Below are 57,671 nucleotides of genomic sequence, written 5' to 3' on the forward strand. Positions count from 1 at the left end.
CCTCTTCTTCGTTGAGTTTCTCAAGACGTTTTAACTGTTCCTGAGTTGTAAGCAAACGGGTTTCCGCCAGTTTTACGAGTTCGCGGGCGTTTAAAACCTGCAGAAAACTCAACGTAACATCAAGCATCCGGTTTTGGCGGGCTTCTTCCACTTCCATCCCGGCAGCAGCTTTATTGAGGCTGCTTTGTTTGAGACTGTTAAGCAGTCTAAACCCGTTAAAAACCGTGGCACTAAGGCTAAGTCCGGCATTTGAAAAATTGAGCTGTTCGGTCACATAGGCATTGGTAAACGGGTCAATGCTTCGGCCATTACTCACCCCATAATTATAATCGGCATTGACCCGGGGTAAAAGCGCGTTTCGGTTTTGTTTATACTGAATGTTTTCGCCCTGCGCATTGAGCTCCGCGCGTTGAACCGAAAAGTTTTGGTCTAAAGCGATCTCGATACAATCTTCCAGTGTAAGCGTGGCTTGTGTTTCTTGTGCCTGCAAGTTACAGATCATAAATAAGCAGGCCGTCAACAGGCCTGTGAATGGATTTTTCATAATGCTTTTGATTGATGATGAATGAATACAATTTTAAAAGCGCCCAGGTTGATGATTTCTTTGAGTGGGCGCTTTTTTGGATTTTAGTTTGACGTCTGATGCTGTTTGCTTCCGTCGAGCAGGTGAATGATGCGATTGCCATACGCCGCATTAGACTCGGAGTGTGTTGCCTGAATAATGGTTACCCCTTCCTGATTTAATTCTCTAAAGAGTTCCATAATTTCTTCGCCTTGTTTCGAATTGAGGTTTCCGGTAGGTTCGTCTGCCAGAAGGAGTTTAGGCTTAGCGATCAATGCCCGTGCAATGCCCACCAGTTGTTGCTGCCCGCCACTCAATTGCGCCGGAAACAAATCTTTTTTCCCTACGATATTGAAGCGGTCCAGCATATCTGCAACCAGCGCCTTTCGTTCTGAAGACTTGCTATTCTTGTACAAAAGCGGGGTTTCGATGTTTTCATAAACGGTTAACTCATCGATCAAATGATAGGCCTGAAATACAAAACCGATGTATTCTTTATAGAGTTTTGCACGTTGCTTTTCTTTTAAACTGTGTACAGGCTCCTCATTAAAAATGTACTCGCCTTCCTGAAATTCGTCGAGCATCCCGATGACGTTAAGCAAGGTCGATTTCCCTGATCCCGAAGGTCCCATTATGGAGATAAACTCGCCTTCTTTCACATCAAGGCTGATGTCATTTAGTAAAAAGACGCGTTTCCCGCCTTGTTTGACCCATTTGTAAATATGATTGAGTTGTAAGAGCATGGTTTATTTTTATTGTTATTATTATTGTTATTGCCACTAATTCCTCTTGGGGATTGGGACGCTTATTCAGTTCGTAATGATTTTACGGGGTTTACCCATGCAGCTTTGATGGCTTGAAAACTAACGGTAAGCATCGTTATAATCAAAAGCACCGCAGCTGTACCGATAAATATCCACCATTCTATGGCTACCCTATAGGTATAATCCTGTAACCAGTCTTGCATGATGTAGTAGGCCATGGGAGATGCTATAAGCAATGAAATGACTACCAACTTCAATAAGTCACTTGCTAAAAGCCTGGCCACATGTTGTGCACTGGCTCCCAAAACTTTTCTGACCCCCATTTCTTTAGCGCGATTTTCAGCCATATTTGCTGCCAAGCCAAAAAGACCCAAACATGAGATAAAAATAGCAAGTCCTGCAAATAAAAAAGAAAGTGATGCCATTTGCTTTTCATCAGCAAATTTTTTGGCGTACGATTTATCCACAAATTCATATACAAATGGGTATGCAGGGTTGTATTTTTTAAATACCTGCTCAATGAGTCCCAGATTCTTTTGTGTGGTGTTGTTGGGGTTTAAACGCAAAAGCGTATTGTAATTGTAGTTTTTATAGCCCATAACGATCATAGGTTTTACTTCCTCGTAAGGCGAACCTATTATGAAGTCTTCAAAAACACCCGCTATAGTCAGTGTCAGGTCCTTCCTCTTAATGGTTTTTCCTATAGGATCTGTAATTCCTGTCTTTTTCAGTGCCTGCTCGTTAATCAGAATCGAGGTACTATCACGTGGAAATTGAGCAAGGTTGATATCCCGGCCGGCAATCAGGTTCAAGCCCATGGTTTGCACAAAATCGCCACTGGTTCTATAAAGCGAAAAGCTTAAGTCTTCGTCCTCTTCAGACTTCCCGTTCCAGCTAAAACCAGAACCGGTACTGGCTTCTGAGGTAACACCAAAAGCGGTTTTACTCATCGCCTCAATAGCTCCATTTTTAAGAAGTTCGTTTTTGATCAATTCAAAGTTTTTATCAATATCCCCTTCTAAAGGTATCTCGATCAAGTGGTTTATATCATAACCTGTATCGCGATTTTGAACAAAATTAATCTGATTGTAAATAACCACCGTGCTAATGGTAAGTACGATCCCCACTGAAAACTGGGTTACTACTAATACTTTACGGGAATTGAAAACACACCCTCGTTTTTTAAAGTTTCCTTTAAAAGCTTTTATAGGCGAAAACCCAGAAAGTAAAAAGGCCGGATAGCTTCCGGCTAACAAACCGGTTATTAAAATAAAGACTCCTAAGCCTAACCAAAGCCAAGGGCTCAACCAGTTTATAAATACTGAACTGCCAATAAGTTGGTTGAAAGCAGGCAATACTACAATCGTGATGAGAACAGCTAAAACTCCTGCTATGCTGGCCAAAAGAACAGACTCAGCAATAAACTGAAGCATTAAACTTGATCTTCCTGCCCCTATTACTTTTCGCACCCCTACTTCTCCTGCCCGTTTGCGACTCTGAGCCGTGCTTAAATTCATAAAATTAATACACGCAATTACCAGGATTAGGATACCTATTAGTCCTACCAAGCGTACGGTTTCAATACGTCCACCAGCGACTTTTCCATTTTCGAAGCGAGAATACAAATGCCATTTTTTAATAGGATGCAAAAAGATTTCTGTCTCAGATTCAGCATTGTATTTTTTTATTTCTTCTTTAATCTTGTGATTAAATTCATCAACAGCAGTATTGGGTTTGAGCTGCACATAGGTATAAAAGGTATTCGTACTCCAGGAATTATTATTACTGTATAGATTTTCATTCGCTTTTAAAGAAACCAGGTAGTCAAAATCAAAATCAGTATTAGCCGGTAAATTTTCTAAAACTCCGGTTATTTGATAGGTATCTTCATTATCAATTTTTACCATTTTGTTTATTACATCAGCTGTACCAAATAATTTTATAGCGAGCTCTTCTGTAATTACAACGGTGTTGACCGCGTCGAGGGCATGGGCAGAATCTCCTTGCAACAGCGGAAAGCTGAACATACTCAAGAAGGCATTGTCCACATCATTCCCCTTAGCCTTAATGTGCGTATTTCCTGTACTAAACAATCGGTCTTTACTCCAATAGATACGTGAGCTTTGCGCTACTTCAGGAAAGTCTTTTTCCAAAGCAGCCCCTAAAGGTCCTGATGTGACATCCCAAGTGTAAATTTCACCAGGTCCTGTACTTCTGTTGTAGACTTTAAACAAAGAATCTTCATGGGTATGAAAACGTTCAAAACCCATCTGGTACTGTACCCAGGCTGCAATGAGCAGTACTGCGGTCATCCCAATGGTCAAACCTGACAAATTAATGATTGTAAATGCCTTATTTTTAAGCAGATTTCGCCAGGCGATTTTGATATAGTTTCTAAGCATAATTTCTATCTTTTAGTTCCCCTTGGGGAATGTTTGAGGGACAATGGGGGTTATTATTCAGTTCGTAATGATTTTACCGGGTTTGCAAGTGCGGCTTTAATCGCCTGAAAGCTGACCGTTAAAATCGCAAGTGCCATAGCCCCCGTACCAGCGCCTAAAAAGACCCACCAGTGTATGGTGGTTTTATAATTAAAGTCCTGAAGCCACAGATGCATAAAATACCAGGCTAGCGGCGATGCGATGAGAATAGCCAAAAGTATTAATTTCAAAAAATCAAAAGAGAGCAGGGTGGTAAGCTGTATCACAGATGCTCCCAAAACCTTACGCACGCCCAGTTCTTTGACCCGCTGCTGCGCGCTAAAGGTTGCCAGCGCAAAAAGTCCGAGTCCCGCGATTAACATCGCGAGGATGATAAAGAGATTAAAAACCTGTGACAGCCGCTCTTCTGAGCGAAACATCGCGTCAAAAGCATCATCCAGAAACTGATATTCAAACGGAGTAGCAGAATCGTATTGGGTATAAATGGCTTCTATTTGAGACAGCAATTGGGATACGTCGCTATCCGGCTGAAAATGCACAAACAGACAGCCTCCGCTTTTACCCAGAATGTTTGTGGTTGCCTGGGTTTTTGAATTCACAAACAAGGCCAACGCATTTATAGGAGCGTCCAGGTTTTCAAAATGAAAATCTTTAACTACTCCAATAATTTCCCTTTTGCTGTTTCCGAAAAGCAGGCTTTCTCCTATAGGATTAGATCCCAGTTTAAATTTGCTGATGGCCGCTTCGTTAATGACTACCTGTTCGCTTTTAGAATAATAATGTTCGTCTTCGGGTTTTAGTTCCCAGTTTACGTCCAGGGTTTGAAAGAAGTCGTCATCTACTGCAAAAATAGGCAGGCCTATAGCATCAGGCATGTGTTCGGAAGAAACAAAAAACATATTGTAGCCCTTGTAAATAGGATATTGAGTTACTGCCGTGTTGGTTACCTGCGAAAGCTTTTCGATCTCATTTCTAAAAGGCGTGCTATTGGTACCCATTGTTTTCTGCAGTGGTAACATCACGACGTCAGAACGATTTAGACCGGTATCAACACCCCGCACAAAATCAAGCTGCTGATGAATGATAATCCCACTCACTAAAAGGGCTATCGCGATCACAAATTGCACAGTGGTACATACCTTACGCAAACGCACCCCTCCCATTTTTGAAGCACGACTGCTTCTCAGGTTTTCAACCGGATTGAATGCTGACATCACCAGTGCTGGATAAAAACCGGTTGCCAGAATGGTAAAGACCAGCAAACCGGCGAGTATGCTTAAAAAGGTAGGATTGAGAAAAAAGACAGCATCAATCTCAATACCCAGAATACCAAAAAACCAGGGTTTTAGAACCACACTAAGCACTACCGAAACCACAAACGCAAGCAGTACATAAAGCGTGGATTCTATATAAAACTGAAAAGCAACACTTTTTCTGCTCGCACCATTTACTTTACGCACGCCGATTTCCTTAGATCGCAAGCTCGCTCGTGCTGTTGATAAGCTCAGATAATTTACTAATGCCAATATTAAAATGAGCACCGCTATTAACGGAAAAATACTGATGTATCGGGTATTTGAAGCATCTCTTCCGTTTAAATGTTTATCAGTAAGTAAACTCAGACTATACACATCAGTAGCATCTGCATTACCTTGAGTACTTAATTCCTGCATGGTTTTTTCCACCGTCTTCACATCGGATGCGTTTTTCAGTTTTAAGTAGGTTGGAAACGAACCTAATCTGAAGGCTTCGGAATCAAAATCACGCTTATAGTCATTCATGGTAGGCATACTGCTTAACGATGCCACAAAGTCGGGGTGAATACTGGAATTGCTGGGTGTATTTTCCATAACTCCGGTTACCGTAAATAGATAGGTACTATCCTTCCGCACCGATATCGACTCCCCTATCGGGTTTTGATTTCCGAAATACTTTTTAGCCATATCCTGGCTAAGCACCAGAGAATAAGGCTTGGTTAAAGCTTCTGTTTTGCTGCCTTTGAGCAGTTTAAAAGAAAAGAAATCAAAAAAATTAGCATCAGCATAGCTGAAATCCTTTTCAGAAAACCGGGTACCTGGTTGTTGCGTATTGGTCAGGATTACCGGTTTATACTCATCTTTTAAACGCAGGCTGGAGAAAACTGAAGGACTCGCATTTTCGATGAGTGCCCCAACGGTTGCATTCATCGCATTCATATAGATCGTATCGCCGCCCATATTTACCTGAGCCTCTACAGTATACATACGATCAGAATCAGCGTGAAAGCTATCATAGCTACGCTCGTGTGCCACATAAAACAGAATAAGCGTGCACGCAGTAAGCCCAATTGCCAGGCCACCAATGGTAATAATACCGGAGAGCTTATTCTTAAGCAGATTCCGCCACGCGATTTTGATATAGTTTCTAAGCATAATTTCTATCTTTTTTCCCCTTGGGGGAAATGTCCGAAGGACAATGGGGATTATTACTCCGTTCGTAATGATTCTACCGGGTTTCTTAGGGCTGTTCTTAAGGTTTTAAAACTCATTATTGCCAGAGCGAGCACGACCATTCCTATTCCGCTTAGGGCAAAAACCCACCAGCTCATTTCGGTTTTGTAGGCATAATCCTGAAGCCAATTGTGTAATCCCCACCAGGCCAAAGGCATGGCAATGAGATAGGCTAAAAGCACCAGCTTCAAAAAATCTCTACACAACAATAGGTTGAGTTGTACCAGAGATGCTCCCAAAACCTTACGAATGCCTATTTCTTTGGCGCGGCGTTCGGTGGTATGAATAACCAATCCCAGAAGCCCCAGGCAGCTAATCAATACCGACAATCCGGTAGCCCAGTTGAGCAGGCTTGCAATGCGTTGCTCCTGCTAGTAAAAGTTGGCAATCGTCTGATCTAAAAAAGTTATTTTAAAATCTTCACCCGGATATATATTTTTGTAAACCTGCTCAATTTCAGCTAGTGTTCCGCTCCAGCCGGAGGCTTTATCACCCAACACTAAATGCACAGTTCTGAAATTTGTACGGCGTTCTCTACCGGTATCTCCCGTAAGGACTAAGGGTACAATTCCGGTCTTAAGTGAGCGTTGCTTAAAATCCTTCATTACTCCTACTATCAGTCGTTTATTACTGTTCAGCTCAATATACTTTCCTACGATATCTTCGGGATTGTGAAAACCAAAAGCCTGCATTCCGGTTTCATTGATGATATATTCTTCGATAGTATCGTTGAGTGGTTTTCTTCCCGCCAAAATATCGATGTTATAAACATCCAAATAATCGCCATCGCCGTTGAGAACCTGAAGCTCCTGAATGACTTCCTGATTTTTGGTTTTGTAAATTCCCATTCGGGTAGCCATATTGTGAGATGCCGGAGGCATTCCCCCTAAACTAATCCTGGATATCCCTGGTAAATTCCTGATTTCCTGTTCTAAAACGAAGCGTTTATCGACCTTCTGATCTTCCCACGGAGTTTGAAGGTATACAACAGCATCTGTTCTAAAACCCAAATCACTATGCATCATAAAGTATATTTGTTTGCTCACCAGCAGGGTGACAATCACAAAAACCTGAGCAATTACAAATTGCGAAACGGTTAATACCTTGCGCAGAGAACTTTTATTTTCAGATCGTATAAGCTCGCCCTTAAGTGCTCGAGATGGCTTAAATCGAGACAAAACAAGTCCTGGATAAAAACCGGATAAGAACGTGAGGATCGTAATAAGTCCAAGCACCAGACCGGTAAACCAAGGACTTGCCATAAGCGTAGCATCAACCCCTTTAGGGATGAAGTCATCAAATACCTTTAAAGCGAAGATTGATAAAATAACCGAAGACAGCGCTGCAAGTAAGGTTAGCAAAAAGGTTTCTCCCAGAAACTGAACAATCAACTGTCTTTTTGAACTTCCCAAGGTCTTACGAATACCTATTTCTTTTGCGCGCTGCGTCGCCTGAGCTGTGTTGAGGTTGATGAAATTGATACTTCCTAAAAGCAGCAAAAAGATTGCTATAAAAATAAGGCTGATCAATATATTCTTATTCGCTTCAGGCCGTGAATAATCGTAAACACCATACTCCTGATCAAAGTGTAAATCTGCAAGTGGCTGCAGATTAAATGTGCGCTTATTATTATATTTTATCATATCAGCATCTACGTGCTGCTCACTTAATGCTACTAACTGACTCTTTATTTGTGCTGCTGTACTATGCTCAGAAATCTTGATATAAAGTTGCGAGGCATTATTGGTCATCCCCCAGCTATCATTTAGAATCTGATCTTTACTTCCCGTTTGCTTTGCGGTTGCTAAAGAGACAAACTCATCAAAGAAGAAATCAGAGCGCTTGTCAAAATCTTCAACTATACCGGAAACCACAGCCTGAATATCAGCATTATACTCAATAGTCTGCCCCATTACTGCTGTTAAGGGTAGATTAGGAAAATATTCTAAAGCACGTTTACGGGTAAGCACCACCTGATTGGGTTTCTGTAGTGCAGTTTCTTTAGAACCGGCAATCCACTTGTATTGAAAGAGATCAAAATAACTCGCCTGAGTGAGTATGATTTTCTCCGGATCTTTAAAAATCTGTTCGCTGGAAGCAGCCTTACTTTCACTGATCCACCAATTAAAAAAATAAGCCGATTGCTCAATTCCGGTTAATTCTTCACGTACTGCAAGTCGCATAGGTGGCGCTACTCCACCGTTTTTCATATCACCCTGAGGGGTTTCAAAATCGGTCACAACGCGATACATACGATCCCCACCCTGGTGAAAGGTGTCAAACGTAAACTCATAATACACCATCAACCCAATCACAAAAGCAGCGCTTAAACCAATAGCAAGACTGATGATATTTATGGCTGAAAAAAGCTTGTTGTTCCAGATATTCCGCCAGGCGATTTTGATATAATTTCTAATCACAATTTTAGTTTTTAGTTTGCTACTTCTCTCCCTTTGGGAGACCTGCCTGCCGGTAAAGGTAGGGATGCCCAAAGGGCAGAGAGGGCTATTCTGTTCGTAACGATTCTACCGGATTCTTCAGCGCTGCCCGTATGGTTCTGAAACTTATGGTTACCAGTGAGATGAGTAATGCAGCCACACCGGCAGCTATAAACACCCAAATGCTTAACCTAATGTGATTGGCATAATCCTGAAGCCAGTTATAGGCCAGCCACCAGGCTACCGGTGCGGCAATAGCAAAACTGATGCCTACCAGTTTTAAAAAGTCTATAGAAAGCAACCAGGTTATGCGGGTAACACTCGCCCCCACCACTTTACGAACCCCTATTTCTTTACGCCGCTGTGCCACGATAAGCAATGAGATCGCAAACAACCCGATACAACTCAATAAGATCGCCAGTATAGAACCACTGGTAATCATCGTTGACATTTTTTGTTCAGCTTTAAAGGTGCGGTCTATATTCTCGTCTAAAAACGAACCTAAAAAGTTGGCGTTAGGTTCTATGTCTTTCCATATAACTTCCAGAAGAGCCAGTGCGCTGGCGGCTTTATTGGGAGCTGTTTTTATAAAGGCATAATATTTATTAGAATCGGGTTCGAGAAAAACAGTAAGTGGCTCTACCGCATTATCTAATTTTTGAAAATTATAATCTTTTAAAACACCCAGGACATGATACACCGTACTATCTCCCAGAATCAGACGTGCTTCTAACGGGTTCTCTTCCTGTAATTGTGCTGCCATACGCTCATTAATCAAAACCCCCAGGCTATCTGTCGCAAACGAGCGGTCAAAACTCCTTCCTGCAAGGAGTTTGAGGTCTAAAGTTTCCGGGTAATCATAACCCACGGTAAGCATATGCGTGCTGACGCCCCTTCCTTTATAATCAAATCCTAGCTCACTGGTCATCTGCCCTCCATCTTTGCCCAATCCCAGTATATTGTCTGCTGAAGTAATACTTACTATCTCTGTATGATTCTCCAGTTTATTCCGTAAAAGTTTAACCGCCTGCGCACCCACAAGTTTTCCGTTAAGCGGTAGTGAAATCACCTGTTCTTTATTGAAGCCCAGGTTTTTATTGCGCATAAAATCAATCTGTTGCCAAAGTACAAAGGTGCCACTGATTAACACAATGGCAATACCAAACTGCACCACCATAAGAAAATCGCGCACCCGATTTTTGCGGGTAAGGTTCAACTTCCCTTTTAAAGCCTGAAGGGTTCCCAATTTAGAAAGTAGTAAAGCAGGATAGCCCCCGGCGATAAGGGTGATTAAAACAAGGGCCGCTACAAAGCCCACAACCATATCAACTGAAACAATAGCTTCAAAACTCGCTCGAGTTGAAAAAAGCGTCCTGAATGGATCGACAAGCAGAAAAGCGAGTATACCCCCTAAAATTGCTGCAACCACAAAAACCAAAATGCTTTCACCCCAAAACTGAAAAAACAATTGGGCTTTACCTGCACCCAAGGTCTTGCGCATCCCAATTTCACGTAAGCGCTGCGTACTTTTGGCTATACTCATATTGATAAAATTCACACAAGCTATAAACAGAATGAGAAAACCAACACCTAAAACCAAATAAGGCATGCTCTTTTCTACCCGGGCTATCCCTGCATCAAAATTGGCATAGGCCACATCTTCAATAGGAAGAAGCCGTATTTGTCTGTAATTTCCCTGTGCATCAGGCTTTGCCCCGTCCCGTTTTAGCGATTCTATTTCATCTTCATAATGCAACTGTGAAAATCCTACCGTTGCCTTTTCAAATTGTGCCGCAGTCATCCCTTGAGCAAGTTGCATATACACCTCATGATTGTTGCTGCTCCAATTGTCTTTTATATCGGCGTATGAATAGGATGCTTGATTGCTAAAATCTAAGGCCAAATCAAACTTAAGGCTGCTCTGCTCTGGGAAATCTTCGGTAATGGCAGCGACGGTAAAAGGCTTTTCTTCCCCTTCGGTAATGACGCGTATGGTTTTTCCTAAAGGATCTTGGGTGCCAAAAATGCGATTTGCAGCATGCACTGTTAGGGTCACGGTACTTTTATCTGATGTAGGCTTGTCCTTATTGCCTTCAATAACCGGGAAACTGAACATGGAAAAGAAATCAGGATCCACGTAAGCAGCATTCATACGCAGCTCTTTATCGCCAAAAATCACCAGCACCCCTTTGCCGTTATACCTCGCTATTTGCCTAACACCGGGGACCTCCTCCTTTAATGCTGGTGTAAACGGCACCGCTTGAGGCTCATTAGCTTCTATACCTTCTGGCGTTTGTTCGGTATAGTAGATTTGATATAGAGACGCTCTATTTTTATGGAAACTGTCGTACGAAAGTTCGAAAAAAGCATACATACCTAAAAGTACAGCCACCGCAAAGGCCGTACTCAACCCCACAATATTGAGCAATGTAAACGTTTTGTCCTTCCACAGGTTTCTAAAAGCGATTTTGATATAATTTCTGAGCATAGCTGATTGATTTTGATTGATGAGTTATTCGGTCCGTAAGGATTTTACAGGGTTTTGTAATGCGGCTTTGATCGCCTGAAAGCTTACGGTAACAAAGGCTATGAGTACAGCTGCCAGCCCAGCAAGTCCAAAAATCCACCAATGTATAGAGGTGCGGTAATTAAAATTTTGCAACCACTCACTCATAATCCAATATGCAAAAGGGGATGCCAGCACAAAGGCAATACCTACCAGTTTTAAAAAGTCTTTGGAAAGCAGTGCCGTGACCCCGGCAACACTCGCGCCTAGTACTTTACGTACACCGATTTCTTTGGTGCGTTGCTCTGCCATAAAAGCCGCCAGGCCAAATAATCCCAAACAGGCAATGAAGATGGCCAAAACCGAGAAAAGTGTCGCGGTACGAGCCGTACGCTCTTCTGAAGCATACAATTGCGCCACATGCTTGTCTACAAAGGCATAATCAAAAGCGGTGTTGGGTAAATTCTCGTTAAAGACTAGCTCCAGACCTTTGATCAATTGCTGCAGATTCTGAGTATTGTATCGTATCAACAAGGTGCGTATGCCTTCCGGAGCGTCATTGGCTTTATAATACATATACCCGCCGCTGTCTTCTTTGAGTGAATTGAAGTTGAAATTCGCAACGACCCCGGTGATGATCGCTTCCCCACCCAGCTCTGTATTTATCAGCTTTCCTATTGCATCTTCAGGAGATTTATAATTGAGATAGCTGAGTATTTTTTCATTGATCAGGGTGTAGACCAGCGAATCTCCCTCGGGAATGTTTTGAGGTAGTTCAGCGCCTGCAAGAAGCTTCAACTTTAAGGTTTCAACCACGTTACCTTCAGTACGGCAACTGGCGATGGGCATTCCGGTTTGATCGGTACTCAATCGGCGTACAGACCTCCCACTCTCATCAGCCCCGGGAATGGATTGCACAGCGGCAATACCTTCAACGTAGGGTTTTCGGTCTAAAGCATTTTCTAAATTTCTGATCTGCTGCTTACTTTCTGCAGATTTTATCGAAACTGCCACCACTCCATCAGGATTGTAACCCAGATTTTTATTCTTTATAAAATCCATTTGCTGAATGATTACCGTAACCGCAATAATGAGAACGATAGAAGCCGCAAACTGAAAAACCACAAGGCCTTTTCGCACAAATTCAGAAGCGGTATGCTTTTTTCTGGACTTATTTACCAGAGAAAGCGGCGAAATACCGGTCATCGATAGCGCAGGATAACTGCCCGCAAAGAGTGTGACGATCAACCAGATTAAACCCAGTCCAATTAAAATAGGCGGAGCTAACAAATCCTCGTAATTCAAGGCGTTACCCGTAAAACTTTGAAACCACGGTAATATCAGGAATGAAACCGCGTAGGCCAATACCACTGCGATACAAGCCAGGATTGCTGTTTCTACATAAAACAGAACAAGCATATGCTTTTGAGTCGCGCCCAAAACTTTATTTACTCCAATGCTCTTTCTACGCTTTCTCGAATTTGCAGTGGCCAAATTCATATAATTGATGCAGGCAATTACCAAGACCAAAACAGACAGGAATATCAGACTTCTAATAGTTGTGATGCTTCCCAACCGGGTTGCGTAGCCATCGCGTATACCTGCCGAATACAGGTGTATTTTTGTAAGCGGTTGCAGGTAAAACTGCGTGAAATACTGTCCTTCTTTAGGCACATAGGCATCGATTAATTGGGTAGCCTGAGTTTCAACCTGAGCGACCTGAGCCTGTGGCTGCAGCTGTACGTAGGTTTCATAACTGGCATTGCTCCAATACACATTAGTACCCATCCAGGAATCCAAAATATGATAGATCATATCACAGTCTATCACACTATTTTCGGGCAGGTCTTTATACACTCCTGAAACCTGAAGTGTATCCCGGTTGTTTACCGTTATGAATGCTCCCAAAGCCGATTTTCTACCAAAAAACCGTTCCTTCGAAGTTTTAGAAATCACAATAGAATTCGGGTTTGCGAAAGCATTTTTAGCCTCACCTTCTATAAACTTGAAGTCAAACATCTCAAAGACGGTTGAATCTGCGAGGTAAAGTCTGTCTTCTGTAAAATTCTTTGCCCCTATTTTTAAGGATGCCGTCACCCCAAAATCATCTTTGATAAGCCGGGTCATCTTTTTAACCTGTGGAATATCTTTTACCATCGCCGGTCCTACTGCATTGGGTAGTTCGGCCCAGGTCTCAAAGTTGTATTCTTCAGAAGTCTCCATATTTACGCGGTAAATATCGGGAGCATGTGAATACATTTTATCAAAGCTGAGTTCGCTATTTACAAACGAAAACAGCACGATACACACGCATAAGCCCACTACCAGTCCTATGATGTTTAACACCGTAAACAAGCGGTTTGCTTTGATATTCCGCCAAGCGATTTTGATATAGTTTCTAAGCATAGCTGATTGATTTTGATTGATGAATTATTCGGTACGCAGGGACTTTACCGGGTTAGCGATTGCGGCTTTAATGGCCTGAAAACTTACCGTCATAATCGTGATGATCAAAGCAAATCCGCCAGCAATGGCAAATACCCACCATTCTATAGTTATTCGGTAAGGGAAATCCTGAAGCCATTTTTGCATTATGAAATAGGCGAGTGGTGTTGAAATTAAGAATGCCACACCTATGAGCTTTATAAAATCTTTTGTTAATAAGCGAACTACATTTTGAATGCTTGCGCCCAGTACTTTGCGAATACCTATCTCTTTTTTCTTTTGTTCGGCTATAAAAGAAACAAGACCGAAAAGACCTAAACAACTTATTAAAATTGCCAAGGAAGTAAATACGGCAGAGATTTTACTCAATCGCTTTTCTTCTGCATATAATTTTTCGACTTCCTTATCAATAAAATTGTAAACAAAAGGGGCGTTTGGATTTATTGTTTCCCACGAAGTTTCAAGATTTTTTAAAAGTGTCTTATAATCCTGTGTTTCAGCCTTAACAACTAAATAACTCGGTTCTGTTTCGTTATAAAGAAGCAGCGGTTTTATTTTATCTTTTAAAGCCCCAAAATTATAGTTTTCGGTGACGCCTACAATTTCAAATTCTTGAGTTTGACCGCCATAATTATTTACGAGTATAGCACCGATAGCTTTATCAAATGGAATTTTAAATGCATCAAGGGTAGCTTTGTTAACCAATATCTGATTTTCATCTTTGTCATTAAGTGTCCTGCCCGCCAGTAATTTGGTGCCTACAGTTTCGAGATATCTTGAGCTCACACCGTTATAATGAACTAGGGTCCTATCAGCCAAACTTGCGCCAGGAAGTATAAGTCCCATATCTCCAAATATAAATTCTGAAGGATAATAGTTTGTACCCGTAACTTCCTTAACCCCTTTTACTTTTCTAAAGTTGGTGTTTATACTATTAAATCTTGCGGAGATGTCTTGCGTACCTAATTTTACCGCCAGTAGACTTTCTTTATCAAAGCCCATATCCATTTTTTGGGAATAGTTTACTTGTTGCGTAATTATTATTACCCCTGAAATTAAACTGATAGAAATCACAAACTGAAAAACTACCAGCACCTTACGGAAATAGCCATTACCAAAATTTAAGTTCACTGAAGTTTTTAAAACTTTTATTGGCTTTATTGACGAAAGTATGAGTGCAGGATAAATACCGGCAACGAGCCCCGTGAAAATTCCCAAAGCTGCAAGTAAGGCCAAAATACGCCAGTCCAGAATACTGAAGTAGCTAATATCTCCTTGTGTCAGCGTGTTTACAAAAGGTAACGCAACTAAAGTAAGAGGAATACTAATTAACGAGGCAGAAATTGAAAGCAAGACAGATTCTCCTAAAAACTGGCGGATCAAATCACCCTTTTCTGCACCTATGGCTTTACGCACACCAATTTCTTTAGCTCTTTTATTTGCCCGTGCTGTACTTAGATTCACAAAATTGACACACGCAATTAATTGAATAAAAAACGCTAAAAGGAGCAATAAATACAGGTAATTGATATCTGAAACGGCATCTATTTGGTTTTGAATGCCTTTTGAATATAGATGAATATCAGTTACCTTTTGAAATTTTAAGGATTTATGGAAGCCCACCTCTGCAAAATCTTTAGCGCCATGTTTTTGCAAAAATTGAGGAATTTTTGCTTCCAGTTTTTCAATACTTGAGCCAGCCTTTATTTTTAAATAGCTCATTGTGAAATTTTGTGTAGCAAAGTTTTGAATTTCTAGTACGCTTTTGCCCAGCCCATTAGAATTCATGGTGAGAATATAATTGGGGTTTAAATGCGTTTTACTAAAATCTTCTTTAAAAACCCCTTTTATAGTAAGCCTATGCTCTTGCTCCCCACTTCCTAAAATCAATGTTTTATTAAGTGCGCTTTTGCTTCCAAAAAGTTTGGTAGCTAATGCTTTTGAAAGAACAATTGAATTGGGTTGAGTTAAAGCCCCTTCTGCCTTACCTTCACTAAACGGAAAATTAAAAACCTTAAAAAACGTAGAATCTGCTAAATACCCACGCGTTTCGTAAAATGCTTCATCAGTTTCCGGGTTTCGTAACAATCCATCGTTTCCAGATCCAAAATAAACCACCCTACAGGCCTCTGCAACTTCTGGAAAATCCTCTTTCATAGCAAAAGCTATAGGAGGTGAAACTCCTGCGGAAAGCGCCCCATCGTCATGTTCCGCGATTGATGTATTTATCCTGTAAATCAATTTAGCATCTGCAAAATCCTTATCGTAACCAAACTGTGCTGTAACATAGATAAGTATGCTCAGGCAGCAAACCGTGCCCACCGTTAACCCAAGCAGGTTTATTGAAGTCTGTAGCCTATTCTTTTGTAAGCTTCTCCACGCGATTTTGATATAGTTTCTAAGCATAGCTGATTGATTTTGATTGATGAATTATTCGGTACGCAGGGATTTTACCGGGTTAGCGATTGCGGCTTTAATGGCCTGAAAACTCACGGTTATTAAAGCTATAGCCAGTGCCAAAGCACCTGCTGCTACAAATGCCCAGATGGGTATGTCTATTCGATAGGCAAAATCCTGCAGCCAACTATCCATGGCTAACCAGGCTACCGGTACTGCAAGGATTAACGCCAGTAAAACCAACTTTAAAAAGTTAATAGCTAAAAGTTTTACGATGCTGCTTACGCTGGCTCCTAATACTTTACGTACACCTATTTCTTTCGTGCGTTGCTGTGCTGTAAAGGCGATAAGACCAAATAGTCCCAGACATGCAACAAAAATGGCAAGTATGCTAAAGCCCGTAAATAAGGAGGCTAAGCGCTGATCTTCCTGATAGGCGTAAGCCAAATCTTCATCTAAAAACGAATATTCAAAAGGAGTACTTTCCAAATAACTTTCCCACAAATCCTGCACCTGACCGATTACTTTCTTAGTATGCTCTCCGGATATTTTAAGGCTGATAAACGAAGTACGGGTATCGTAACTCTTTGATTCTTCAGCAAAAAGGGCAAATGGCTCAATGGGAGTATGTAAGGATTCCAGATTAAAATCTTTTAAAATACCTACTACCGTGTAATATTCCATGTTACCGCCGGGATAGCGTATTTGCTTTCCTATAGGATTTTCCCAACCTATTTGAGCGGCAGCTGTTTCGTTAAGAATAACCGATAGCGAATCTTTAAACTGCTTATCAAAGCCTCGTCCGTCAACGATTTCCAAATCCAGCGTTGGTATAAATTTATCGTCTACCAGATACGAACTCAGTGAAATATCAGTTGCAATATGGGGTTCGTCAGCTGTGGGTTTTGGGGTGTAGAAATCCCCAAAATTCCCACGGGTGAGCATCCCACTCGAACTGCTTGCTGCTTCTACACCGGTTAACGCCGTAAGTTCTTTTTTGAAACTAGCCAGACTGTTCCCCAGAGTTTCGGCATTGTTAATGACCAAAACATGATCTTTATCAAAACCCAAATCTTTTTGTTGGGCATAACGCAACTGACTAAACACCACCAGGGTGCAAATGATCAGGGTGATCGCAATTGAAAATTGAAAAACAACCAACCCGTTGCGGATAAAACTGGATTGGGTTGTTTTACCCACTTTTCCTTTTAAGGCTCGTATAGGATTGAAGGATGTAAGGAAAAATGCAGGATACATTCCGGCTAACAGGGTGGTAAGGACTACAACAGCTAGTATTAGCAAGATTAGATTTCTATTGAAAAATGCCTGAATATCAAGCTCTTTTCCGGTCAACCCGTTAAACATCGGTAAAATCAAGAGCACCGTGATAAAAGCCAGTAGTGTGGCACAAAAAGTATAACAGAAAACTTCGGTCATAAACTGCTTAACGAGCTGTTTCCGTTGCGATCCTAAGACTTTACGAATCCCTATTTCCTTACTGCGTTTTACAGCCTGAACGGTAGAAAGGTTCATAAAATTCACGCAAGCCAGAATGATGATAAAAAAGGCGATGATGCCTAAAATATAGAGGCTTTTAACATTGTGCTGCTCGGTTATGGAAGACGTAATTCCCTGAGAATACAAATGAATATCCGACAAAGCTTGTAAGTGCAGTTCCCAGTAATTTCCCTTCTCTATAAACTCCTCAAAAGGTTGCCCTATACGCTCAAACGCGGGTGCTGCCTGTACCTTGAGCATCTCCGGAAATCGGGATTCCAGATTCGCCAGGGTCGCCGGATTCGCACTTGCCTGTGAGGTGAGCTTTACATAAGTCGCCATATTGAGCCATACCCAACTCCAATTGAAATAGGTGACCTCATTAAAATTGGCTACCGGCATCAGGATGTCAAATTTTACCGAAGCCGGATAGCTGGTGAGATCTTCAAACACTCCGGTCACTTGTAAGGGTTTCCCAGAGTCCCCATATGCCAATGTTTTACCCATAGGATCTGCATCGCCAAAGTATTTCTTTGCGATTTGTGGGGTAATCACAATACTGTTGGGCTCCTGCAAACAGGTAGTAGCATCCCCTTTTTGCAAGGGATAGCTTAGAACTTCTAAGAAATTAGGATCAACAGCAAGAATTTCAGATTCATTAAAAACTTTTGTATGCGTCGCGTTTGTGTATGCTAATTTGGTATTGTCGGGTTGATAAATGCGCGTTGCGCTTTCAATTTCCGGAAACTGATCTACTAAAGCTTGCCCGGCAGGTGGTGGTGTGTATCCCGCATAAAACGTGTTGTCCCCCATTTTGCCTTTCATATTCACTCGGTAGACTTGCGCCGCCTGATCAAACTGGGTATCATAAGCCAGCTCATTCTGGATGTATAATGCAATGAGTATCACCGATACTAAACCAATGGTTAACCCCAAAATATTAAGCACACTATTGGTCTTGTATCTTAAGATATTCCGCCAGGCGATTTTGATGTAGTTTCTAAACATAATTCAATATTACTTTTAGTGTTCCTAATTCCCCCTTTGGGGGTTAGGGGGCTCATTCAGTTCTCAAAGACTTTACCGGGTTAGCTACTGCGGCTTTGATGGCTTGTATACTAAGGGTAAGCATCGCAATACCTATGGTTAGGGCCCCAGAAAGAATGTAAAGCCCATAGGGTTCGGCAATTTTATAGGCAAAACCCTGCAACCAACTCGTGGTAAAATACCAGGCTATAGGCAAAGCAATACAAAGCGCAATGCCTATTAGTTTTAAAAATTTAACTGACAGCAGGTAGGTGATTTGAACAATAGATGCACCCAGCACCTTACGTATACCTATTTCCTTTTTACGCTGTGCAACCATAAATACTGAAAGTCCAAAAAGTCCCAAACAGGAAACCAAAATGGTTATCGCTGAAAAAATATTGAGTATAGCTGCGGTACGCTGTTCACTCTTATACAAGTTTTGATAGTCATTGTCCAGGAACGAATACGACAAGGCACTATCTGGGTTGAATTCGGTCCAAACTGTTTGAATTGCCGCTAATCCTTGACTTGTACTGCCTTGAATTTTAGCTAATATTTTTGCCGTCCAGTCATACTCTGCAAAGAGTACCACAGGTGAAATACCCTGATGCAGGGAAGCAAAGTTAAAATCTTGCAATACGCCTTTGATAAAGCCCTTTCTACCGTTAAGATTTACGGCTTCTCCTATGGCCTCTTCAGGGGTTAAGCCCAATTGATCTACTGCTGTTTTATTCAGCATAAACGCATAGACCCGCGCTTCTTGGGGCTGTTGAACCTGTAGTTTATCACTTTCATTGAAATTGGTTCCCGCGATCAAGCGCATTCCCAGTGTGGTGATATAATCTTTATCTACCGGCGCAGCTGTAATAGACATCCCGCTTTCCTGACCGTTAACCTTCATGCTGTAGCCCCCTTTCATATCAACTGGAGTATCTGAAGAAGCGGTTACCTCATTAATGTATTGAGAGGTTACTAATTTCTCTTTAAAAGATTCAACGGTATTCTGGCTCATAGAACTGGCATCAACCACAACGACATTAGACCGGTTAACCCCGGTATCGGCCTTACTTATAAAATCCAGTTGCTTCTTAGCTACTAAAGTGCCTATGATGAAGATAATGGAAACCGCAAACTGAAAAACAACCAGAAATTTTCGTAAACTGGCGGTATTAGTTAGTGATGTGGCGTTATTCTTTAAGGCATTTACCGGTTTAAATCGAGACAACACGAGTGCGGGCCAACCGCCTGCCAAAAGCGCTGTGGTAAAAAACAACAACACAAGGGTTAGTACAAAGTACGTCCCGTCCCAACTCGTGAGACTTATATTTAACGTAGTGAGCTTATTAAAAGCAGGCATCAACGCGATTGCGATCAGCGTTCCTGTGCAAACAGCCAATATGGTTAGTATAGCTGCCTCTGTCAAAAATTGAATGATTAGGCTTTGACGCGAAGCACCCATAACTTTACGAACACCTATTTCCCGAAGTCGTTCAACAGATTTTGCCGTCATTAAATTGGTAAAGTTTATGGCAGCTATCGTCAATAACAACACCGCTATTACCCCAAGTATGAATAAATAAGTCTTTAGATTTCCAGAAGCCGCGCTAGAAAGATGATCTTCTGTGAGCGGTATAAAATCAAACCGCATCGTAAAGCCTCCTTTAAAATCGTCCTGAAACTGATTTTGCACATAGGCATTAAATTTCTGTTCGGCTTGGAGGCGTTGTTCTGGTGTTTTTAGAAGTAAATAGGAGTGATCGTTTGCTGAATTCCAAATTTCCTGTTCTGAGCGCTTATTGGACAAGTAGGAGCCTGCCAAATCAAACTGAAGGGATGAATAAGGTGGATTATCCTTAACGACCCCGGTAACTTCCCAAATCTTATCATTAATGACAATAGATTTCCCTAGTGCGGGCTGATTTTTAAAATACTTCTTTGCCGTACGTTGCGTAATAACAACAGTATTGGGCTTGTCTAGTGCCGTACCCGGGTTACCACTTATAAAATCAAAACTGAAAATATGGAAGATCGAAGCATCGGCAAGTAACATGTTGCCTTCAGTAAAGTGGGTATTGCCCACCTCGACCTCACGACGGTCATACCTGTAAATACGTACAGCATCTTCTACCTCATAAAACTCACGCTTCGCAACGGGAGCAACCGCTGTGGGCGTATTACGGGTATGGGTCGCCTCTACATCAGATGGGGATTTATAACTGTAGTTTACAAAAACAATACGGACTGCCTTATCGTTAAAACGGTCGTACCGTAATTCGTTAAGAATATAAGTCCCTAAGAGCATAAAACATGTAACGCCCAGTATTAAACCGAAAAGACTTAAGGTAGTGGTCATCTTGTTCTTCCAAAGATTCCGCCACGCGATTTTGATATAATTTTTAAGCATAATTCATGAGCATTTTATTAGCAATCTTATTCATCAATTTCTGCTGCCCTAATCCTGAAAATCTGCGGAACAGGCAGTGAGGGCTATTGAGTTCTTAAGCTTTTCACAGGGTTAGCAAATGCTGCTTTTAGCGCCTGAAAGCTTACCGTAAACAAGGTAATCCCCAATGCTCCCGCACCTGCCGCGATAAAAATCCAAATGGAAATCTCGGTGTGGTACGTAAATTTCTGTACCCAATTATGCATTAAATAATAGGAAACGGGAGCTGCGATAAGCAGTGCAATAAACACCAGTACTAAAAAATCTTTAGACAAAAGCATCCAAAGATTAGCAACTGATGCGCCCAGCACTTTGCGCACTCCTATTTCCTTGGTACGTTGTTCTGCTACAAAAGAGGCTAATCCAAATAAACCGAGACAACTTATTACTATTGCTAGTGCGGTAAATACTTTTGCAAGACTTGCAATACGATCTTCTTCAGCAAATTTCTTCGCATATTCCTGATCTATAAAATCATAATGAAAAAGGGCATTGGGAAAGTGTTCTTTAAAAACTTTCTCTACCGTCGCTAAATTTTCACGCATGCTGTTTTCCGGATTCAGGCGCAGATTCCAATAACTGGCATTATTAAACCCATCAAACATATAAATGGCTTGTTTCACGGGTTCATAGGGAGATTGCACCACCATATCTTTCATAACACCTATAATTTGTAGTTTACGCATACCGCCCTCATTACTACCTTGTGTAAGGTATTTGCCCACAGGATCCTGCAGTCCCATATAGGCTACTGCAGACTCATTTAGAATTACCGCGGTAGAGTCTGTTGGAAACTCCCGGGAAAAACCACGTCCCGCAGCCATTTTAATTTTTAAGGTCTCCACGTATTCGTACGAGATCTGTGTATAGGCAAGGTCTTCTTGAAAACCTTCAGGCTTACCTTCCCAGCCATAGCCGCTTTGATTAGACCACACCTCAGTTGTTGGGCTGCTTGAAGTTGCCATTTCTAATACGGCACCCGATTTTTTAAACTGGTTGCGCATCATATCATGCTTCCCTAAAAACTGATTACTCATCACAGGGATTTGTATCAGGTTTTCCGTGGTGTATCCAGTAGGTCTGTTTTTGCTGAAATCAATCTGCGACATAACGATAAGCGTTCCAATAATCAGAGCTGCTGAAACACTAAACTGGGTTACCACAAGTATTTTCCGCGGAAGGGTAGCCAGTTTACCCACTTTAAAGGTTCCTTTCAAGACTTTAATAGGTCTAAACGAAGACAAATACAAAGCAGGATAACTTCCTGAAACCAGAGCGGTAAAAGCTATGAAGAGTAAAATTACTACCCAAAATACCAGATTGCTCCACGGAAAGGTAATGGCTTTATCTGCTAATGTGTTAAAGGGCTTTAAAAATACTAGCGTGATTGCCAATGCCAGAATACAGGCCATAATCACGACAAGAAAGGATTCGGTTAAAAACTGCTTTATAAGTTGGTTTTTTGTAGAACCTATTGTTTTGCGAATGCCTACTTCAATAACTCGTTTCTCACTTCGTGCAGTCGCCAGATTCATAAAATTTATACACGCCAATAGCAACACAAATGCCCCAATTATCCCAAAAAGCCACACATTCTCAATACGACCACCGGTTTGAACACCATCTTCAAAGTTTGAATGCAAATGCCATTCTCGCATAGGAAATAAAAACAACTGTGGATTGAACGGTGCTACCTCTGCATCACTCTCTTTTTTGACCGAAGTAATTGCAGCACTTGCACTTGCCAGATCCACCCCATCGGCCAATTCAACAAAAAGCTGAAAAGAGTTGTTTCCCCATTGATCTATCGACGATTCAATCCAATCTTTTTTTGCATAAAGTGACCATGGCATAAGATATTCCATATCCTTAAAATCATTTCCTTCAGGGATATCTTCATAAATCGCACTCACGATCATATGGTCAACATCATTTACTTTAATGATTTTACCCATCGCATTCCCGGCACCGAACATCGTCTTCGCAGCCGTTTGAGAAAGCATAATCGCATTAGATGATTTTAAGGCAGCAGCATCTCCCTGTATTATTTTAAGGTTGATCATCTGGGTGAATTCTGGCTGAACAGAATATCCGTCAAGTGAGATTGCAGTCTCTTTATAATTAAAATTTCTACTTTTTGACCAGGAAGCCATGCTTAGATACTTAAACTTAGATTCAAAGTTTTCTCGAAGTGCAAATTCTAAAGGCCGCGGTATTGCGGGCCCGGTTTGGGTCTTGCCATTAAAAGTCTGTGACTGGTATACCTGAGCAAGTCTCGGTTTGTTCTCAAAATAACTGTTGAAATTAACCTCATCTGCAACCCAAAGTCCTATCATCAACGTAACGGCCATTCCTAAAGCAAGGCCAAAAATATTTATGGCAGAATAGCCTTTGTGTTTTAAAAGGTTTCTAAAGGCAATGTTTATATAGTTCTTAAACATACTGGCTTGATTTTTTGATTGACGCTTTTAAAGTATCTCCTTACTATGACTAATTATTTCTACTCTGTCCTTAAACTTTTTACCGGATTAGCAATTGCTGCTTTAACCGCCTGAAAACTCACCGTTAACAAAGCAATTCCTATGGCAACAAATCCTGCAAAAACAAATACCCACATATTTATTGAAATGCGATAGGCGAATCCCTGTAACCACGAGTACATTAAGTACCACGCCAGCGGAACGGCAATAAGTAGCGCGACCAACACCAGAACTATAAAATCTCTGGATAATAAGCCTACAATACCGGCAACAGTAGACCCTAAAACTTTGCGTACCCCTATTTCTTTACGACGCTGCTCTGCGGTATAAGCCGAAAGCCCAAAGAGACCTAAACACGAGATTAATATTGCAAGCAGGGCAAAAATGCGGGAGAGATTCCCTATCAATTGTTCGCTTTTGAAACGGGCATCAAAAGCATCATCAACAAAGCGGTATTCAAAAGGATACCCGGGGTTGTATTCTTTTAATGTTGACTCAATGCTTCTCAAAACCTCGGTTGTAGCGTATTTTGGGTTTGTTTTTAAATACATGTACTGTGCTTCAGGGGGATAATTATAAAACATAACCGGATCACTGGTTCCGTACATGTCGCCGTATAAATAGTCATTAGTCACCCCAATGACGGTATACATATCCCCGTACCGGTCTATAGTCTTGCCCAGTGCACTACCAGTGCCCATCAATTGTGCAAAAGATTCGGTAATGATAACGTGTGAACTGTCATTTACAACTACAGGACTAAAACCACGTCCCTCAATCAATTCGATTCCCGCTGTTTTAAAATACTCCTCATTTATGTATCTATAAGAAACAAGTATATCTTCAGTACTGCTCCCTCCCTGCCATCTTAAACCAGAGCCGTTATTCCCAGCAGAAAGTATATTAGAATTTGACAATCCTAAACCAGTAATCATCCCTGTATTTTTCAAACCTTCTGCTATAGCCTTTCGGTTTTTGATCAAATCTCCATTTGCAGGTATCTCGATCAGGTTGTCCTTATCAAGTCCTAAATCGCGATTTTTTACATGTTGTACCTGCTGGTAAACCAGTAACGTACTAATGATAAACACTATTGAAATCACAAACTGGGTAATGACCAGCCCTTTGCGAATAAACCCGGCTCCCTTAGACTGAATTCGGTTTCCTTTAAGCACGTCAATAGGTTTAAAAGAAGAGAGGTAGAACGCAGGGTATAAACCGGCAAATATCCCACAGGTTAGGGTTATAGCTAAAAGCGAAAGCAGATGCGATGGTATAGTTAAACCCAAAGCAAGTTGTTTGTCTATTAGCGCGTTGAATGCCGGAATAATGAGGATCAAAACTAAAACACTTAATACAGCTGCAAATATTGCAGTCATCAGAGCCTCTGTAATAAACTGAAAAATTAATTGCTGTTTGTCTGAACCTAAGGTTTTACGCACGCCTACCTCATTGGCACGCTTCTCGCTACGGGCAGTGGCTAAATTCATAAAATTGATGCAGGCAATAACTAAAATAATAAGCGCTATAAAACTGAACAACCGCACATATTCTACGCGACCACCTACCACTTCACCATCTTTAAAGTCGGATCGTAAATGCCAGTCTGCTGCCTTATGTAAGATAGCTTTGGTGTCTTCATCGCCGGTTTTGGCTGGTAAGATGTGTTTGACTTTTTCATTGACGCTATTGAAGTCAGCATCCGGTGATAGCTTTACAAAGGTCTCTGTAAAATTGCTGCCATATTCCTGCGTCCAGGGTTTGTCGTATGTAAAATTTTCAAATGGAACCAACCAGTTAAAACTATAGGTCGTATTTACCGGCAGGTTTTCAACCACACCGGTTATTTGAAAATTGTCCTGTTGATTAATCCGGATTACTTTTCCTAAAATATTGGTTGGATTTTCAAAAAGAATTTGTGCTACCTCTTTTGTAATTACAATACTTTCTTTCATCTTGAAAGCATCAGTAGCATTGCCCTCTATAAATTTCAAATCAAACAGATCAAAAATATCTGGATCTGCATAGGAACCGGCACTGCTTATTGAAGAGGAGTTTACGGTAAATAGGAAATCTCTATTTCGCAATCTTGCAGCTTTGGTAATTTCCGGAATTTCAGTTTTTAAAGCTGCGGCTAATGGGCCGGGTGTTGCTTGAAAAAAAGTACGAACCTGTCCGTCGTATTTTTGATTGGTGGGTACGCTGTAAACCAGTTCCTGATCTGTGACAATGGTGTCAAAGCTCATTTCATCTTCTACCCAAAGCAGGATCAAACTGGCACACGTGATCCCAATGGCCAGTCCAAAAATATTAAGCGCACTGTAGCCCTTTTTCTTCCAAAGGTTTCTAAAGGCGATTTTGATATAATTTTTAAGCATAATTGATTGTTTTTGATTGATGAATCATTCGGTACGTAACGACTTTACTGGGTTAGCAATAGCTGCCTTAATAGCCTGAAAGCTTACCGCTATAATAGCCGTAATTAAGAGCGCAGCACCCGTTGTGACATATACCCACCAACTAATCATAGTTTTGTAGGCAAAACCATCTAACCAAGAGGTCATCAAGTACCAACCCACGGGCATCGCAAAAACAAAAGCAATGCACACCCATTTTAGGAAATCTTTGTTCAATAACGTTAGGATTTGAAATACCGATGCCCCACTTACCTTTCTAATCCCGATTTCTTTTCTACGTTTTAAAATTGTGTATGAGGAAAGACCGAAAAGACCGAGTGCAGCAATGAAAATGACGAGCCCAGTAAAAATTTGAAATGCAGTAGTGAACTTTTTATCCTCTTTATACTGGGAGTCAAATTTTTTGTCCAGAAAGGTATAGTCCATGGTGCTTTGTGGAAAAATAGTTTTCCACTTCTTCTGTATGGCTGCAAGACTTTTTGCTATTCCTACTGCTGAATTTTCACGCGTATTTATTTTCACCAAAATATTATCCATCCCAAAAACCTGAACAATCATTAATGGTTCGATCTTATCTTTTAATCCAAAGTGGTGATAATCTTCAACAACCCCTGAAACCTTCCAGTCCTGACCCCAAAAATTTACCGTCTCCCCCACAAGTTCTTCAGGATTAACATAGCCCAGTTGCCTGGCAAATGTTTCATTCATAACAATATTCTCCCTACTTGGCAAAAAGGCCTCGCCTGCTGCAAAGTTTAGATCGAGCGTTCTAAAATATTCAGGCGTCGCGCTATAGAGATAGAACAATTGGCGCTCATCAGTCTCACCCTTGGGGCTCGTGATCCCAACAGTTGAAGAAAGATTGTCATACCCATCACCCGGATAGGTACTGGATCGAGAAACCATATCCACAAACGGTAATTTTTTGAGCTCACCTTCCAGAGTTTTAAATTTTTGTTTTGTTAAAGAGTCGGTTTGAGATTCTAATATTTCACCTTGGAGCGCAACTACCTGAGCAAGGTCAACCCCTATGGGCTGTTCCCTTAGAAAATTGAGTTGTTTGACCACAACCAATGTTCCAATAATTAGGACTGCAGTAGCAAAAAACTGAAGTGTGATAAGCCCTTTACGTATCCCAATGCTTCCGCGATTGACCTGTACTTTTCCCTTTAGTGCTTTGACCGGAGTAAATCCACTTATTACAAAGGCCGGATAAAGCCCCGCCACAATGCTCCCGATTAGAATAAATCCAAAAATAGACAGTGCCCCGGAGTAATTTGTAAAATCAAGTTGCAGCGGCTTACCAACAAAATCATTAAAAACAGGCAGCAGCAGATAAACCAATAATATTGCCAAAAGGAAAGCAAGAACATTGAGTACAAAAGATTCCGTTAGGGATTGCAGCACCAACTGGCCTCGATTGGCTCCGGCTACTTTTCTCACACCTACTTCGCGAGAGCGTTCCAGTGATTTTGCTGTTGCTAGATTGACGTAGTTTAGCCAGGAAAGAATAAGGATCACAAAAGCAATGGCAGAAAGAAAACGAACACGCTTTACGCTTCCGTTAGCTTCTGCTTCATAAGGCTTATCAGAGTACAAATGAATGTCTGACAGGGGTTCTATATTGTGTCTTTCATCTGGGTCTTCTTCAAAATCACTAGCCATTATCTTTGCCTGTAAAGATTTGGTATCAGCCTGGTCACTCACCTGAATGTACGTGAAGAAATTGTTCTGATTCCAGTTCAATTCGGCCTGCCCAGACATCGCATCCCAGGTTTTTATGGTTTCAAACGAGATGAAAAAATTCATCCTCAAGTGTGTATTTTCCGGAATATCTTCAATAACAGCGACCACCTCCATCAAACTCTCGCTTCCATAAAAAACAGACAAGGTCTGACCGATAGGATTTTCGTTTCCAAAAATCTTTTTAGACAGCGACTGTGTAAGGATTATGGTATTGGGTTTAGAAAAATCTTCTCGCGAACCTTTAAGCAACGTAGGTTTGAAAATATCAAAATAGGTAGGATCGGTCAATGAACCGTTGGGCTGCTCGATCACTTTTTCTCCACTTATAAATGTAACCTTTTCTAGACGATACAATCTGACCTGCTCCTCAATTTCGGGGAATTCACTTTTTAAAGTAGGACCCGTGAGATTGTAGGTTTGTGCATCGCCGGGAACATACTGCCCACCTTCAATATAATCCATGTATACCCTAAAAATATTTTCAGATCCGTCAAAAGTATCATAGCTCTTTTCGTAGTTCACATAAAGTAAAATCACAATGAACGCCGCTACACCTAAAGCAAGTCCAAAAATATTCAGAAGCGAGAACGACTTGTTTTTCAACAAATGTCTAAAAGCAATCTTGAAATAATTTTTGAGCATAACTGATAAAATAGTGGGAGTGATTAAGTCCCGGTTTTGATGGATTGTTTCGGCTGCTGCCGATTGATGAATGAATCCCCTAAGGAAATCTTAAACTTCTAAGGTTTTACTTTTATACTCTGAAAGTATATTTTCAGTCACCTTTTGCCCGTCTAGCATTCTAATAATGCGGTGACTGTATTTGGCGTCGTGCTCACTGTGCGTTACCATAATGATGGTGGTACCGGCTTCGTTGAGTTCCGTAAGCAAATCCATCACCTCATTCCCGTTACTGCTGTCCAAATTACCCGTAGGTTCATCAGCAAGAATGAGTTTAGGATTATTCACGACTGCACGGGCCACGGCTACACGTTGTTGCTGTCCTCCAGATAATTGCTGCGGAAAGTGTTTACGACGGTGCATGATTTGCATTTTCTCAAGCACTTCGTCTACGCGTTTTTTACGCTCTGCTGGTTTTACACCGGTATAAATCAACGGAAGCTCTACGTTTTCAAAAACGGTGAGTTCGTCAATCAGATTAAAGCTTTGAAAAACAAAACCGATGTTATGCTTGCGCAAATCGGCACGCTTACGCTCGTTAAAACCGGCTACTTCAATACCGTTAAAAATAAAACTGCCACCGTCCGGGTCATCCAGAAGTCCCAGGATGTTGAGCAAGGTTGATTTACCACAACCCGAAGGGCCCATTACGGCAACAAATTCACCTTCCTGCACCTGAAAAGACAGTTTGTTGAGGGCAATGGTGCGCACCTCTTCGGTGGCATAATACTTTTCTAAGTCTGTTATTTTAATCATCTAAGAAAGAATTAGGTTTATAAATGCTAAGATTAGTGTTATCATCGTTTTTTAGTTTTAATCTTGAAGTACCAGTTCCTGTACTTCTTCATAATTATCGTAACTGCTGGTGATCACCCGGTCTCCAGGTTCGAGTCCGCTTAAGACTTCATAATATTCGGTGTTCTGGCTACCCAATGAAATGTCAGCTTTATAGGCGGTACTTCCGTCTTCACTTACTTTAAAAATCCAGTTACCACCGGTTTCCTGAAAGAATCCACCTTTGGGAATTAATAAAGCTTGTTTTTCCTGGCTAAGCGCAACACGAATCTGTAGTGTTTGCCCGCGGCGTATGCCCTCAGGCACTTCAGATTCAAATTCCATATCTACCTGAAACCTTCCGTTTGTCACTTGAGTGTATACTTTTTTGATTACCAGCGTGTAGTTTTTTCCGTCAAAATCAAACGAGCCTTTTTGACCCGTGTAAATTCTCGAAATGTAATGTTCGTCTATGTCAACACGTACTTTATACCCGCTCAACACGTCGATTTGCCCCAGCCGCTCCCCTTTATTTTTAGACTGGCCAATCTCAGCATCAAGTGAAGTGAGTTGCCCGTCAACCGGCGCCCGAACCACCAAATCGGCTACCTTGCGACGCATCAATTCTAAAGCATTCTGGGTACGTGCATACGAGCTTGAAACCTGATTTTTTTCCTGTTTCACAGCGATAGAATCCTGAGCCAGAATTTGCTCTGCCAGCTGCATACGTTCCTTCTGGTAGTTGTAGTCATTTTTTGATTTAATCAAATCCTGTCTTGCTATCGCATCTTTATCGTAAAGCTTTTGATTGAGTTCGTACACCCGTTTAGCTTCGATGAGGCTATTCTCCACATCGGTATATTGATTGAGTTTCACAATGGTATTTTGACGCGCGGCATTCTGCGAAATCTGCATTTGGGTCAACAAGTTATATACCTGGGTTTCCTGATTTACAAGGCTTAATTCCAGATCGGTATTTGAAAGGCGTAAAATGGGTTCGCCTTTTTTCATCACCGCGCCGTCTTCTACAAACTTTTCTTCTACGCGACCACCTTCAAGCGCATCAAGATAAATCGTGGTAATAGGCATCACCACCCCATTCACCGGAATGTTTTCCTGAAAAACATCTTGCTTAACCGTTGCGATGCTCAGACGCTCTTTTTGTACATTGAGTTTTGAATTGCCTGTAGTAGATAAGATCACAAAAATAATAAGTGCAGCTAAGGCAATACCGCCTGCGATCATCAGTATTTTTTGAGTGGTAAAGCGTTTCTTTTCTAAAGGGATATCCATAAAATGATTGTTTGCACCTGTTTACAAAGCAATACCGTGCCACAGTTTTAACCTGCTGATTATTAGTTTTTTAAAAATAAAACCCTTATTAAAAGTGTTCGGTTTTGATACACTTCATGTACGCTGCCGATACACTTTTGGTACAGCTAAAAATTAGCCCAGTTCTACGGGTTGCTCAAAAGTCGAAAATTGTAATATTGTAAGTATGCAACTCAAAGACGCTCACATACTGGTTATTGACGATGATGAAGACGTACTTACGGCACTGCGGCTTTTACTCAAACCACAGGTCAAACAGGTCGTGGTCGAAAAAAACCCAAATGCACTGCAGGCTATTTTGAGCAAACAGGATTTTGATCTGGTGATTCTCGATATGAATTACAACGGACTCGTCAACACAGGCAACGAGGGTATTTTTTGGCTCAATAAGATCAAAGCCTGGAAACCGGCCACAGACGTGATGCTGATTACGGCTTATGGCGATATAGACCTTGCCATTCGTTCCCTTAAAGAAGGTGCTTCTGACTTTTTGGTAAAGCCTTGGAAGAACGAAAAACTACTCGAGTCCATGGCCGAAATCTTATCCAAAAAGAAAAAACCCGGTAGTCAACGAATCAAACTGGAGTCTGATACTCAGATCATAGGCGATAGCGAACCTATGCAGGAGGTGTTTGTAAAGCTTAAAAAAGTGGCCCCTACCGATGCCAATGTGTTGATTTTGGGCGAAAACGGAACCGGTAAAGACCTCATTGCCCGATCCATTCACGAAAATTCCCTGCGTAAAAACCAGCCTTTTGTAAAAGTGGATGTAGGAGCGCTTACCGAAAGTCTTTTTGAAAGCGAATTGTTTGGTTACAAAAAAGGGGCTTTTACCGATGCACGGGAAGACCGCAAAGGTCGTTTTGAAGCTGCACACGGCGGCACCCTTTTTCTGGATGAAATAGGTAACATCAGCCTTCGGCAGCAAGCCAGACTGCTCACGGTTTTACAAAACAGGCAGGTAACTCCGCTGGGGTCAAACGAGTCGGTACACATTGACATCAGGCTTATTTGTGCAACCAATATTAGCCTTACCGATCTGGCTGATGAAAGTAAGTTTCGCAAGGATTTGATCTACCGCATCAACACCGTAGACCTGATGATTCCGCCCCTACGCGATCGCGGTACAGACCTGAGTCTTTTGGCTCAGTATTTTGTAAAAAGCTATGCCGAAAAGTATGGCAAAGCAAGCTTCAGTCTGGATCCCGGTTTTATAAAAAAACTAAAAGAACACGCTTTTCCCGGTAACGTCCGTGAACTGCAATATGCTTTGGAACGCGCTGTGATCATGGCCGAAGGTTCTGTCTTAAGTGCCGAAGATTTAGCCTTTTCGCCCATAGAGCAACAACCGGAAACCGAACTCAAACTCAAAACAACCAATCTGGATGCTGTGGAGAAAAACACCATCCTCAACGTGATTGAGAAAAATAAGGGTAATATTTCTAAATCGGCCAAAGAACTGGGCATTACGCGTACCGCGCTTTACCGCAGACTCAACAAGTATGATCTATAAAAGCTACATCGCTGCCTTATTGCTGTGGGTATTGCTTTTACTGGCGGGACTTACGGGACTGGCCTGGGGTATTGTAAATGCCCATATCTATTTTATTTTAGGAGGAGGAGTCTTTACCCTATTTGTACTGTTTAACCTTTACCGGTTTTTGACCAGGCGTTTTGTTGCCATGGATGATTTTTTTGAAGCGGTAAAATACCGGGATTTTTCGCGCTGGTTTTCTGAAAAACACGGTCCGCAGGACATTCGCCGGTTGCATAAAGGCTTTAACAATGTCAATAAGACGATCAAGGCCATCAACAATGAGCGGCAGGCGCAGTTCGTTTATTTACAGAAAATACTGGAAATGGTAGATGTGGGCATTATCGCCTACAATCTGGATAGCGGCCAGGTGCTATGGGCAAACGAGTCGCTGCTCAACACCCTCGATTTGCCCAACTTTAAAAACATCGGTTTTGTTGAAAAACGCAGGCCTCAGCTGTATGACGAACTTTTTGACACCTACCGTAACGAAGCAGTTTCGACAGCAATCACCTTGCGCAACGAGAACTTAAAAGTCTTGATTTCCGAAACGGTTTTTCAGGTAGAAGAAGATGCGTTTAAACTTGTGGTGCTGCAAAATATTGAAAATACGCTCAACCAAACGGAATCAGATGCCTGGAAAAAACTCCTGAGTGTGATGACCCATGAGATTATGAACAGCATTGCACCCATTTCGTCGCTTGCCGAAACCCTGCAAAACCACATTCAAAACAACCAGCAAAATGCAGCATTACATCCGCTGGAATTGGACGATCTCAATGCAGGTATCAGCAGCATAAAAAAACGCAGCGAAGGCCTGATGAAATTTGCCAAGACCTACCGAAGCCTCAGCAAAGTCACGCACCTTAATCTGGAAACCGTTAAGGTGGGCGAACTCTTTAAAAGCATCAGCGATTTGATGCAGCCCTCACTCGCCGACAAACATGTTAGTCTTTATTTTAAGACTGAAAATCCTGAAATGCTTTTTGAGATTGACAGTTACCTTATTGAACAGGTATTGATCAATCTGATCCTAAATGCGATTGACGCGACTCAAGAGGTAAAAAATGCCAAGATCGTAGTCACGGCTTCTCAAAACAGTAAGGGCAAAGTTCAAATCAAGGTTAGAGACAATGGCAGCGGTATACCCGAAGAAATACGCGAGAGTATTTTTATTCCCTTTTTCAGCACAAAGAAGACTGGTAGTGGCATTGGCTTAAGCTTAAGTAAACAGATTATGACCCTGCATAAAGGTAAAATTCAGCTGCAGAGTGATGCCGATAATGGAACCGAGTTTACGTTGCAGTTTTAAAAATTTAAAACTAGTATCAAAACAAAACCCCCTCGATAATCGAGGGGGTTTTTGGTAATAGAGGATCAAGGCTTTTTATTCCTAGAATACCCCGATAAAGTGGCTTCCTTCTACATTTACAAGTTCAGCTCCTTTAGTAACTTCACCAGTTTCAGTATCTACAACATAGATATTACCATTCTCTCCTACAGGAGCCTGAGTAACATAGATATCGTTTCCATCAACAACAAAACCTTGATATTGGAATAAATAGAAATCTGGATCGTAAGGAATATCGTTTATTTTCTGAGCAGTTTTTGCATTCAAGTCAACTAAAGCAAAGAACCCTTGCGCTCCGGCTACACCTTCTGCAGAACCATCATGACGGTAAGCAACAACAGCTTTTCCGTTAGCTGCAGGTCTCCACGCTAGTATGTAAGCACCTTCAATTCCCAATGCGTCATCTAAATTAAAGACATAAGAATCATCATACTTGTTGTCTGCCCCTATTTTTAAAATATGAGATCCTTGTGGATCGCTCTGATTAGCCTGATATACGCTTCCATTATATTCAAAAGCATTGATACTGCGGTATCCATTTGTATTACCTGTACCTACTTCTGAAATAATTACTGTCGGGTTCAATAAAGAAGGGTAATCTAAAACTATTGATCTTGATTCAAGCATTTCAGCATTTCTATCACGCTCTCCAGTTGTAGGATCTACTTTGCTTAAACGTGCGCCAATGTATAATTTATCACCTGCGGCATTTAAAGTAGGCATATCTATTCTACCTATGTAGTAACCTTGAGATTCTAATTCATCACTTAAGCTAATACTGTGTTCTTGAAATTCTTTAATCAAAGAATTTTCTAGATCTAAGGTTACAATCCCCATTTTTGCTTCAGTACGTAAATAAAAATCGTCTGTAGCATCATCTGGAGTATCATTATCACTAATTTCATTTTCGGTAGAAACATATACAGCAGCACCCGTTTGATCTCCATCAAATAATTTAATCCATCGCGGTGCAGAACCTACATAAGGCTCTATACTTACTGCAGAACCGGTTTGAGCAAAATTCTGCCCTCCATTTACTGTATACTTGGTGTAATTCCCACCAGTATCACCGGCATAGCTAATGTTAAAAATAGTGTTTCCATCTTGAGAAGATTGTAATCTTGCTGTTCTGTTAGAAGGTACAATAAATCCGTTATCAAAAGGCTCTATTGATATCGAAGGGTCTTTAGCATCTTCAGCGCTTACTGAATAAATAAGAGTTCCTCCATTTCCATCTCCCGGGTTTTCACCCATTCTGGCAGCAGCAACGGTAATCCATCTGGAATCTGTTCCATTTTCAATTTCTTTTACGGCATCATCAGTATCACAAGCAGTAAAAAGTCCTGCTGTAAGAGTTATTAGCGTAAATGCTTTCCAATTTAGAAATATACGTTTCATTGTTTAGTATTTTAAGCGATTAAAATTTATTGATTGAATAATTAAGTTTTAAGTAAAAGGCGCGTCCCGGTTTTTGAACAGAAAGGTTATCGTAAACCGGTTTGTCAAAAATATTTTTGACATCAAAACTCATAACAAAGTTGTTTCCGGGAAATGCATAACTCACCCCTATATCCTGAGCCAACTGTTCCGGAACTTTAAAGAAATCATCTCCTACCGTATTGGATCCTTGCGGAACCAGGTATGAAAATTCACCCGTGTAGTACAGGGTATAGAATAGATTTAATCTTGATTTCTCCTGGATTAAATCTTTAAATGAATACCTCAAGTTTCCATTCATTGTTAAAAATGGAGTGTTAGGCACATCTATTTCTACGCCTCTGTTTTCTATTTTTAAATCGAATTTTGAAATATTAAAATTGACACCGAAGTTGTTATCGTAGCTATAATTAAACTGTGCGTCAAAACCTTTAGAATTACCACTACCTTGATTAACATATACAATTAACTCTTCATCTACATTAAGCGAAGTCTCAATAGGCAGGCCTATTCTATCTTTAATATTTCGGGTAAATAAATTGGCGGATACACCAAATTGGTTTTTATTAAGATTGAATGTTCCCAATCTAAACCCAAGATTGTAATTTTTACTCTGCTCAGGATTAATACTATAATTGGCAACAACATTGTCGCCATCATTACCAAATATTTCAGTCTCATTAGGCAGTCGCACTGCTTTTTCTGCAGAAGCTAGTAAAGTAATATTAGGTAATACAGCATAAGAAAGCGCAAAGCCATACCCATTATAAGTTTTATTACTGCTTATTACTTCATCTACAAGCTGATTGTTTCCGGCTGCATCTGTTTCAATCTTAGGATCTACATTTATCGTTTTTTGCTGATAGTATTTCCCAAATAAGCTTGCTTGTAACCTGTTATCAAACGCGCTGAACTCATAGGTCAGCGCAAAGATATTTTTGCGTAAATCACGCGTACCTACAAAAGTATTTTCTAAAACCGATCGCAACGCATCACTGTCTTGTCTGTCAATACTGCTAAAAACATGATTAGCAAGCACTTTATGGTTTTTATTAAAAGCATAAGCTAAACCGGTACGTACAGATGTAACATTTCGCTCTATTTTAGCAAGGGTAGGACCTCCTTCTTGTTGTGAACCCCAAGTGTACTCATATTCATTTCCTCTAAAGTCAACTGCAGGTTCTCCATTCCAACTGTAAGCTTGAGCTACAGTGTCACTCAACTGACGATTACGTTTTCCGTAATAGCCATTTACATTTACGTCGAAACCTTTAATAAAAAGATCCTCTTTCTGGTAGATCAAATTAGCCAGACTAGCATCAGATTCATAAAACCTTCCTTTATAAGGTCTTGTCGTCATAAATGCACCATGCTGCACTTCATTATAATCTTCTGAACCGTTAAAGCCTACAAAAAATTGATCTGCCCATTTTACATCTGTAAAACCTACCTGCACCAAACCTCCTGTAGACCTATACGCATCATTAAATCTTCTGGCCGTGATAGGCGTTTGCACACCTCCCAAACCGGTTATTACAACGCTTCTTCCTGAAACTTTATAATCATTATCAGAATAATTATGAAATCCAGAGGCTTTTACAGTAAAGCCAGATCCATCAAAGCGATATAACCCGTTTACACTAGCTTGTAGTGTATTAAAAGAGCCATAAGAAACTGAAGCATTGAAATTTGTATTAGTCGCTTGATTGAGTACAATATTTATTGCTCCACCTAAAGCATCATCAGATAAATATCCGGGAACTACACCTTTATACACCTCAATACGCTCTATCATTGAAGGCGGAATACTGTTTAAATTGTAAGAAGATCCAAAAGTAGAAATGGGAATACCATCTATAAAAATACGCACTGCACTACCAGACAAACCGTTTAAAGAATACTCAACATTAGAGCCTAAGCCTCCATTTTGACGAATTTTTACACCTACACTAGTATTTAATAATTCGTTAGTTTGAATATTGCGCTGTGCAGCTTCATCGGTTTTTATTACATTGAGTGCAAAACCTTTTTTTTCCATTTTAGACTTTGCAGACTCTCCGCGTAAAGCCACTTCCTCCAACTCATAATCCTTATGATTTTTAAGCTGAATGTCATGACGCACATCAACATCGGTAATAACAACCTGATCAAATTCTATATAATCGCCACTGGTAATTTCAAGATTGAATGTACCTGAAGGCAAATCCTTAAACTCATACTTACCCGACCCATTAACGGTTTTTGTACGGGAGAGACTTCCGCCGCTTAGTTTGATTTGAGTACCTAAAACAACATAGCCATTAGTATCTTGAATAAAACCGCTCAAATCATATTGAGCCGCAACAGCAAATGGAATTATAAAGAAAAGAAGGAGTATTTTTTGTTTCATCTATAGGTTTGTTGCCAGCAAATTTATACTTATTTAGATTAAGTACAAATAAAAATAAAGAACAATAGAATTCCTTCCTAAGCCCTATATATTCAGGTATTAAAACCTTTTACGTGAATTATAAACAAAAAAATTATTTTTAATAAAACTAAATAAACACGTATTAAAACGTCAATTCTCTATAAAAAAAGCCCCTTCCTGTATTTTGGAAGAGGCTTTCATTTTGTAAAAAACAAATGTTATTATGGGTGAAGGGCTTTTAAAATTTTATCAAAGATCTCAGTATTCTCATAAACACCTCTAAACTCTTGCGCTTGTGGACCATAAGCAAAAACCGGCACCATAATTCCCGTATGATTCGTCGTTAAGAATTCGCCATGCAATTTACCTGTTTTCAGATCTCCACTTATAATGCCAAACCCCGAAGTTTCGTGGTCGGCTGTTATGACTACCAATGTGTTTTTTGTTTTATCTGCAAACTTTAAAACTTCAGCGATGGTTTGATCAAAATCAAGCATTTCCTGTACGATTCCGCTTGTATTATTTGCGTGTCCGTTGCTGTCTATCTGTGCTGCTTCAATCATCATGAAAAAGGGTTTTTTAGTGTTCTCTAAAATGTCAAGTGACTGTTTTACACTATTGGGCAAGAGCGCTCCGCGTCCATCAGCAATTGAAGGTACTTTTCCATCACCCACATAAACCGCTGTTTTTTCCTTTATAGTATTAAAGTCGGTTAAGTTTTTTATGTGATACGAATCGGGTAGCAATGCCGCTTTAGACTTTCCACCGGCAATAAAGAAATCAATCTCACTTCCTTTTAAATCAGCAAGAATTCCCTGAGCATCATCGCGCTCTTTACGGTGTGCATAAAAGGATGCCGGAGTAGCCCCGTCAATCGCATCGGTTGTAATCAAACCAGTTGAGAAGCCTTTAGTCCCCAGAATTTCAGTGATGTTTTGCAGCGGTTGATCATCAGGTCCTACGCCAATCGCCCGATTATGTGTTTTGGTACCGGTAGCCATCGCCGTAGCTCCCGCAGCAGAATCGGTAACCAGATCGTCTGTTGAGGCAGTTTTAGAAAAGCCGATATCTTTCAATTGGGTAACCGTCAATGCGCCTCCATTTGCTATTTGACCCGAAGTGATTTGCGCCAAACCAGTACCGTCACCAATCATCAAAATCACATTGACCGGAGTAGTCTCATAATCGAATTGAAATTCCGGCTGATAGACTTCGATTTTCTGCGTATTTACATAAGTGTTTTGATCCAGAGTTTTAAGGTAAGTAACCGCTTCTCCCGGAGTATCAGTATTGATAAAATCTACTCCAAGATCTGCAAAACGCGTCCATGCAATCTTAGTATCGGGACTGCCCCAAAAGCGAAACTTCTTATTCACCTCATGCGCTTTTGCTATTGCTGCTTTTACCTTTTTGAGTTCAGGAGCGACCATATTCCCAAAACCATTCCATACCGAATAATCTTTATAATTCACACTGATCAACGCTACTTTACTGAGGTCAATCTGATCTAAATCCTCTAAATCCTGATAATCAAACTGAATAAAATCCGGATAATTCTTATAGGTTTCTGCTGCCGGTCTGTTGCCTGAAATCACAAACGTAAGTTGATCTGTGTTGGCCAATTCCTGGTTTTGAATTGCTTTTATTACTGCTTCTAAAGTAGTTTCAGCATCAGATTTAATATCGATAAGCACATGGAGGCTTCTGAGTTTACCTTCTTCACTCAACTTTTTTAGCGGTTGTAAGTACAACTGATCTAGTGTGTTCCCTGTAGAGATCTCATCTTCAGTGTGTGTAACAAAAAGGGTGTCGTTTTTTAAAAATACGTCGGCTTCAATACTGCTCGCCCCACCTATATAAGCTTCCCAAAAAGGAAATTCTTGTGCATAATCGTTATGTGAATGCACATGGTAAGCGGCTTTTTGTTGTGCAAAGCTTTGGATACTGACACATAACAAAAAGATTAGAACTCTATTTTTCATGCTGTTGATTTTTGGCATTTATGGCTTTTAAAATTTTATGATAAATGGCGCTATTCTGGTAAATTCCTTTAAAATTTTCAGCGCCTTTTCCTGCCGCAAAAACAGGGATTAACTCTCCGCTGTGCTGATCTGTGGTAAAATAAACTGCAACCTTCTCCGGAACTTCAGTTTTCTCACCGGTTTCTTCGTCAACCTCATAGTATTTCCCAATGCTTGCCCCTCCTGTCTCGTGATCTGCAGTAATGACCAAAAGCGTATTTGGATGTGTTTCTACATAGTCTAAAACAGCGCCGATGGTTGTATCAAAATCAGCTACTTCTTCAATCATCATTTCAGGGTTCATATCGTGTCCGCCCCAGTCTATATACGATCCTTCAATCATCAGGAAAAAAGGTTTTTCGGCTTTGCCAAAATAATCAAGCGCCTCTAAACTAGCTTCCTTTAAAAAGTCACCACGCCCCTCTATTTTTGACGGAAGCCCTTCGTCTTCAATAATAAACGCATTACGCATCCCGGCTTTTGAATTGCCCAGCTTAAGGGTGTCCAGATGGTAATTATGCTCCAGTAACGTACTAAACAGATTCTTCCCGTCACTCCGGTTGCTCAGGAATTTACGGCCACCGCCCGCTAAAAAATCTACGTCGGCGGTAACGAGCTGTGCAGCAATTTCTTCATGCATATCCCGGTCTTTAACATGTGCATAAAAAGAAGCCGGCGTGGCATGGGTGATTGAGGTGAGCGAGATGAGGCCGGTTTGATAGCCATCCTTTTTCAACTTCTCTAAAATCGTTTCCTGTGGAATCGTGTCTTTTGAAACTCCTATCGCACGCTTATAGGTTTTTTGCCCGGTGGAAAAAGCAGTTGCCCCGGCTGCCGAATCAGTAATTTTATGACTGGTAGAATAGGATTTGTGCAGGCCTATTTCTTCAAAGCGTTCAAAATTGGGTGTACTTTCACCAAAATAAAACGCACTCGAAACCTGCGGAATACCCATCCCATCTCCAATCATCAAGATCACATTAAGAGGTTCTTCCGTTTGAGTTTCCTGAGCATTAAGTTTTAATAAACAGACGTTTACCAGCAGCGCACCAAGCACAACAAGACTTTTCTTCGTTACATTCATCATTTGGTATTTTTAAAAATTTGAAACGGCAGAACTTGCGTTCCGCCATTTCAAAAATAATGTACTACATATTAATATCCCTTATTTTGCTCCAGATATCCCGGGGTATTAGAAGCCCCGTCAATCGCTTCCTGAGGAATCGGGAATAATCGATGGTTTGGATCACTATCGGTTTTTGAAGTCCATGAATCTTCGTATGTACCGAAACGAATCTGGTCGCTACGACGTGCCATTTCCCAGTAGAATTCAAAACCGCGCTCACGCAATAAAGTTTCTAAGGTAATGCTGGTTAAAGCTGGAGGGGTTTGATCTGGTCTTGCATTACGGGAAGCTCTAAGGGTATTAACATCTGTTAGTGCTCCGGCGTTATCGCCCATTCTAAGTTTTGCTTCAGCGCGCATTAAATACACGTCAGCCAAACGCAATAGAATAAGATCTACACTGCTGTAATTGTTACCATTATCTGAGGTCTTACTGAATTGCCACTTCGCAAAACGGTAACCGCTTGCATAACCTGCGCTTCCATCCAGACTAATAGCTAGTGTATGGTCTACATAATAGGTAATGTCTTCAGGATCTGAACCATTTTCACGTGCTTCAGCAAGCGGATAAATTCTAAAGCCGCTGTTGCCATTAGCATCGGTACCGGTCATAAAATTTCCTGATCGGTAGTTTTCTTTTCGAGGTGCCCACATCGTACCGCGAATGATTCCACGATCGATTTCAAAATCAGAACCTGCGACGAAGTAATGGTCTTTATCTGTTTTGAACCCTAACGTATCTCGCTTATATGGCGTTAATCCTGAAATATCTTCCAAGTCATCAGGGACTTGTGCATTTTTCTTATAGAAACGGGCATCGGCATCGGCAGGATCTACACTTCCGTAAGCATCAACCCAATACTGATAGAAATCAGGTGTTGCGGCAGGACCGTCTGTACCATCCATACTTAGATAGAAATCTCCCGGTCTTGGAAATAACGAACCCGACATCGACCAGTAGGCCCAACGATTGTGATCATTATTCAATACTCCTCGTAAATCTAAAGCGAAAATCAACTCTGCATTGTCGTGATTCTCATCATTGAACAGGTCAAAATATTCTGAAGAAAGTGCATAACTTCCGTCATTGATGATTCGATTAGTATAGTTTATCACCTGAGTCATATCTTCATCTGTGAACACGGGAGTTCCGTAAGGGTCTCTATACACCCCTGCATTGAGATACAACTTAGCCAAAAATCCATAAACTGCATGGGGTGTTATACGCCCCTTACCATTGCCAGGGCTGATAGCATCTACCACCGCCAGAAACTCTGCTTCGATATAGCTTACCGCTTCTGCACCTAGTAATACTTCTGAAGTTTCTGAAGTAGCTTCCTTTTTGAAAGTAAGTCCCCAGCTGTCTAAAAACAGCATATTTTCATAAGCGCGTAAGGCCCGCATTTCTGCCAATCCCTGAATGGCTTCAGCATCGCCTGCTTCGGCAAGCGGTGTTAATACATCTATTGCTGCTACGGTTCTAAACAATGCGGTAGTGAGATAACTCCATGATTCGGTAACCAAACTGTTGCTTGAAGACATCAGGTGTCTGTGTGCGGTGGTATAGGTATCATTATCTGCCCATTGCGTTCCACCCAGCCCGGTACGCGGGGGTAAGATCGCTTCGTCTGAAGGAATTTCCTGCAGCCCAAAATAGCGGGTATGTCTAAAGGTTTGCGGTAAAATACCGTAAGCCGCAGAGATCGATCCGGAGACAGGCTCTGCTAAACCGTCAGTTCCGGTTAGCGATTCGTCTAATATTTCTTCTTCGAGGTCTGTACAATTCCAGAACAGTAAAGCACTAAGCCCTACAACCAGCGTGAGAATTCTATAATTCATTTTAAGCAGTTTTTAATTTTTTAGAAGGATACATTTAACCCGAACACAACGGTACGTGCTTTTGGGTACGTGAAGTAGTCAATACCATACGATTTTGAATCGCTGGAGCTACCCGTGTTTAATTCTGGATCAAAACCGGTGTAATCGGTGATGGTAAACAGGTTTTGTCCGGTTACTGATAAACGCACATTCGTCAACCATTGTTCCAACCCGATCACCTGAGGGTCTAAGCTGTAAGCTAAAGTGGCATTATTCAAGCGCAAGAAAGCACCGTTCTCCAGATAACGCGTAGAAACCGTATTGGAGTTACTGGGATCTTCATTAGCATACTCGATGGCTTGATCTGTAGTGTTCAACGAATTGGCAATCTGTGTTTTATTAAACAAACTCATACGGGTGTGGTTATAAATTTTATTACCGCTAACCCCGTTAAAGTTCAATCCCAGATCAAAGTTCTTATACTTGAATTTAAGGTAGAATGCATACAGAATATCGGGCACCGCACTTCCTGCTGAAATACGATCACTATCATCTATTTGACCGTCGCCGTTAACATCGGTAAACTGGCTGAGACCATCTGCTCCAATCCCATTGAATTCTCTAAGGAAGAAATTACCTATAGGTTGATCATTCATATACCCGTTGATGGTCGCTCCGGTTTGTCCTGCACCGCTGGCAGTACCGGTAGTTACAATGGTAAAAGGAGAATCGGTTATCTCATTTTTAATGTATGAAATGTTACCTCCTATATTGTAAGAAAAATCCCGACTGCGATCGCTCTGGTAATCTAAAGCCAACTCGATACCGCTGTTCTTGATCTTCATCCCCGGTATGTTTTGCCACTTATAGCCTACCTCATCAATAGGATCTTGCGTTGAGAAATACAGCAATACATCATTGGTTTCCTTCAAAAAGTAATCTACCGATCCGCTTAGTTTATAGTCCAGAAAACCAAAATCTAAACCAATATTGGTTTGTGTCGTTTCTTCCCACTGCAAATCAGGATTTGCCGTACGGGCGAAAACCAAACCGTAATCATACCCTTCCCGGGTAGTGATAGCATCATTTAAGGGATAAATATCATTATCTGCAAAACTTTCGCCATAGCTTAAACGTGTTTGTTTTGAAGGGATTTCCTGATTTCCTGATTTCCCCCAGCTCGCTCTCAACTTTAAATTGTTGATCCCTGAATCTGCCATAAAATCTTCTTTGAAAATATTCCATCCTAAAGCCAAAGAAGGGAAAGTTGCATAGCGGTTGTTTTCACCAAATTTGGTCGAACCGTCAGAACGTAAGGTAGCCGTCACCAAATATTTGTCTTTGTAATCGTAGTTTACACGACCAAAAAACGACTGCAATTCATTGCTGGTCGCGCTAGAAGTCTGACTGTAATTATCACCCCGCGCTTGCCCCAATTGGTAACGCGGTTCGATTCCGTTATCGGGGAAATTTTCAAAATAAAAATTCTTAGCATGGATAAAGAATTTCTGGTAGGAATGTCCTGCCAGAACTGTAAGTCCGTGATCGCCAAAATCGGTAACATACGTGAGGGTGTTTTCAACGAGTGTATTTCTATTTGTGGTATATGCTGAACTCACCGAACCTTCAGCATAATCAGGATCTGCAGAATACGGCATATATTGAATATCCCGGTCTGTTGTAGAATAATCCACCCCCAGATTCAGCTTATAGGTTAACCCATCTATAAACGCTAAGGAAGGTGAAATATTAGCGATCATTCGGTTGTTGTTTGAAAAGTCTCCGTAAATATCCTCAAGGATCAACGGATTCAATCCTGTACCAAAAACCGTAGGTTCCCCATTTGTATAGGCCGGAGTAGTAGGATTTAAACTCAGCATATTACTCACTATAGAACTGGTATTGGGTCTGGTATTCTCGGTACGGGTAGCAGTTAGGTTCAGATCAACCTTGAGACGATCATCCCACCCCTTTTGAGTGACGTTAGCACGTGCAGAATAGCGTTTGAGATCACTATTATTGATGATCCCTTCTTGATCATCAACGCCTATCGAAGCAAAATACGATGTACTTGCTGTACCACCACTCATCGAGAAGTTGATGTTATTGGTAATTGCCGTGCGAGTAAGCTCGTCCTGCCAGTCGGTATTAGCTCCGTTATCGCTTAAGCTTCCGCCTATTTGTGGAATGACCGTTCTAAACTCCTCTGCAGAAAACACATCGATCGTATTGGCGATACTAGAAATTGCAGTTGAAGCCGAAAAGTTCATTTGCGTTCTTCCTGCTTTTCCTTTTTTAGTTGTGATGACCACTACCCCGTTTGCTGCACGCGAACCGTAGATCGCAGCTGCCGAAGCATCTTTCAATACGTTGATGGACTCAATATCCTGAGTATTGATGAAGTTTAGCGGGTTTGTTGCCAAACCGTTTCCGGAGTTATCTAAGACAAAGCCATCAACCACATAAAGGGGAGAGGTTCCTGAACGCAAGGTTCCTACACCACGAATGATGATATCCTGACCGGCTCCCGGTTCCCCACTGGTATTGGTAACATTCAAACCAGAGACTTTACCTTGTAATAAGTTACCCGGGTTATTGACTACCCCTTTATTGAACTCATCGGCAACCACAGAGCTTACAGCTCCGGTTAAATCAGATTTTTTTTGAGTCCCATAGCCTACCACCAAAACTTCATCAAGTTCTGAAGTATTTGCCGAAAGGTTAATGGTATAATTGGTCTGTTGAGAAACGGTAATTGTAGTGGTTTCAAACCCTACATAAGAGACTTCGAGTACATCACCGGGATTGGCAACTATACTGAAATTACCATCAAAATCTGTAGTGGTTCCGCTTGAAGTTCCTTTGACCTTAACCGATGCTCCCGGTAATAAAACCCCATCGTTATCGGTTACCGTTCCGGTTATGGTTTGTTGAACAGCTATCTCTTCAATATTTGAAACTGCCGATGTCTTAAATTCCACAAGCGGTGTTTTCGCCTGGGCTTGAGTAGAAAAAAATACAATTGAGGCGAGGGCAACTATATTCTTACATGTAATAGTATTATTTTTAAAATTCATGTTTAAGTAATTGATTGGACACAATGCTTAATAATGGATGGCGCAGTTGTTGGTAGCAACTGCGTTTTTTTGTGGATTTGTGCTACATATTTTAGTGGGTTTATGCGTTTCTTTTCGCAGTGCTAAATAATTGAATTTCTCAATAAAAGGTTTTACTTAAAGGTTACGCGTGGGTTAAATAAGCGAGTTCAGGATTGTTTTAGACGTTAAATTCCTTTATACTGCTTTAGCTTGCTTTTAAAGCAGCATAGCATCTGTATTATAAGGTTTTGCAGCTCAAAAAAAAATCAATCTACTGAATAGTACGCAAGGTTTTTTTTATGATCTTAGTTAACACAGATTAGCTATCCTTAATAATTAATTAAAGTAACTGTAAAGAATTTGTTTGGGTATAGGGACGACTTAGACCCTTTTAAGTTTACGTATACCTCTGGAAAAGCTCCCCTATTTTTAGAGTCAAAAAGTATTTACCGAATACCTCTGCTTTTAAAAAAAGTTTCCCGTTATATTCAGATACTATCCTAAGACGTTCCGGTGTCTTTAATCAGCTTAATCCATCTGATTAGCCCAAAGTATTGTCTACTGAGGTGAGCCATGACTGAAGGATTTATTTTTGAACTTCCTGTATGTAGTTCAAAATAGCTTTTCCAACTTAGCATTTTATTTACTTAGAAGTTAAGAAAATCGATAAGCGTATTTTCTAAATTGCCGGTCCACTGCTGTTTACCATCTTACAGCTCATAGAGGTTCCTGAAGTTATACCAGAACCTGCATATGATGTTTTTGAATGCTATATCATGGGTTGCCCTCGAGTGGGTTACTGAGGCGGTACCCATTGGGTAACCCATTAGTACCTCTTGTACTTTTTCCGTTAACGGGAGCGCTTGATCTTTCAACCACTATAGTCTCATAAGGTCCTAAATACATCTTTCTGTATAGGGGCGATTTTATTCTTGCCGTCGCCATAGAAAAATGAAATTTACACAGTGCTGCTTCACAAACCATTGCACTCATAGAAAAAGTAGGTATCGTAAAATCAATTCTTAATCTTACTTGCTGCGTAATTTCACACTTCTGGCAATTTATCTTGGACACGGAAACCACTCTGTAAATAATGTATTTACCTCCTAAAAGCTAACAAAACCTTAGCAAAATACTTTCGAGCTCAACTGCAAAATTATATTACATTAGTTCTTATATTATAGAACTAACTAGTCGTTCCCTTAAATTTAAAATAACCTGTGCTACTACGTGATGGTGTAAAATCTGCAGCTTTAAAAGTATCTTCAGAAACGCAAAAACTCAGTGATTTTGTCAAAGATAAGAGCAAATCATTGGTGGACCGCCTGGAAAGTTTTGAAGACATCATAAACCTTGAAGTAGGCGATACCGGTCTCAATCGTGCCAAAGCATTAGAGCGCGAGTTTGATATCAGGCAGTTATACATCAAATACGAAGGCGACAATCCTACGGGAACGCAAAAAGACCGCATTGCGTTTGCACAGGTTTACGATGCCCTGCGACGGGAGTATGAGGTGGTATCCCTTGCTACCTGTGGTAATTATGGAGTGGCAGTAGCACTGGCGGCAAACCTGGCCGGAATACAGTGTCAGATTTACATCCCCGAATCGTATCACACCGAACGCATCATCGAAATGCAAAACCTCAACGCACATATTATACGTCTGCCTGGGAGTTATGAAGATGTGGTTAAGGCTAGTAGCCTTCTTGCTGAGCAAAACGAGTGGTACGATGCTAATCCCGGAGGATCAAACACCCCTTTACAGATTACGGCTTATGCTCAGATCGCAAACGAAATTGTAGAAGAACTGGGCGATGCGCCTAAGTACTGTGCGGCACCGGTTTCTAACGGGACCCTTTTTGCCGGTATTTACCGCGGTTTTGTAAGCCTCTATAAACGGGGTAAGACCTCTCGTATACCTAAAATGATCGCAGCCTCTTCTACGCATAAAAACCCCATTATCCAGTCGTTTAAACTGGGACTTGAAGTATGCAAAGACCTCAATCCCGAAGCGATAAAAGAAACCAAATACAACGAGCCGCTTATCAACTGGCACAGCTTTGACGGCGAAGAAGCTTTGTATGCGTTGCGTGAATCAGGCGGTGAAGCCTATAACATAAGTGATGCAAAACTTAAAAAAATGACCTCACTGCTGCTTCAAAAAGAAAGTATGCGCGTATTGCCGGCATCCACTGCCGGGCTTATCGGCTTACTTGAACTGGACGAAAAACTAAATTTAGAACCAGACCGCTTTGTGGCGGTACTAACTGCAAAATATTAATACAATGAAACAAGCTATAGACGGCAAAGCACTGGTATACTGTGACGGCGCCTTCAACACCCCTAACGGAAAAACAGCACACGGCCTCGTACGTTTTACTGAACGTTACGATGTGGTAGGTGTGATCGATCATACCTACGCCGGTAAAGATGCCGGTGAGGTCTTAGACCAAAAACCAAACGGAATTCCCATTTTTGAAAACTTTGACGCAGCACTTGTTGCTTTAGAATCTCAAAACAACTTACCCAAATCTCTGGTGATTGGGCTTGCGCCTGACGGCGGAAGACTTCCGGCCATTGCAAAAGAAACTATCAAAAAAGCATTGGAGCGAGGCTGGAATGTAGACAGCGGACTTCATGATTTTCTGACCAATGATAAAAATCTGGTAGATATCGCAGCTGAGAAAGGTTCGCAGATTCGGGACATACGCAAAACGCCAGACCGCGATAAACTGCACTTTTTTACAGGAGATATCGAGCAGGTTGACTGCTTAAAACTGGCGGTTTTGGGTACCGATTCGGCTATTGGGAAACGCACCACCGCCTGGATTATCGTGCATGGTTTCCGCAATGCGGGATTAAAGGCTGAGATGATAGGTACCGGACAGACTGCCTGGATGCAGGGAGCCAAATACAGTATGGTGATGGACAGTTGCATCAACGATTTTGTTTCGGGTGAGATCGAGCATGCTGTCGTGAGTGCTTATAAAAATGAAAAACCAGACGTGATCGTGATTGAAGGTCAGGGTAGTTTGATGAATCCAGCCTATCCCGGCGGTTTTGAAATTCTGGCTGCAGGAAGACCCGATTATGTCATACTGCAGCACGCTCCAAAACGCATGGAATATGATGGGTTTCCGGGGTATCGTCTGCATTCTTTGAAAGAGCAAATCAATGCCATTGAGGTGATCTCAGGGAGAAAAGTAATTGCCATAACCGTAAATCACGAGGAGATGACACCTGACGAAATCATTCCCGCCTGTGAAGCGATTACACAAGAAACCGGTTTGCCGGCTTTTGACGTTTTGGCCCACGGATCAGAAGGATTGATCCGTGTATTGCAACAACACCTTAAAAAACACTAAGCGACTTGATGAAGATAAAACAAGTCACTTTTGAACAACTCGACCTTAAGCTTTCGGAGCCGTATACCATCGCGTATGAGACGATTGCGCATACCACAAATTTCATACTCAAAATAGTCACCAGTAGTGGACTTACCGGCTTTGGCTGTGCTGCTCCTGATGTAGTAGTAACCCTTGAAAGTCCGGCGCAGGCAAAAGAAACCATTGAAAACATACTCATTCCCTACCTGATAGGTAAAGATGCGATGATGTCTGTTCAAATTCTGGAAGAGCTAAAAACCTTGCTTCCTACTTCGTCTTCGGTATTAGCAATGACCGATATGGCGCTTCTGGATCTCAAGTCCCGAAAAATGGACGTGCCGCTCTATCAGTTTCTAGGCGGTTACCGGCACAGCATTCCCACAAGCATGACCATTGGTATTCTCACCGTAGAAGACACACTCAAAGCAGCTGCAGCATATCACAAACAAGGATTTTTTATACTGAAAGTCAAAGGGGGACTGTCTGTTGATGAGGATGTTGAGAAAATGATACGCATACGCGAATTGTATCCGGACATGGTTTTGCGCTTTGATGGCAATCAAGGCTATTCGGTGGAGCAAGCACTTCGTTTTTTAAAACAAGCGAAAGCCGCGAAGATCGAACTATTTGAACAACCCACCGCAGTGGGAAAAGATCACAATATGGGCCAGATCACCCACCGTACAGCTACTCCGGTGATGGCAGACGAAAGCCTGAAAAATCTGGAAGATGCCTTTCGCCTTGCGCAAAACAGCCGCATCAATATGGTAAACATCAAACTCATGAAAGTGGGTGGAATACGGGAAGCCATGCACATCAATTCAGTAGCCAAATCAGCTGGATTTGAGGCCATGGTGGGCTGTATCGATGAGTGCGCTCTGGGTATTTCAGCAGGATTGCATTTTGCACTTTCACGAGCAAATATCAAATATGCTGATCTCGATGGACATCTGGATATTTTAGATGATCCTTTTTCCGGAATTTTCTCGCTTAAAAAAGGTGTGTTATATCCGAGTGAAGCTCCCGGCCTCGGGGTACTTTGATTAACTCAAACAGGTTTCCTTTCCAATAAAATACATACCGTTGATCTGAAATATTTCAGCTGCTTTATAAAATAGGTTTTTTAGTTATAAATGTTTTATTTACATTTATTATTTATTTAAAGTATAAGGCTTTGAATAATCCTATTAACCTTTCGTATTTATGGTATTCCTTTTTAGAAATAATTTCTTTGCTCTAACGGTTTTAGCACTTCTTTTAGCCAATTGCAACAGCATTAAAAACCAAGCCGTTAAAGACTCAGAATCGAGCAGGAGTGCCTATCTGATGACTTACTTTAAAGACGATGATCACAGTCTGCATCTGGCTTTAAGTACAGATGGTTATACGTTTACTGATGTAAATGCGGGTAAACCTGTGGTTGCCGGAGATACCATTGCGAGCCAAAGAGGCATACGCGATCCGCACATCACCCGCGGTCCCGATGGTGCTTTTTATGTCGCGATGACCGACCTGCATATTTTCGCTAAACAAAAAGGCTATCGCGAGACCACATGGGAAAGACCTCAGGACGCATACGACTGGGGAAACAACCGCGGCTTTGTATTGATGAAATCTTATGATTTGATCAACTGGACGCACAGCAATTTTCTTTTTGATGAGCATTTTCCCGAGCTGAAAAACATTGGTTGTGCCTGGGCTCCGCAGACCATTTACGATCCCAAAGCAGCTAAAATGATGGTGTATTTCACCATGCGATTGGGCCACGGTCTTACCAAAATGTATTATGCGTATACCAATGATGACTTTACGGAAATCGTCACCAAACCCAAATTGCTATTTACCTATCCCAATCCTGAAGTGCAGGTCTTGGATGCAGATATCGCCCCACTGGAAGATGGGCGCTATGTGATGACCTACGTCGCTCAGGAAAATCCCGGTGGAATTAAGCTGGCATTTTCAGATCACGCCAATGGCGGTTATACGTATGATGCGGAATGGATCGATCAGGAACCGGGTTCGTGCGAAGCCCCCAATGTCTGGAAGCGCATCGGCGAAGATAAATGGGTCTTGATGTATGATATTTTCAGCATCAATCCGCACAATTTTGGATTTTTAGAAACAACCGATTTTAAAACCTTTAAGAATCTGGGACATTTTAACGAAGGCGTGATGAAAACAACCAATTTCACTTCGCCTAAACACGGTGCAGTGATTACCCTAAGTCAGAGAGAAGCCAAAAATCTGGCTGCTCACTACTCAATGGATTTAAATTTCTAACTGAATTGGATATGAAAACCTTTAGAACAACCACATTATTTCTTTTTTTAAGTCTTTCCTTAAATCTTATGTTTGGCCAAAACCCAAAAATGGACGGCTACCTGTTCGCCTATTTTGAGGGTAAGGGTGACGGAGACCAACAAGAGCAAGTACGCTTTGCTGTAAGTGATGATGCCATACACTGGAAAGCCTTAAACGGAAATAAACCTATCGTTTCTTCTGCTGAAATATCCAGTACCGGCGGGGTTCGCGATCCACATATTTTACGTGGTGGTAAAAAGGATGGTTTCTATATGGTTGCAACCGATATGTACACGCGTAAAAATGGCTGGGATTATAATCCGGGAATAGTTTTAATGCATTCTGATGATTTGATCAATTGGAAATCTTCCGCGATTAATCTCGAAGAAACTTACCCCGAAAAATTTAAAAATAATAAATGGGTTTGGGCTCCACAGACTTTTTACGATACTAAAAAGAAGAAATACCTCGTCTATTTTACAGTGCGCTCCTACGACAACCTGAAGCTTGACTTTTATGCGGCCTATGCCAACAAAGACTTTACAGCTTTTGAATCTACTCCAAAACTGCTTTACAGTGCCAAAGACGGGGCTATAGACGGTGACATTATCTTTAAAGACGGTCTGTACCATTTGTTTTATAAAGGAAATACTAAAGACGAAAACGGCAAAGAAATTCAAAATGGAATCAAGCAGGCTACGAGTAAAAAGCTTTTAGGACCCTATGAAGAACGCTTCGATTATCTGGATGCCTATGCCGACCAAAATACCACGGTTGAAGGAAGTTCGGTTTTTAAGTTGAATAACAAAGACGAGTACATCCTTATGTATGACCTGTATTCCAGCGGGCGTTATGAGTTTCAACGCAGTACCGATTTGTACAACTTCACTACGGAAACCGAGTCCTTTACCAAAGACTTTTTCCCACGCCACGGCAGTGTGATCAGCATCACCAAAGAAGAAGCCAAACGCCTGAATGCAACATGGGGCGGCGTTCCTCAAGCGCTATTAACCGAAGCAGACGGAACCTTTCCGTTCCAATCAACAGGAAATCCCATAATTACGCACAAATACACTGCAGACCCGGCGGCATTAGTAGAAAATGACACCTTATGGCTGTTTACCGGTCACGATTATGAAGGTGGACAAAAAGGCTATAAAATGAAGGACTGGCTGGTGTTTTCAACCACTGATACTCAGAACTGGACCGAGCATCCGGTTCCCCTAAAAATTACCGACTTCACCTGGGCAACCAGTGGTGATGCGTATGCCGGGCACGTAGCCAAAAGAAACGGCAAATACTACTGGTACATCAGCACCAACTGGAACGGGATAGGCGTTGCAGTGGCCGATCAGCCACAGGGTCCTTATAAAGATGCTTTGGGGAAACCGCTTTTAACCAATGAAGATTGTTTTGCCTCTTCTCATAACTGGACTTGTATTGATCCCGCAATTTTTATAGACAAAGACGACCAGCCCTGGATTTTCTGGGGCAACGGGGTTTGCTATTACGCAAAGTTGAAAGACAATATGATTGAGATTGACGGTGAAATCAAAAAAATAGATTTTGAAGGCCTTGACTTTACCGAAGCTCCCTGGGTGCATGAAAAAGACGGCACCTACTATTTAACCTACGCCACCGGTTTTCCTGAAAAAATCGCCTATGCCACGGCAAACGCGGTCGATGGGCCTTATACCTACGGTGGAATCCTAAATGAACTAGCCGGAAACAGCAATACCAACCATCAAAGCATTGTTGAATTTAAAGATGACTGGTATTTTATCTACCACAACGGCGGTATTCAGACAGATGGAGGGAGCTACAGCAGATCGGTATGTATTGACAAGTTGATATACAATGAAGATGGAAGTTTAAAACGTGTGCAAATGACCACCGAAGGCTTAGCTCCTATTAACGAATAGCTTTACTAAAATCCGTCTTTAAGCTTCTCCAGACCAGAATGATCCAAAACTTTGATTCGTTTACCTTTAGTCTCTATAAGACCTTGCTTTTTAAATTTAGCCAGCGTGCGTATACACAATTCGGTCGCAGTACCTACCACATCGGCGATATCTGCTCGGGAAAGTATGAGCGCTAAATAACCCTCATCATCAGTACCAAAGGTCGTGCTCAGATAAAGGAGTACCTCGGCAAGACGCTGATTGACTGTTTTCTGAGCCATATTCACGATAAAGTCATCGGCGATTTTAAGTTCATGAGCCATATGCTTTAAAATAGCTTGTGTAAATGCAGGGTTATCTTGAATACGATCGGTAATTTGATCTTTAGGAATAAAACACACCTCCATATCGTTAAGCGCAACGGCACTCAGATTTGTCGCTTCTTCAGAAATCATAGAACGTTGTCCCATCACTTCACCTTTAGAAGCAATCTTTACGATCTGGTCTTTCCCGTTATCACTTATTTTTGACAGTTTAGAAACGCCACCCCGCACACAATAAACACCACCAAGTTTTTCTCCTTCCTTAAAAAGTGCTTCCCCCTTTTTTATGCGGCGTGAAACCTTACTATCAGAAATCGCCTTAAGCTCTTCTTTCTTAAGTGCTTTAAGTGAATTCAATTCTCTGATAATACAATTTTCACACCGGGATTCTTCGTGTTCTGCCATACTTCAAAATTAGCATAATTTTTTGGTCAACTGACAAAAGTCATCTTTTATCCAATATCGCTTTCAGTCCTTTGCATCAGGTATTTAAGCAAATTAGAGTACAATGAACAAGTGTTATCATTGTGGTGACCCGTGTACAAACGGCACATTCCCACACAGAGGCAAGGCGTTTTGTTGCAACGGCTGTAAAACAGTTTATGATATTTTACAAGATAATGATCTGTCGTATTACTACGATCTAGATGCTAATCCCGGTACCTCCCCAAAGGAGATTAAGGGCAGATTTGATTTTCTCGACAACCCCGAAATCAAGGCCAAACTGCTTGATTTTGACGAACAGGCTACGCAAATCGTCTCGTTTACCATTCCGGCTATTCATTGCAGTTCTTGTATCTGGGTGCTCGAAAACCTCAACAAACTACGACCCGAAATCACCAATACGCAGGTTAATTTTCCCGAAAAAACAGTCAGGATCACCTTTAATGCTGATACCCTAAGCCTCAGGCAGGTAGTTGAACTGCTGTGTATGTTGGGTTACGAACCGGTGATTTCGCTTGATGACTTTGACAAAAAAGAGCGCAGAACAGACCGCTCACTCATTTACAAACTGGGTATCGCAGGCTTTGCCTTCGGGAATATTATGTTTCTCTCTTTCCCCGAATATTTTGAAGTAGAAGAATTTTGGCTAGACCGTTATAAACCGGTTTTTAGAGCCCTCATGTTGCTGTTTTCGCTTCCGGTGGTGTTTTACTCAGCCCGGGATTATATGCTTTCCGCCTGGAGGTCTCTACGCTCGAAGATGCTCAACATCGATGTGCCCATTGCTCTGGGCATTCTGGTGCTTTTTATACGCTCATGCTATGAAGTGATTTCCAATACGGGAACCGGCTTTTTTGACAGCCTGGCGGGACTGGTTTTTTTCTTATTGCTGGGGAAATTCTTTCAGCAAAAAACCTATGCCTACCTGTCTTTTGAGCGCGATTACAAATCCTATTTTCCCATCGCGATTACGCGAGTTGAACCTTCAGTCTCACCCGATGCAAGCAGCCGTGAAGTGCAAATTCCCGTTTACCAGATCAAACCCAAAGACCGCATCCTCATTCGCAATGGCGAACTCATTCCGGTTGATGGGGTCCTGATCAACGGGCACGGACTTATCGATTACAGTTTTGTAACAGGCGAAGCAGAACCGGTGGCCAAAAAACCCGGGAGTATGCTGTATGCAGGAGGGATGCAACAGGGTGGTATCATCGAATTAAGTGTAACCAAAGCCGTAGAACAAAGCTACCTTACCCAGCTGTGGAGTAATGAGGTCTTCCAGAAAAAACATCAGAACGAACTCCAATCGCTCACTTCAAAAATAAGCAAACAGTTTACTCTGGGTATATTAAGCATTTCCCTGGCAGCTGCACTTTGCTGGTGGTTTATAGACTCTTCAAAAATACTGAATGTCTTTACGGCCGTGCTCATCGTGGCCTGTCCCTGTGCGCTGGCACTGTCTGCTCCCTTTACACTGGGTAACCTGTTGCGCATTACCGGCAAAAACAAATTCTACTTAAAAGATGCCGGGGTTCTCGAGCAACTTGCCGAGATCGATACCCTGGTTTTCGATAAGACCGGCACGCTGACCACCACTTCTAAAGAACGTATTCGCTATACCGGTCAGAGTCTTACCGAACGGGAAGAGTCCCTGCTCACCAGTACCCTTCGGGCATCAAATCATCCGCTAAGCAGAAGCCTTTATGCTTTGTTGCAGGACTATGACATTCAGACTTTAGATCATTTTGAAGAACAACCGGGTCAGGGCATCACCAGTACTAAGCGGAAGCAACAGATACGCGTGGGTTCGTATGCATTTGTCAATCAGCTTCCCCCAGATGCAGAACCACCCACTGACCTTCTCACCAGTGTGCACATCGCTACAGAAAACGGCTATAAAGGCTATTACAGCTTTCAAAGCACGTATCGTAAAGCTTTAAAACCTGTTTTCGAAGCTTTAAACCCCGATGCCGAACTCCTTATTCTTTCCGGAGATAATAACCGCGAAGCACCCCAATTGAACCAATTGCTTGGGATGCCCGTCGAGATGCATTTTGATCAAAAGCCCAAAGACAAACTCGAGTTTATCAAAAAGCTGCAGCAAGAGGGTAAAAAAGTGATGATGCTGGGCGACGGACTTAACGACAGCGGAGCTTTGGCACAAAGCGATGTAGGCATCGCCATTTCTGAAAATGTGAATGTCTTTTCACCGGCCTGTGACGGTATTCTCGATGCTTCCCGTTTTGAGCAATTGCCCGCCTTTATCCGGCTGGCTAAAAAGGGACGGCAGATCATCAAATGGAGCTTTGCTTTTTCGCTGCTTTACAATGTGGCAGGCATCGCGCTGGCCGTAAGTGGCAATCTAAAACCGGTTTATGCCGCCATTTTGATGCCGTTGAGTTCCATAAGTATTGTGGCCTTCACCACACTTTGCACCCACTATTACGGAAGCAAACTGCAGGCTGTAGAAAAAAATGAAAAGAATTTCAAAAGCTGATTTATGTCATCTTTTAAGGAACTGTGCATCGGTAATTTTACACCATAATTCAGGTAGGTATGAGTATCATTTATATGCTTCTCGCGATAAGCGTGGTTGTAGCGTTAGTCTTTTTTGCAGCCTTTATTTTTTCGGTACGCAAAGGGCAGTACGATGACACCTATACCCCTTCGGTGCGCATGCTTTTTGAAGACGAACTGGTAAAAACCAAAAAGTCTTCGGCAAAACCACCTCAACAATCCAGTACCAATCATTCAGATCGCAAATCGAAGTAATTATGCAAACAGAACAGTTTTATTACGACAACAAAATCGTAAGAAAGTTTATCATCGCCACCCTGTTTTGGGGGCTCATCGGGATGAGCGTAGGCTTACTGCTGGCCTTTATGTTTTTATTCCCCAATGTTACAGACGGGATCTCCTGGCTGAGCTTTGGACGTCTACGGCCGTTGCATACCAATGCCGTGATCTTTGCGTTTGTGGGTAACGCCATTTTCGCAGGGGTGTACTACTCTTCCCAGCGTCTGCTTAAAGCCCGTATGTGGAAAGACTGGCTGAGCAACTTCAACTTCTGGGGGTGGCAGGCGATTATCGTCGCTGCGGCTATCACCCTGCCGCTGGGATATACTACCTCCAAAGAGTATGCAGAACTGGAGTGGCCTATAGATATCGCTATTGCATTGGTATGGGTAGCCTTTGGGGCCAACCTCATCGGTACCATCCTTAAACGCAGACAGCGCCATCTGTATGTGGCTATCTGGTTTTACCTGGGCACTTTTGTGACTGTGGCGGTGCTGCATATTGTAAACAGTATTGAGATTCCTGTGAGCGCACTTAAGAGTTATTCGGCTTATGCCGGGGTGCAGGATGCGCTGGTACAATGGTGGTACGGACATAACGCCGTTGCCTTTTTCCTTACGACTCCATTCCTGGGGCTGATGTATTATTTTGTACCTAAAGCGGCAAACAGACCGGTGTATTCGTATCGCCTATCTATCGTACACTTCTGGTCGCTCATTTTTATCTACATCTGGGCCGGGCCACACCACCTGCTGTATACCGCATTACCCGGCTGGGCACAAAACCTGGGGGTTGCCTTTTCGGTTATGCTTATCGCGCCCTCCTGGGGGGGTATGATCAACGGCTTGCTTACTCTGCGTGGTGCCTGGGATAAAGTTCGTACCGATCCGGTTTTAAAATTTATGGTAGTTGCCATTACCGGTTACGGGATGGCCACTTTTGAAGGCCCCATGCTTTCGCTTAAAAATGTAAATGCCATTGCCCACTTCAGCGACTGGATCATCGCACACGTACACGTAGGTGCTTTAGCCTGGAACGGCTTCCTCACTTTTGGAATGGTGTACTGGCTGGTACCGCGCCTCTTCAAGACGCAATTGTGGTCTACCAAATTGGCGAACGTGCATTTCTGGGTAGGAACCCTGGGAATCATCATGTATGCCCTGCCGATGTATGTGGCCGGTTTTGTTCAGGCTTCTATGTGGAAACAATTCAATCCTGATGGTACGCTTACTTACGGAAACTTCCTGGAGACCTTGACCGAAATCATCCCAATGTACTGGATGC

Annotated in this window: 33 protein-coding genes (2 of these 33 cut by a window edge); 10 read left to right on the forward strand and 23 right to left on the reverse strand. The window is 41.7% G+C overall.

What is annotated here, in order from left to right; all coding sequences use genetic code 11:
• The 16 genes from DSM02_RS12460 to DSM02_RS12530 all read right to left on the reverse strand — a co-directional run.
• Window positions 1-544 carry the 5' end (the start) of a TolC family protein gene (locus DSM02_RS12460; RefSeq protein ID WP_128765950.1) on the reverse strand. 881 nt of this gene lie to the left of the window's left edge, so only the first 544 of its 1,425 coding nucleotides appear in the window; its start codon is at window positions 542-544; the stop codon falls past the left edge of the window.
• A gap of 83 nt (window positions 545-627) precedes the next feature.
• On the reverse strand, window positions 628-1,305 hold the full coding sequence (locus DSM02_RS12465; RefSeq protein WP_128765951.1) for an ABC transporter ATP-binding protein: 678 nt from the start codon (window positions 1,303-1,305) through the stop codon (window positions 628-630).
• Between the two features lie 62 nt (window positions 1,306-1,367).
• Complete coding sequence (locus DSM02_RS12470; protein WP_128765952.1) at window positions 1,368-3,728, reverse strand: ABC transporter permease; 2,361 nt, start codon at window positions 3,726-3,728, stop codon at window positions 1,368-1,370.
• A gap of 53 nt (window positions 3,729-3,781) precedes the next feature.
• Window positions 3,782-6,178 carry an ABC transporter permease gene (locus DSM02_RS12475; protein ID WP_128765953.1) on the reverse strand — a complete coding sequence of 799 codons (2,397 nt, stop codon included), beginning with the start codon at window positions 6,176-6,178 and terminating at the stop codon, window positions 3,782-3,784.
• A 53-nt stretch (window positions 6,179-6,231) separates the two neighbouring features.
• Window positions 6,232-6,585, reverse strand: coding sequence for an ABC transporter permease (locus DSM02_RS20735; protein WP_317128246.1), 354 nt, complete (start codon window positions 6,583-6,585; stop codon window positions 6,232-6,234).
• Window positions 6,586-6,627: 42 nt separating this feature from the next.
• On the reverse strand, window positions 6,628-8,676 hold the full coding sequence (locus DSM02_RS12480; protein WP_317128247.1) for an ABC transporter permease: 2,049 nt from the start codon (window positions 8,674-8,676) through the stop codon (window positions 6,628-6,630).
• Window positions 8,677-8,761: 85 nt separating this feature from the next.
• Complete coding sequence (locus DSM02_RS12485; RefSeq protein WP_128765954.1) at window positions 8,762-11,182, reverse strand: FtsX-like permease family protein; 2,421 nt, start codon at window positions 11,180-11,182, stop codon at window positions 8,762-8,764.
• Between the two features lie 24 nt (window positions 11,183-11,206).
• Window positions 11,207-13,606, reverse strand: a complete 2,400-nt coding sequence (locus DSM02_RS12490) for an ABC transporter permease (RefSeq protein ID WP_128765955.1) — start codon at window positions 13,604-13,606, stop codon at window positions 11,207-11,209.
• Window positions 13,607-13,630: 24 nt separating this feature from the next.
• Window positions 13,631-16,051, reverse strand: coding sequence for an ABC transporter permease (locus DSM02_RS12495; protein ID WP_128765956.1), 2,421 nt, complete (start codon window positions 16,049-16,051; stop codon window positions 13,631-13,633).
• A 24-nt stretch (window positions 16,052-16,075) separates the two neighbouring features.
• Window positions 16,076-18,547 (reverse strand): ABC transporter permease, encoded by a 2,472-nt coding sequence (locus tag DSM02_RS12500; protein ID WP_128765957.1) that lies wholly within the window; start codon window positions 18,545-18,547, stop codon window positions 16,076-16,078.
• 52 nt (window positions 18,548-18,599) lie between these two features.
• A complete protein-coding gene (locus DSM02_RS12505) occupies window positions 18,600-20,972 on the reverse strand; it encodes an ABC transporter permease (RefSeq protein WP_128765958.1) in 2,373 nt (790 codons plus the stop codon).
• An 83-nt stretch (window positions 20,973-21,055) separates the two neighbouring features.
• Window positions 21,056-23,452: an ABC transporter permease gene (locus DSM02_RS12510; RefSeq protein WP_128765959.1), complete on the reverse strand. Its 2,397-nt coding sequence runs from the start codon at window positions 23,450-23,452 to the stop codon at window positions 21,056-21,058.
• A gap of 59 nt (window positions 23,453-23,511) precedes the next feature.
• Entirely contained in the window at window positions 23,512-25,869 is a 2,358-nt protein-coding gene (locus tag DSM02_RS12515) for an ABC transporter permease (RefSeq protein ID WP_128765960.1), read from the reverse strand.
• 24 nt (window positions 25,870-25,893) lie between these two features.
• Entirely contained in the window at window positions 25,894-28,296 is a 2,403-nt protein-coding gene (locus DSM02_RS12520; protein WP_128765961.1) for an ABC transporter permease, read from the reverse strand.
• 90 nt (window positions 28,297-28,386) lie between these two features.
• Window positions 28,387-29,091, reverse strand: a complete 705-nt coding sequence (locus tag DSM02_RS12525; protein WP_128765962.1) for an ABC transporter ATP-binding protein — start codon at window positions 29,089-29,091, stop codon at window positions 28,387-28,389.
• A gap of 57 nt (window positions 29,092-29,148) precedes the next feature.
• A complete protein-coding gene (locus DSM02_RS12530) occupies window positions 29,149-30,402 on the reverse strand; it encodes an efflux RND transporter periplasmic adaptor subunit (protein ID WP_128765963.1) in 1,254 nt (417 codons plus the stop codon).
• Window positions 30,403-30,607: 205 nt separating this feature from the next.
• On the opposite strand from DSM02_RS12530, the gene DSM02_RS12535 reads away from it, so the two are divergent.
• Together DSM02_RS12535 and DSM02_RS12540 are read left to right on the forward strand one after the other, a co-directional pair.
• On the forward strand, window positions 30,608-31,954 hold the full coding sequence (locus DSM02_RS12535) for a sigma-54-dependent transcriptional regulator (RefSeq protein WP_128765964.1): 1,347 nt from the start codon (window positions 30,608-30,610) through the stop codon (window positions 31,952-31,954).
• Window positions 31,944-33,287, forward strand: coding sequence for a sensor histidine kinase (locus tag DSM02_RS12540; protein ID WP_128765965.1), 1,344 nt, complete (start codon window positions 31,944-31,946; stop codon window positions 33,285-33,287). The genes DSM02_RS12535 and DSM02_RS12540 overlap by 11 nt, the downstream gene beginning before the upstream one ends.
• A gap of 81 nt (window positions 33,288-33,368) precedes the next feature.
• Here the strand turns inward: DSM02_RS12540 and DSM02_RS12545 are convergent, their stop codons facing one another.
• The 6 genes from DSM02_RS12545 to DSM02_RS12570 all read right to left on the reverse strand — a co-directional run bounded on the left by DSM02_RS12545 (window position 33,369) and on the right by DSM02_RS12570 (window position 45,118).
• Window positions 33,369-34,724, reverse strand: a complete 1,356-nt coding sequence (locus DSM02_RS12545; protein WP_128765966.1) for a hypothetical protein — start codon at window positions 34,722-34,724, stop codon at window positions 33,369-33,371.
• A gap of 19 nt (window positions 34,725-34,743) precedes the next feature.
• On the reverse strand, window positions 34,744-37,152 hold the full coding sequence (locus DSM02_RS12550; RefSeq protein WP_128765967.1) for a TonB-dependent receptor plug domain-containing protein: 2,409 nt from the start codon (window positions 37,150-37,152) through the stop codon (window positions 34,744-34,746).
• Window positions 37,153-37,394: 242 nt separating this feature from the next.
• Window positions 37,395-39,155: an alkaline phosphatase gene (locus DSM02_RS12555; RefSeq protein WP_128765968.1), complete on the reverse strand. Its 1,761-nt coding sequence runs from the start codon at window positions 39,153-39,155 to the stop codon at window positions 37,395-37,397.
• Window positions 39,145-40,281: an alkaline phosphatase gene (locus DSM02_RS12560; RefSeq protein ID WP_128765969.1), complete on the reverse strand. Its 1,137-nt coding sequence runs from the start codon at window positions 40,279-40,281 to the stop codon at window positions 39,145-39,147. Before DSM02_RS12560 ends, DSM02_RS12555 begins: the two co-directional genes overlap by 11 nt.
• A 68-nt stretch (window positions 40,282-40,349) precedes the next feature.
• Window positions 40,350-42,158 carry a RagB/SusD family nutrient uptake outer membrane protein gene (locus DSM02_RS12565; RefSeq protein WP_128765970.1) on the reverse strand — a complete coding sequence of 603 codons (1,809 nt, stop codon included), beginning with the start codon at window positions 42,156-42,158 and terminating at the stop codon, window positions 40,350-40,352.
• Between the two features lie 20 nt (window positions 42,159-42,178).
• Window positions 42,179-45,118: a SusC/RagA family TonB-linked outer membrane protein gene (locus tag DSM02_RS12570; RefSeq protein ID WP_240674051.1), complete on the reverse strand. Its 2,940-nt coding sequence runs from the start codon at window positions 45,116-45,118 to the stop codon at window positions 42,179-42,181.
• 1,337 nt (window positions 45,119-46,455) lie between these two features.
• Here DSM02_RS12570 and DSM02_RS12575 point away from each other — a divergent pair.
• The 5 genes from DSM02_RS12575 (at window position 46,456) to DSM02_RS12595 (ending at window position 52,845) form a co-directional block, all read left to right on the forward strand.
• On the forward strand, window positions 46,456-47,517 hold the full coding sequence (locus tag DSM02_RS12575; RefSeq protein WP_128765972.1) for a pyridoxal-phosphate dependent enzyme: 1,062 nt from the start codon (window positions 46,456-46,458) through the stop codon (window positions 47,515-47,517).
• A 4-nt stretch (window positions 47,518-47,521) separates the two neighbouring features.
• Window positions 47,522-48,601 (forward strand): DUF1611 domain-containing protein, encoded by a 1,080-nt coding sequence (locus DSM02_RS12580; protein WP_128765973.1) that lies wholly within the window; start codon window positions 47,522-47,524, stop codon window positions 48,599-48,601.
• An 8-nt stretch (window positions 48,602-48,609) separates the two neighbouring features.
• On the forward strand, window positions 48,610-49,665 hold the full coding sequence (locus tag DSM02_RS12585; RefSeq protein ID WP_128765974.1) for a mandelate racemase/muconate lactonizing enzyme family protein: 1,056 nt from the start codon (window positions 48,610-48,612) through the stop codon (window positions 49,663-49,665).
• Between the two features lie 160 nt (window positions 49,666-49,825).
• Window positions 49,826-50,902 (forward strand): glycoside hydrolase family 43 protein, encoded by a 1,077-nt coding sequence (locus DSM02_RS12590; RefSeq protein WP_128765975.1) that lies wholly within the window; start codon window positions 49,826-49,828, stop codon window positions 50,900-50,902.
• Between the two features lie 11 nt (window positions 50,903-50,913).
• Window positions 50,914-52,845, forward strand: a complete 1,932-nt coding sequence (locus tag DSM02_RS12595) for a family 43 glycosylhydrolase (protein ID WP_240674052.1) — start codon at window positions 50,914-50,916, stop codon at window positions 52,843-52,845.
• Between the two features lie 5 nt (window positions 52,846-52,850).
• Here DSM02_RS12595 and DSM02_RS12600 read toward each other — a convergent pair whose 3' ends face one another.
• Complete coding sequence (locus DSM02_RS12600) at window positions 52,851-53,552, reverse strand: Crp/Fnr family transcriptional regulator (protein WP_128765976.1); 702 nt, start codon at window positions 53,550-53,552, stop codon at window positions 52,851-52,853.
• Window positions 53,553-53,655: 103 nt separating this feature from the next.
• On the opposite strand from DSM02_RS12600, the gene DSM02_RS12605 reads away from it, so the two are divergent.
• The 3 genes in view from DSM02_RS12605 to ccoN are tightly spaced (at most 59 nt apart) and all read left to right on the forward strand, a layout consistent with a single transcriptional unit that may run on beyond the window.
• Complete coding sequence (locus tag DSM02_RS12605; RefSeq protein ID WP_128765977.1) at window positions 53,656-56,088, forward strand: heavy metal translocating P-type ATPase; 2,433 nt, start codon at window positions 53,656-53,658, stop codon at window positions 56,086-56,088.
• A 59-nt stretch (window positions 56,089-56,147) separates the two neighbouring features.
• Window positions 56,148-56,363 (forward strand): cbb3-type cytochrome oxidase assembly protein CcoS, encoded by a 216-nt coding sequence (ccoS, locus tag DSM02_RS12610; RefSeq protein ID WP_128765978.1) that lies wholly within the window; start codon window positions 56,148-56,150, stop codon window positions 56,361-56,363.
• A gap of 2 nt (window positions 56,364-56,365) precedes the next feature.
• Window positions 56,366-57,671 carry the 5' portion of a cytochrome-c oxidase, cbb3-type subunit I gene (gene ccoN / locus DSM02_RS12615; RefSeq protein WP_128765979.1) on the forward strand. It continues 899 nt past the right edge of the window, so 1,306 of the gene's 2,205 nt are visible here — the first part of the coding sequence; the start codon lies at window positions 56,366-56,368; the stop codon falls past the right edge of the window.

This window comes from Leeuwenhoekiella polynyae (assembly GCF_004104075.1).
GTDB lineage: Bacteria > Bacteroidota > Bacteroidia > Flavobacteriales > Flavobacteriaceae > Leeuwenhoekiella > Leeuwenhoekiella polynyae.

Excerpts from the sequence above, each read along its gene's own strand:
- DSM02_RS12465 (WP_128765951.1), bottom strand. The coding sequence starts at position 1,305 with ATGCTCTTACAACTCAATCATATTTACAAATGGGTCAAACAAGGCGGG.
- DSM02_RS12470 (WP_128765952.1), bottom strand. The coding sequence starts at position 3,728 with ATGCTTAGAAACTATATCAAAATCGCCTGGCGAAATCTGCTTAAAAAT.
- DSM02_RS12475 (WP_128765953.1), bottom strand. The coding sequence starts at position 6,178 with ATGCTTAGAAACTATATCAAAATCGCGTGGCGGAATCTGCTTAAGAAT.
- DSM02_RS12485 (WP_128765954.1), bottom strand. The coding sequence starts at position 11,182 with ATGCTCAGAAATTATATCAAAATCGCTTTTAGAAACCTGTGGAAGGAC.
- DSM02_RS12490 (WP_128765955.1), bottom strand. The coding sequence starts at position 13,606 with ATGCTTAGAAACTATATCAAAATCGCTTGGCGGAATATCAAAGCAAAC.
- DSM02_RS12495 (WP_128765956.1), bottom strand. The coding sequence starts at position 16,051 with ATGCTTAGAAACTATATCAAAATCGCGTGGAGAAGCTTACAAAAGAAT.
- DSM02_RS12500 (WP_128765957.1), bottom strand. The coding sequence starts at position 18,547 with ATGTTTAGAAACTACATCAAAATCGCCTGGCGGAATATCTTAAGATAC.
- DSM02_RS12505 (WP_128765958.1), bottom strand. The coding sequence starts at position 20,972 with ATGCTTAAAAATTATATCAAAATCGCGTGGCGGAATCTTTGGAAGAAC.
- DSM02_RS12510 (WP_128765959.1), bottom strand. The coding sequence starts at position 23,452 with ATGTTTAAGAACTATATAAACATTGCCTTTAGAAACCTTTTAAAACAC.
- DSM02_RS12515 (WP_128765960.1), bottom strand. The coding sequence starts at position 25,869 with ATGCTTAAAAATTATATCAAAATCGCCTTTAGAAACCTTTGGAAGAAA.
- DSM02_RS12520 (WP_128765961.1), bottom strand. The coding sequence starts at position 28,296 with ATGCTCAAAAATTATTTCAAGATTGCTTTTAGACATTTGTTGAAAAAC.
- DSM02_RS12525 (WP_128765962.1), bottom strand. The coding sequence starts at position 29,091 with ATGATTAAAATAACAGACTTAGAAAAGTATTATGCCACCGAAGAGGTG.
- DSM02_RS12530 (WP_128765963.1), bottom strand. The coding sequence starts at position 30,402 with ATGGATATCCCTTTAGAAAAGAAACGCTTTACCACTCAAAAAATACTG.
- DSM02_RS12535 (WP_128765964.1), top strand. The coding sequence starts at position 30,608 with ATGCAACTCAAAGACGCTCACATACTGGTTATTGACGATGATGAAGAC.
- DSM02_RS12540 (WP_128765965.1), top strand. The coding sequence starts at position 31,944 with ATGATCTATAAAAGCTACATCGCTGCCTTATTGCTGTGGGTATTGCTT.
- DSM02_RS12545 (WP_128765966.1), bottom strand. The coding sequence starts at position 34,724 with ATGAAACGTATATTTCTAAATTGGAAAGCATTTACGCTAATAACTCTT.
- DSM02_RS12550 (WP_128765967.1), bottom strand. The coding sequence starts at position 37,152 with ATGAAACAAAAAATACTCCTTCTTTTCTTTATAATTCCATTTGCTGTT.
- DSM02_RS12555 (WP_128765968.1), bottom strand. The coding sequence starts at position 39,155 with ATGAAAAATAGAGTTCTAATCTTTTTGTTATGTGTCAGTATCCAAAGC.
- DSM02_RS12560 (WP_128765969.1), bottom strand. The coding sequence starts at position 40,281 with ATGATGAATGTAACGAAGAAAAGTCTTGTTGTGCTTGGTGCGCTGCTG.
- DSM02_RS12565 (WP_128765970.1), bottom strand. The coding sequence starts at position 42,158 with ATGAATTATAGAATTCTCACGCTGGTTGTAGGGCTTAGTGCTTTACTG.
- DSM02_RS12580 (WP_128765973.1), top strand. The coding sequence starts at position 47,522 with ATGAAACAAGCTATAGACGGCAAAGCACTGGTATACTGTGACGGCGCC.
- DSM02_RS12585 (WP_128765974.1), top strand. The coding sequence starts at position 48,610 with ATGAAGATAAAACAAGTCACTTTTGAACAACTCGACCTTAAGCTTTCG.
- DSM02_RS12590 (WP_128765975.1), top strand. The coding sequence starts at position 49,826 with ATGGTATTCCTTTTTAGAAATAATTTCTTTGCTCTAACGGTTTTAGCA.
- DSM02_RS12595 (WP_240674052.1), top strand. The coding sequence starts at position 50,914 with ATGAAAACCTTTAGAACAACCACATTATTTCTTTTTTTAAGTCTTTCC.
- DSM02_RS12600 (WP_128765976.1), bottom strand. The coding sequence starts at position 53,552 with ATGGCAGAACACGAAGAATCCCGGTGTGAAAATTGTATTATCAGAGAA.
- DSM02_RS12605 (WP_128765977.1), top strand. The coding sequence starts at position 53,656 with ATGAACAAGTGTTATCATTGTGGTGACCCGTGTACAAACGGCACATTC.
- ccoS (WP_128765978.1), top strand. The coding sequence starts at position 56,148 with ATGAGTATCATTTATATGCTTCTCGCGATAAGCGTGGTTGTAGCGTTA.